Origin of the sequence: Vibrio sp. 2096 (genome assembly GCF_033339595.1) — a bacterium.
Lineage (GTDB): Bacteria > Pseudomonadota > Gammaproteobacteria > Enterobacterales > Vibrionaceae > Vibrio > Vibrio alginolyticus.
This window is the reverse complement of sequence record NZ_JAWOUX010000002.1, coordinates 461,374-519,044: the sequence shown is the minus strand read 5'-3', so window position 1 is coordinate 519,044 and position 57,671 is coordinate 461,374. Positions and strand designations below refer to the sequence as shown.

At 43.6% G+C, this 57,671-nt stretch carries 50 protein-coding genes and 1 riboswitch (2 of these 51 only partly in view); of the genes, 19 read left to right on the top strand and 31 right to left on the bottom strand.

Annotation, left to right across the window (positions count from 1 at the left end):
• The 3 genes from R7Q41_RS05670 to R7Q41_RS05660 form a co-directional block, all read right to left on the bottom strand.
• A protein-coding gene (locus R7Q41_RS05670) for an HAD family hydrolase (protein WP_054579698.1) crosses the window boundary here: on the bottom strand, positions 1–790 show its 5' portion. Its footprint begins 209 nt before the window's first position; 790 of the gene's 999 nt are visible here — the first part of the coding sequence; it begins with the start codon at positions 788–790; its stop codon lies off the left edge, out of view.
• Positions 791–952: 162 nt separating this feature from the next.
• Positions 953–2,050 carry a hypothetical protein gene (locus R7Q41_RS05665; protein WP_065274487.1) on the bottom strand — a complete coding sequence of 366 codons (1,098 nt, stop codon included), beginning with the start codon at positions 2,048–2,050 and terminating at the stop codon, positions 953–955.
• 53 nt (positions 2,051–2,103) lie between these two features.
• Positions 2,104–3,429 carry an anaerobic sulfatase maturase gene (locus R7Q41_RS05660; RefSeq protein WP_104975283.1) on the bottom strand — a complete coding sequence of 442 codons (1,326 nt, stop codon included), beginning with the start codon at positions 3,427–3,429 and terminating at the stop codon, positions 2,104–2,106.
• Positions 3,430–3,667: 238 nt separating this feature from the next.
• Here R7Q41_RS05660 and R7Q41_RS05655 point away from each other — a divergent pair, with 238 nt between their 5' ends.
• A complete protein-coding gene (locus tag R7Q41_RS05655) occupies positions 3,668–4,396 on the top strand; it encodes a formylglycine-generating enzyme family protein (protein WP_373924807.1) in 729 nt (242 codons plus the stop codon).
• Between the two features lie 46 nt (positions 4,397–4,442).
• Here R7Q41_RS05655 and R7Q41_RS05650 read toward each other — a convergent pair whose 3' ends face one another.
• Positions 4,443–6,773: a tetratricopeptide repeat protein gene (locus R7Q41_RS05650; protein ID WP_318144407.1), complete on the bottom strand. Its 2,331-nt coding sequence runs from the start codon at positions 6,771–6,773 to the stop codon at positions 4,443–4,445.
• A gap of 388 nt (positions 6,774–7,161) precedes the next feature.
• On the opposite strand from R7Q41_RS05650, the gene R7Q41_RS05645 reads away from it, so the two are divergent.
• Positions 7,162–8,727 carry an arylsulfatase gene (locus R7Q41_RS05645; protein WP_005377767.1) on the top strand — a complete coding sequence of 522 codons (1,566 nt, stop codon included), beginning with the start codon at positions 7,162–7,164 and terminating at the stop codon, positions 8,725–8,727.
• A gap of 176 nt (positions 8,728–8,903) precedes the next feature.
• On the opposite strand, the gene R7Q41_RS05640 is transcribed toward R7Q41_RS05645, so the two are convergent.
• The 7 genes from R7Q41_RS05640 to R7Q41_RS05610 all read right to left on the bottom strand — a co-directional run bounded on the left by R7Q41_RS05640 (position 8,904) and on the right by R7Q41_RS05610 (position 17,438).
• Positions 8,904–10,325 (bottom strand): aspartate kinase, encoded by a 1,422-nt coding sequence (locus R7Q41_RS05640; RefSeq protein WP_005377768.1) that lies wholly within the window; start codon positions 10,323–10,325, stop codon positions 8,904–8,906.
• An 86-nt stretch (positions 10,326–10,411) separates the two neighbouring features.
• Positions 10,412–10,798 carry an ectoine synthase gene (locus R7Q41_RS05635; RefSeq protein WP_005377769.1) on the bottom strand — a complete coding sequence of 129 codons (387 nt, stop codon included), beginning with the start codon at positions 10,796–10,798 and terminating at the stop codon, positions 10,412–10,414.
• 14 nt (positions 10,799–10,812) lie between these two features.
• The gene (gene ectB / locus R7Q41_RS05630) at positions 10,813–12,078 is read right to left on the bottom strand and encodes a diaminobutyrate--2-oxoglutarate transaminase (RefSeq protein WP_017820939.1); all 1,266 of its coding nucleotides are present in this window, start codon (positions 12,076–12,078) and stop codon (positions 10,813–10,815) included.
• A 34-nt stretch (positions 12,079–12,112) separates the two neighbouring features.
• Entirely contained in the window at positions 12,113–12,646 is a 534-nt protein-coding gene (gene ectA / locus R7Q41_RS05625; protein ID WP_005393379.1) for a diaminobutyrate acetyltransferase, read from the bottom strand.
• 314 nt (positions 12,647–12,960) lie between these two features.
• A complete protein-coding gene (locus tag R7Q41_RS05620) occupies positions 12,961–14,619 on the bottom strand; it encodes a BCCT family transporter (protein WP_005377772.1) in 1,659 nt (552 codons plus the stop codon).
• Positions 14,620–14,811: 192 nt separating this feature from the next.
• Entirely contained in the window at positions 14,812–15,558 is a 747-nt protein-coding gene (locus R7Q41_RS05615) for a 3'-5' exonuclease (RefSeq protein WP_318144406.1), read from the bottom strand.
• Positions 15,558–17,438: a DUF294 nucleotidyltransferase-like domain-containing protein gene (locus R7Q41_RS05610; RefSeq protein WP_005377775.1), complete on the bottom strand. Its 1,881-nt coding sequence runs from the start codon at positions 17,436–17,438 to the stop codon at positions 15,558–15,560. The genes R7Q41_RS05615 and R7Q41_RS05610 overlap by 1 nt, the downstream gene beginning before the upstream one ends.
• Positions 17,439–17,876: 438 nt before the next feature.
• Between R7Q41_RS05610 and proV the strand changes: the two genes are divergently transcribed.
• The 6 genes from proV (at position 17,877) to R7Q41_RS05580 (ending at position 24,293) form a co-directional block, all read left to right on the top strand.
• A complete protein-coding gene (gene proV, locus R7Q41_RS05605) occupies positions 17,877–19,064 on the top strand; it encodes a glycine betaine/L-proline ABC transporter ATP-binding protein ProV (protein ID WP_005377777.1) in 1,188 nt (395 codons plus the stop codon).
• 4 nt (positions 19,065–19,068) lie between these two features.
• Entirely contained in the window at positions 19,069–20,154 is a 1,086-nt protein-coding gene (gene proW / locus R7Q41_RS05600; RefSeq protein ID WP_005377778.1) for a glycine betaine/L-proline ABC transporter permease ProW, read from the top strand.
• Positions 20,147–21,154 (top strand): glycine betaine/L-proline ABC transporter substrate-binding protein ProX, encoded by a 1,008-nt coding sequence (gene proX / locus R7Q41_RS05595; protein ID WP_054865582.1) that lies wholly within the window; start codon positions 20,147–20,149, stop codon positions 21,152–21,154. The genes proW and proX overlap by 8 nt, the downstream gene beginning before the upstream one ends.
• Before the next feature lie 194 nt (positions 21,155–21,348).
• Positions 21,349–23,298, top strand: coding sequence for an LTA synthase family protein (locus R7Q41_RS05590; RefSeq protein WP_017633995.1), 1,950 nt, complete (start codon positions 21,349–21,351; stop codon positions 23,296–23,298).
• A gap of 146 nt (positions 23,299–23,444) precedes the next feature.
• A complete protein-coding gene (locus tag R7Q41_RS05585) occupies positions 23,445–23,810 on the top strand; it encodes a VOC family protein (RefSeq protein ID WP_005377781.1) in 366 nt (121 codons plus the stop codon).
• A gap of 99 nt (positions 23,811–23,909) precedes the next feature.
• Complete coding sequence (locus R7Q41_RS05580; RefSeq protein WP_318144405.1) at positions 23,910–24,293, top strand: hypothetical protein; 384 nt, start codon at positions 23,910–23,912, stop codon at positions 24,291–24,293.
• 89 nt (positions 24,294–24,382) lie between these two features.
• On the opposite strand, the gene R7Q41_RS05575 is transcribed toward R7Q41_RS05580, so the two are convergent.
• Positions 24,383–25,117 (bottom strand): chromosome segregation ATPase, encoded by a 735-nt coding sequence (locus R7Q41_RS05575; protein ID WP_017820934.1) that lies wholly within the window; start codon positions 25,115–25,117, stop codon positions 24,383–24,385.
• A 31-nt stretch (positions 25,118–25,148) separates the two neighbouring features.
• Positions 25,149–25,307 (bottom strand): hypothetical protein, encoded by a 159-nt coding sequence (locus R7Q41_RS05570; RefSeq protein ID WP_005377784.1) that lies wholly within the window; start codon positions 25,305–25,307, stop codon positions 25,149–25,151.
• A 527-nt stretch (positions 25,308–25,834) separates the two neighbouring features.
• A riboswitch (glycine riboswitch) is annotated at positions 25,835–25,934 on the top strand.
• A gap of 122 nt (positions 25,935–26,056) precedes the next feature.
• Between R7Q41_RS05570 and R7Q41_RS05565 the strand changes: the two genes are divergently transcribed.
• The gene (locus R7Q41_RS05565) at positions 26,057–27,433 is read left to right on the top strand and encodes an alanine/glycine:cation symporter family protein (RefSeq protein ID WP_005377785.1); all 1,377 of its coding nucleotides are present in this window, start codon (positions 26,057–26,059) and stop codon (positions 27,431–27,433) included.
• Between the two features lie 118 nt (positions 27,434–27,551).
• Here R7Q41_RS05565 and R7Q41_RS05560 read toward each other — a convergent pair whose 3' ends face one another.
• Both R7Q41_RS05560 and R7Q41_RS05555 read right to left on the bottom strand, forming a co-directional pair.
• Positions 27,552–28,118: a hypothetical protein gene (locus R7Q41_RS05560; protein ID WP_025766721.1), complete on the bottom strand. Its 567-nt coding sequence runs from the start codon at positions 28,116–28,118 to the stop codon at positions 27,552–27,554.
• On the bottom strand, positions 28,118–28,753 hold the full coding sequence (locus R7Q41_RS05555; RefSeq protein WP_017820932.1) for a LysE family translocator: 636 nt from the start codon (positions 28,751–28,753) through the stop codon (positions 28,118–28,120). The genes R7Q41_RS05560 and R7Q41_RS05555 overlap by 1 nt, the downstream gene beginning before the upstream one ends.
• 223 nt (positions 28,754–28,976) lie before the next feature.
• Between R7Q41_RS05555 and R7Q41_RS05550 the strand changes: the two genes are divergently transcribed.
• A complete protein-coding gene (locus tag R7Q41_RS05550) occupies positions 28,977–30,449 on the top strand; it encodes a carboxypeptidase M32 (RefSeq protein ID WP_017820931.1) in 1,473 nt (490 codons plus the stop codon).
• 70 nt (positions 30,450–30,519) lie between these two features.
• Here R7Q41_RS05550 and R7Q41_RS05545 read toward each other — a convergent pair whose 3' ends face one another.
• The 3 genes from R7Q41_RS05545 to R7Q41_RS05535 all read right to left on the bottom strand — a co-directional run bounded on the left by R7Q41_RS05545 (position 30,520) and on the right by R7Q41_RS05535 (position 32,736).
• Complete coding sequence (locus R7Q41_RS05545) at positions 30,520–31,470, bottom strand: LpxL/LpxP family Kdo(2)-lipid IV(A) lauroyl/palmitoleoyl acyltransferase (RefSeq protein ID WP_054576479.1); 951 nt, start codon at positions 31,468–31,470, stop codon at positions 30,520–30,522.
• A gap of 420 nt (positions 31,471–31,890) precedes the next feature.
• Positions 31,891–32,226 carry a DMT family transporter gene (locus R7Q41_RS05540; RefSeq protein ID WP_069593657.1) on the bottom strand — a complete coding sequence of 112 codons (336 nt, stop codon included), beginning with the start codon at positions 32,224–32,226 and terminating at the stop codon, positions 31,891–31,893.
• Between the two features lie 123 nt (positions 32,227–32,349).
• Positions 32,350–32,736: a DUF6559 family protein gene (locus R7Q41_RS05535; RefSeq protein WP_005377791.1), complete on the bottom strand. Its 387-nt coding sequence runs from the start codon at positions 32,734–32,736 to the stop codon at positions 32,350–32,352.
• A 340-nt stretch (positions 32,737–33,076) separates the two neighbouring features.
• Between R7Q41_RS05535 and metA the strand changes: the two genes are divergently transcribed.
• From metA to R7Q41_RS05500, 7 genes are all read left to right on the top strand, one after another.
• Positions 33,077–34,018: a homoserine O-acetyltransferase MetA gene (gene metA / locus R7Q41_RS05530; protein WP_005377792.1), complete on the top strand. Its 942-nt coding sequence runs from the start codon at positions 33,077–33,079 to the stop codon at positions 34,016–34,018.
• 179 nt (positions 34,019–34,197) lie between these two features.
• Positions 34,198–34,923: a type IV pilus biogenesis/stability protein PilW gene (gene pilW / locus R7Q41_RS05525; RefSeq protein WP_017820928.1), complete on the top strand. Its 726-nt coding sequence runs from the start codon at positions 34,198–34,200 to the stop codon at positions 34,921–34,923.
• A 267-nt stretch (positions 34,924–35,190) separates the two neighbouring features.
• Complete coding sequence (locus R7Q41_RS05520) at positions 35,191–36,120, top strand: phosphate/phosphite/phosphonate ABC transporter substrate-binding protein (RefSeq protein WP_033905206.1); 930 nt, start codon at positions 35,191–35,193, stop codon at positions 36,118–36,120.
• Entirely contained in the window at positions 36,120–38,276 is a 2,157-nt protein-coding gene (locus R7Q41_RS05515; protein WP_025766724.1) for a GGDEF domain-containing phosphodiesterase, read from the top strand. Before R7Q41_RS05520 ends, R7Q41_RS05515 begins: the two co-directional genes overlap by 1 nt.
• A gap of 156 nt (positions 38,277–38,432) precedes the next feature.
• Positions 38,433–41,609 carry a response regulator gene (locus R7Q41_RS05510; RefSeq protein ID WP_318144404.1) on the top strand — a complete coding sequence of 1,059 codons (3,177 nt, stop codon included), beginning with the start codon at positions 38,433–38,435 and terminating at the stop codon, positions 41,607–41,609.
• 9 nt (positions 41,610–41,618) lie between these two features.
• A complete protein-coding gene (locus R7Q41_RS05505) occupies positions 41,619–42,095 on the top strand; it encodes a hypothetical protein (protein ID WP_025766726.1) in 477 nt (158 codons plus the stop codon).
• Position 42,096: 1 nt separating this feature from the next.
• On the top strand, positions 42,097–43,188 hold the full coding sequence (locus tag R7Q41_RS05500) for a hypothetical protein (RefSeq protein ID WP_025766727.1): 1,092 nt from the start codon (positions 42,097–42,099) through the stop codon (positions 43,186–43,188).
• Positions 43,189–43,334: 146 nt separating this feature from the next.
• Here R7Q41_RS05500 and R7Q41_RS05495 read toward each other — a convergent pair whose 3' ends face one another.
• From R7Q41_RS05495 to R7Q41_RS05480, 4 genes are all read right to left on the bottom strand, one after another.
• Positions 43,335–43,646: a hypothetical protein gene (locus tag R7Q41_RS05495; RefSeq protein ID WP_005377799.1), complete on the bottom strand. Its 312-nt coding sequence runs from the start codon at positions 43,644–43,646 to the stop codon at positions 43,335–43,337.
• Between the two features lie 202 nt (positions 43,647–43,848).
• Positions 43,849–44,283 (bottom strand): DUF962 domain-containing protein, encoded by a 435-nt coding sequence (locus R7Q41_RS05490; protein WP_005377800.1) that lies wholly within the window; start codon positions 44,281–44,283, stop codon positions 43,849–43,851.
• Positions 44,284–44,402: 119 nt separating this feature from the next.
• Positions 44,403–44,756 (bottom strand): MmcQ/YjbR family DNA-binding protein, encoded by a 354-nt coding sequence (locus tag R7Q41_RS05485; RefSeq protein ID WP_017633985.1) that lies wholly within the window; start codon positions 44,754–44,756, stop codon positions 44,403–44,405.
• 23 nt (positions 44,757–44,779) lie between these two features.
• The gene (locus R7Q41_RS05480) at positions 44,780–45,262 is read right to left on the bottom strand and encodes a MarR family winged helix-turn-helix transcriptional regulator (protein ID WP_053350391.1); all 483 of its coding nucleotides are present in this window, start codon (positions 45,260–45,262) and stop codon (positions 44,780–44,782) included.
• Between the two features lie 110 nt (positions 45,263–45,372).
• Here R7Q41_RS05480 and R7Q41_RS05475 point away from each other — a divergent pair, with 110 nt between their 5' ends.
• The gene (locus R7Q41_RS05475) at positions 45,373–46,260 is read left to right on the top strand and encodes a DMT family transporter (protein ID WP_042522534.1); all 888 of its coding nucleotides are present in this window, start codon (positions 45,373–45,375) and stop codon (positions 46,258–46,260) included.
• A gap of 132 nt (positions 46,261–46,392) precedes the next feature.
• Here R7Q41_RS05475 and R7Q41_RS05470 read toward each other — a convergent pair whose 3' ends face one another.
• From R7Q41_RS05470 to R7Q41_RS05430, 9 genes are all read right to left on the bottom strand, one after another.
• On the bottom strand, positions 46,393–47,889 hold the full coding sequence (locus R7Q41_RS05470; RefSeq protein ID WP_318108024.1) for an EAL domain-containing protein: 1,497 nt from the start codon (positions 47,887–47,889) through the stop codon (positions 46,393–46,395).
• Between the two features lie 345 nt (positions 47,890–48,234).
• Complete coding sequence (gene gabT / locus R7Q41_RS05465) at positions 48,235–49,506, bottom strand: 4-aminobutyrate--2-oxoglutarate transaminase (protein WP_005377805.1); 1,272 nt, start codon at positions 49,504–49,506, stop codon at positions 48,235–48,237.
• Positions 49,507–49,520: 14 nt separating this feature from the next.
• Positions 49,521–50,948 (bottom strand): NAD-dependent succinate-semialdehyde dehydrogenase, encoded by a 1,428-nt coding sequence (locus R7Q41_RS05460; protein WP_005377806.1) that lies wholly within the window; start codon positions 50,946–50,948, stop codon positions 49,521–49,523.
• Between the two features lie 54 nt (positions 50,949–51,002).
• On the bottom strand, positions 51,003–52,085 hold the full coding sequence (gene aguA, locus R7Q41_RS05455; protein WP_318144403.1) for an agmatine deiminase: 1,083 nt from the start codon (positions 52,083–52,085) through the stop codon (positions 51,003–51,005).
• Positions 52,086–52,097: 12 nt separating this feature from the next.
• Entirely contained in the window at positions 52,098–52,964 is an 867-nt protein-coding gene (gene aguB, locus R7Q41_RS05450) for an N-carbamoylputrescine amidase (RefSeq protein WP_132936616.1), read from the bottom strand.
• A gap of 17 nt (positions 52,965–52,981) precedes the next feature.
• Positions 52,982–54,259: an NAD(P)/FAD-dependent oxidoreductase gene (locus tag R7Q41_RS05445; protein WP_005377810.1), complete on the bottom strand. Its 1,278-nt coding sequence runs from the start codon at positions 54,257–54,259 to the stop codon at positions 52,982–52,984.
• Positions 54,260–54,296: 37 nt separating this feature from the next.
• The gene (locus R7Q41_RS05440) at positions 54,297–55,781 is read right to left on the bottom strand and encodes an aldehyde dehydrogenase (RefSeq protein WP_054577889.1); all 1,485 of its coding nucleotides are present in this window, start codon (positions 55,779–55,781) and stop codon (positions 54,297–54,299) included.
• A gap of 35 nt (positions 55,782–55,816) precedes the next feature.
• Positions 55,817–56,374 (bottom strand): HTH-type transcriptional regulator PuuR, encoded by a 558-nt coding sequence (gene puuR, locus R7Q41_RS05435; protein WP_005377813.1) that lies wholly within the window; start codon positions 56,372–56,374, stop codon positions 55,817–55,819.
• 18 nt (positions 56,375–56,392) lie between these two features.
• Complete coding sequence (locus R7Q41_RS05430; RefSeq protein WP_005377814.1) at positions 56,393–57,139, bottom strand: gamma-glutamyl-gamma-aminobutyrate hydrolase family protein; 747 nt, start codon at positions 57,137–57,139, stop codon at positions 56,393–56,395.
• A gap of 340 nt (positions 57,140–57,479) precedes the next feature.
• Here R7Q41_RS05430 and R7Q41_RS05425 point away from each other — a divergent pair, with 340 nt between their 5' ends.
• Positions 57,480–57,671, top strand: partial view of a glutamine synthetase family protein gene (locus tag R7Q41_RS05425; RefSeq protein WP_318144402.1) — the 5' end (the start) only. It continues 1,152 nt past the right edge of the window; 192 of the gene's 1,344 nt are visible here — the first part of the coding sequence; it begins with the start codon at positions 57,480–57,482; its stop codon lies beyond the right edge, outside the window.

The window sequence follows — 57,671 nt, the reverse complement described above, 5'->3', positions numbered from 1 at the left end:
AATCACCATCAGAATTACCAAACGCCATTACCGGACGTTTGCCAATGAAGTTTTGGATCGTCACAGGCTTTACTGCTTTGTCATTGACAAAGTCTATTTCCGGCATACGTTGGATGGTAGGTTTTCCATCAACACTTTGATATTCCGCCTTTAACGTCGTTCCCACGATGTTTTGCGTTGGAATGCCGTATACTTCCGGCGCCCAAACGCGCATAAATTCAATTCCGCCTCCAGAAACGATGTAGGTCTGATAGTCGTTCGCTCTTAAATAGTCGAGCAGTTCGAGCATAGGTTGATAGACCATTTCAGTGTATGGTCTACCCGTTGTTGGATGGACAGCCGTTTTCAACCATTCCTTAACTTCTTGATGAAACTGTTCAGTAGACATTCCAGAATGGGTTGCCATAACAAGCTTCATTACACCTTCGAGTCCTTGTTTACCAATCCCCTCCATGTCGCCTTTTAATGCGGAAGCAAAGGGTTCGGTTGTCTTCCAATCAGGATGCTCAGAGGCCATTTCTTTTACTCTATCGATCGCAAAAAACAACTGTAGATAAACAGGCTTTTCTGCCCAAAGTGTTCCATCATTATCAAACGTCGCGATTCGTTGGCTTTCAGGCACATAGGAATCCGAACCTTGGGTCGTTGTTTTCGTAACAAACGCCACAATAGCTTGCTTAGCGTCAGTGTTGTTCCATGACGGAAGTGGATCTTGCATATCAGCAGCAACAGCGTAACTAGACAGAGCAAAACCTGTTGCTAAGACAATCGCCTTTAACTTTATAGCCATCTTAATTCCTTATATTGAGGTGCTAGGTGCGAATCCAATCAAAAGTATAGTTCAATTGAAACAGGCGCATATTGAACTGAAATATGCAACGGCCACCAGAAAGTGACAATGTCACCAATCTAATCCACTATTTTATTAAAATAGAAACATGGAATTTAACGATTAGAGTTTAAATTCATTGGCTTCAACTGATGTAGGGGCACTTTTACGTCCCTTTTTCTGATTGAGCTCTTCAATAACATAGTCGGGAGCGACCTTCGTTAGCTCTGTTAAACAGTCATCCGTTTTAGGGTTGCCGTATCTAACATAGATGTCACACACGGCATACAATTGTTCTGGAGCACCGGATATCAAATACGCTTGCTCAAAAGCGTTGACAGACTTCTTCAAGTCTAACTCTTCTTGCAGAACACCATTTAAATACCAAAAGTAACTGTTCGTCTTTGCCATCGTCGCAGCTTTGTCTATTTCAAACGCCGCTTCTTTCTTTTTGTCTAATCTAACCAAAGCGAGAGATTTAGAATAATGCAGCGAGGCATCTTCTGAATTTAGCTTGATACCCTCGTCAAGCACGTTGATAGCTTTTTGGTCTAGCTGTTGCGCTCGGAAGTTGTCTGCATAGCTTAACCAAACTTGAGGGTTGTTTGGCTCAAGCTTAGTTAACTCTGGGTATATCAGCGCCGCTTTATCCCAATCACGATGCCAACGGTAAACGTCTGCAAGTAATAACTTGGAAACATTATCGTTCTTACTGGACAAGTGTGCTGTCAGCTCTGAAACAGGCCCTTCAAGTGACTGCTGTTGCTCTGAACTCAAATTGGCGTAATCTCGAACGAGGTTAATCGCTGCTGTAATTCGCACCATGGCGGCGTCATCACTCAATAATGGTGAAATCAAACGCCAACGGTGCTCAATCATATATGGCTGTGCTCCCACAATCGCAGCTTCGCGAATACCTGCATCTTCATCCTGCAACCCACGCGCAACTGCAACCAATGCATTTTGGCTTGGATAGTTGGCTAACTCACGTAAAGCATCAATACGTTTTTCTGAAGACAACTTTTTATTTTGCGCATCATAAGACAGCTTTTCGACTCGTTGCGCCGGTGTCATTTGAGCTTCTTGTGGAGTGACAACCGTTGTCGGCGATACCTGGTCTGGGTCTAGCAATGTTGTTTCTTGTGCCACTGCTGTTTGACTCGCAGCAATGCCGATCGAGATCACGAGTAATGATTTAGAGAGCAGCTTAATTTTTTGCATTCAATAACCTATATTCTTTCATTTCCGGGCCTGTAGCAGGCGTAGTGACTATCTTAAAACTTCGTTTCAAACACAGTCTGTGTTTGAGTAGCTTGCTGGCGTAGAATCTGGTCACTGTATTTACCGTGAACCACTGGGTTACCTGTCGCTCGTAAGATGTACGCCATCGACTGATCAACATGGGTAAAAAACTTCTTCCAACCCGCGCAGAGATAATTAAGACCAGGCTCACCTTGCCTAGTACGGATAAAACGGTTTTTGGGACATTCTCCAAAACATGCAAATTGATAATCACATTGAAGGCACTGTTGGGGCAGCGTACGACTTTTAGCAAACCCAAATTTCTGCTGCTCAGAGCTATAAGCGAGCGTATCGAGCTTTTCGTGATGAATGTTTCCAACCTTATATTCTGGGTACACGTAATGATCACACGCAAACACATCACCATTAGGCTCCATTGCTAAGCCCTTCCCGCAGATTTCACCTAACGTACACAGTGGGTTTTTTCTGCCCATCCAGGTTTCGATACTAGCTTCAAAGTACTGCACAAACACGTTGCCGATATCGTGTAAAACCCATTCATTGAAAATCGCGATCAGAAAATTTCCCCATGCTTCATCCGCAACGCAAAAAGGCTCAACAACGGCATCTTTATGACCTGGGATCAACCGTTTATCTCCTTGCTTTAGTTGCTCGTTTGGCTCCCAAGTTTGAGGGGCGGTTGTTCTGAATGTTTTCTGTTCAACTATTGGAATAAACTGCATTTGAGGGGAGCGTACTTCATCTCGCAAGAATCGGTACACTTCAAGTGGGTTACGGCCGGTCAAGTTGTTAACACAAGTGAGCGTAGCAAACTTTACTTCGTGCTTATGTAATAATTCAACCGCATTCATAACTTGCCGGAATGTGCCTCTACCAGCTCGGTTTGTTCGGTAAGCGTTGTGCATCATTTCTGGGCCATCAATGCTTAAACCGACGAGAAAGTTGTTCGCCTTTAAAAACTCACACCATTCATCGTTAAGCAGTGTGCCATTAGTCTGGAGATCATTGGAGATCGTAATGCCATCGGGACGGTATTTATTCTGTAGCTCAACAATTGTCTTGAAATAATCCAAACCTAGCATTGTCGGCTCACCCCCCTGCCAAGAGAAAATAATTTCAGGTGTATTTTGTCCCGCTATATATTGACGGATATAGGTCTCGAGCGTTTCCTCATCCATGACTGGTGAGCAGCCTGGCTTGTACTCAAGTAAATCTTGTTTGCTTAGGTAGTAACAATAGGTGCAATCGATATTGCACACTGCACCGATAGGTTTCGCCATGACATGTAATCGCTTGGATGCTTTTCCATTGAACTGCGGACCTTGAGTTATGTGCATTCATCACCTTCTTAGTTGCTAGCCTGTGCCCAACGACGTTAAGACTAATCATTAAGTTAATCGCCTAGTGTGATGATAATGTTCAATTATTCGTGGCGCTTGTTATAGTGTGTATAACTGTTTTTCATAGACTTGCCTGATAAAATTTTTTGATTATAAATGTTGATGGAGCTCCCCTATGAAGCATTCCAAAAGTAATACTCTTTACCTTGGTGCCACTATTTCGATTTCGCTAATTATGACTGGATGTGCAACAACACAACCTAGCCCTCTTGCTCAAAAAATCGATCAAGATATGGTTCTTATTGAAAGCGGACAATTTACGATGGGCTCGGATAATCCATCAGCAAATAAATCCGAGCGCCCGGCTCGCACCGTTCGCGTGGATGATTTCTATTTGGCAAAATTTGAGGTAACCCAAGAGTTATTCGAATCGGTTACAGGCTCTTCTCTGAGTTATTTTAGAAACCCAAATACGCCCGTGAATAACATTAGCTGGCAACAAGCCAATTATTTTATAAAGAAATTGAATAAAAAAACGGGAGAGCACTATCGTTTACCCACCGAAGCAGAATGGGAGTTTGCAGCGAAAGGGGGGAATCTAAGTCAAGGATTCACTTACGCGGGGTCTGATGATATTAACGACGTTGCCTGGTATGCCAGTAACTCAAACAATAAGGCACACAAGGTAGGTCAGAAAAAACCGAATGAGCTTGGCTTATACGATATGACGGGTAATGTTGGTGAGTTTGTTATTGATGCGTTTGATGAAGGCTATTACAAATCAGCACCAAGTGATAATCCGGTAAACGCAAAAGATGAAAAAGAAAGCCTGGCACACAAGTCTGTACGAGGTGGTAGCTTTGCCTATGATGCTGACGAATCCGAAAACTATCGTCGCGATTTTGCTAGCCAGTCAGTCATCATGTCCGATATGGGGCTGAGATTAGCGAAAGACGCTGATTAAACTAAGTAAGAAAAAAGTGGAGCGATAAAAGCTCCACTTTTGGTAATTAGCTCCTATTGACCCCAACAATAGAGGCTTTAAGCTGATCAATAGCTTGCTTAGGTGCATAGTGACTAAGCTCTTGTATGCACCTATCGAAAGCAAAAGCGACAGCACCTTTTTTATGATTTCTCGCTAGAACCTCGCATTGAGCAAACAAGTGTTGTGGATTGCCACCGACTTCAAATGCTGTATGCAACGCTTTACTGGCTTCTAGAACATCGCTTTTTTCTAAAGCTAGACCGTACACGTACCAATAATGCGCATTAGTTTCACCAACTTCTGCGGCGCGTCTAAGTAGCTTTTTCGCATCATCGGCTTTGCCTTGACGTAACAAAGAAAGACCTGCGCTGTATGGTAATGTGCTGGATTTAGGTTGAGCTTTCATCCCTTGTTGTAGCACCGTGAGCGCAGCTTCTTCTTTACCTAGGTGACGATACAAATCTGCTAGGTTAACGTAGCTATTTTCGAAATAGGGTTCGATGCTGATCGCTTGTTTATACAGCTCGGCCGCTTTGTCGATTTCACCTAAGCTGCGGTACACATTCGCCAAATTGGTTCTTCCGAAACCACGATCGGCATTAAACTCTTGAATTTCCATGTACTCTTCTAAAGGCGATTTAATGATATCTTTTTGTAAAGGGGTCATTTGTGCGTAGTTCGCTACCAGCACCGAGGCAGCTTCCGCTCTCACTGAAAGCACCGGGTCACCAAGCAATGGCTCTAGAATCCGCCACCGATCATGAAATTCATAACCAGACGAGCCTGAAATTGCCCCTAATCGAACCATTTCATTCTCATTCTTAACGGCCCTAGCCAAAGATACTGTTGTATTTTGGTCAGTGTTGCCCCCCATTCTCTCCAGGGCTGAGGCGCGAATAATGTCTTTTAAAGACGAATCCTGAGCAGAGTATGCCAACGCATTTGCTGCTCCTTGATGACCAATTGAATCCGCATAAAATGCGACAGCAAAATGTTGTTGATTACGATACTTCGAATTCGGGTACCATTCTGCTATCTGTTCATCGGCCCATTGATTGCTTTTATCTTCATGGCATGACATGCAAACATTGGGCGTTCCAATATGTTTGCTCAAATCCGGTCGTGGAATATGCCAACTGTGGTCTCTACGAGGATCGACTTGCATGTAAGTTGTTTCTGGCATGTGACAAGTCGTACATTGCGATGCTTCAGATCCAACCTTATGAAAGGTATGCTTTTCAGGTGTATATTCCGATGCAATATGGCATTGCGAACATACTGCCTCTTCTGGGATCGTTAACTCTGCCGTGTGTGGATCATGGCAATTAGTGCACGTGACCCCTTTCTCCGCCATTTCAGATTGAAGAAACGAACCATAAACATAATCTTCGTCGTAAATCTGTCCATCATGATAGTAGAGTTCAGGTGTTATAAGACTTAAGCGATATTTATCAAAAAAGGAACCTTTAACATGATCACCTGTTTCATTTAACTGGGTTCGGCGACTATGGCATTGAGCGCATGTTTGCACTTGATTGGTTGCTTCAATTGATTTCGGCTGTAACGTACTATGGCCTTCCTCAAACACCCAATCCGACACTGCTTTAGACAAATTTCGATCAAAGCCATAATGGCTGTCATGCTCAAAAGAAGTGCCAGCATTTTTGTATTTCTTGGCCAGTTCTATGTGCTGACTAGCGGGACCATGGCATGCTTCGCATCCCACATTAATCTCTGACCATGAGCTGTTGTAAGTGTTTTTGTCAGCGTCGTAATTCTTCTTTAGGTTCGTTGAATGGCAATCAGCACACATGAAGTTCCAATTTTGCCCGGTATTGGTCCAATAGAATTCATCCGTTGTTGTCGTTTCTGGATAAAGATGAAACCAACGCTGTCCCCCTTCAACTTTACCTCTTGTGTCCCAAGCAAAAGGAATAAGCTGCACGCGGCCATCTTCAAACTCGACCATGTACTGCTGTAATGGCTCCCAGCCAAATGTATAGCTGATCTTATAGTCATGCCATTGCCCGTCAGCACCTTGAATATTGACCCAAAATTCGTCGCCTTTTTTAAAAAAACGATTAGGCATTCCTTTGTGCGTTACAACATGGTTATCAAAATCACCACGTACAGAGGTTGTACTTGCATGCTTCATGGCCATATCGTGATGTGACCCTTTCCAGGCCGCTACCTCGTTTTGGTGGCAATCTATACAAGCTTGTGTGCCAGCATATTCCGGATTTAAGCCTGAAGGAATATTTGGTTTCTCTGTTAATAACTCTTGAGAAAAAGCCATAAAACTGACAACAACGTTGACCAGCAATAAAATGCGAAACCGGCCTGCCCACTGACTCATAGATATCCTTATATTTATAATGTACAACCTAAATCAATATAGACACTAAATCACTGGTTATACAAATAATTACAAGCAATACATAACGACTTTAGTATTGCTTTAGGACCGTAAAACAAGCGAGCATCCTATTGTTTTTCATTTCCATCCCCTCTTCTACTACGCAATAAAAATAAGGCTCTTAAGTGATCTAAATCTACTTTACGAATCTCTACAAACTAACAGAACAATCCTATTTCTTCTTAATTAACAAATAGTTACAACCTAGCAATAACTTATGGTTATATCGAGTATAAGAGGATTTTTCTATATACATCATTAACTTATGCAGCAACTAAGCATAAGGCTCACTTGTGCTTATCTTTACTCTCAACAATCTGGAGTTTTTATGGCAAATCAATTGAGCAAAATCGCTGTGGGCGCAGGACTGTTAGCGGCGTCCAGTGCTGCTATGGCAGCCGACAAACCGAATATTCTGGCAATTTTTGGTGACGATATCGGCTACTGGAATATCAGCGCATACAACCAAGGTATGATGAGTTACAAAACGCCAAACATCGACCGTATCGCGAATGAAGGTGCATTGTTCACAGATCACTACGGACAACAGTCTTGTACTGCTGGTCGCGCGGCCTTTATTACGGGTGAAGAGCCATTTCGTACGGGTTTGTTAACAATTGGTATGCCAGGCTCTGACCACGGCATACCTGATTGGGCGCCAACCATTGCAGATCTGTTAAAAGAACAAGGTTACATGACGGGTCAATTTGGTAAAAACCACTTAGGTGACCAAGATAAGCACTTACCGACAAAACACGGCTTTGACGAATTCTTCGGTAACTTATATCACCTAAACGCAGAAGAAGAACCTGAAACTTATTACTACCCTAAAGACCCAGAGTTTCGTAAAAACTATGGCCCTCGTGGTGTCATTAAGTCTTATGCCGACGGTAAGATTGAAGACACTGGCCCGATGACACGAAAACGTATGGAGCACGCAGATGAAGAGTTCCTAGAGAGCTCTTTGGCATTTATGGAAAAAGCAGTTAAGGCGGATAAACCCTTCTTTATTTGGCATAACGCCACTCGTATGCACGTTTGGACTCGCTTGCAGGAAAAATACCAAGGTAAATCAGGTGTAAGCATTTATGCCGATGGTATGCTGGAACATGATGATCATGTAGGTGTTTTACTCGACAAGCTGGATGAGCTAGGTGTTGCAGACAACACTATCGTTATCTACTCAACGGACAACGGCGCAGAAACCATGACTTGGCCAGATGGTGGCGCAACACCATTCCATGGTGAAAAAGGTACAACTTGGGAAGGCGGTATGCGTGTTCCTCAACTGGTTCGTTGGCCAGGCGTCATTAAGCCAGGAACCAAGATCAATGAAATGATGGCACACCAAGACTGGTTGCCTACATTATTGGCAGCTGCTGGCGTACCTGATGTAAAAGAAAAACTGGCAGAAGGCTACAAAGCAAATGGCAAAGAGTGGCGTGTACATTTAGATGGTTATAACTTCATGCCATACTTTGAAGGTAAGGAAGAAAAAGGCCCTCGTGAGTCGCTGCTTTACTTTACGTCTAATGGTGAATTAAACGCTGTCCGCTGGAATGACTGGAAACTTCACTTTGCAACGCTTGAAGGGAACCTAAGTAACGCAGTTCGTTTTGCTCCGAACTGGCCTAAAATCATCCACCTACGCGCTGACCCATTCGAAAAAGGCCCAAGCGAATCACAAATGTACTTGCGTTGGATGGCTGACAACATGTGGCTATTTGTACCTGTTCAAGACGTTGTGGGAGAGTTCTTTAAAACACTTCCAGAATACCCAATGCAACGTGGCACAGCGATGAACCCTGCTTCACTAAACTACGACTCTCTAAAAATGCAAGAGAAGCTGCAGCAACTAGACAAAGTTGAACAAGAAATCAGCAAGTTTAAGTAAACTAAGTTAACGTTAGTTAATCAGTAACATTAAGCCAGCAGACCATTCTGCTGGCTTATGTGTATCGCCACATAGGAACTTACTTAAATCGTCTGTTTAGACTATGCAAAAGTACAAACTGAAAAACAAAAAAGGAGAGCTAACCTGCTCTCCTTTGTATTTTAACCGTGGATAAACTAAGCCACATTAACCGATTTAGCTAAACTGCTACTTTGGAAAAACTCATCATGCAATGCGCAAATCGCGTGCTGGTATTCCTTATCACCGACAACAAATTGAACATTTACATTTCTCAATGATGAGTGCAGTGCAACTGGCGTAACGCCATTATTCATCAATGCAAGCACACCTTTCGCCAACGTCTTGTTGGTATCAATTTGAGAACCGATGGCTGAGATAAGCGCGACCATACGACCTTTAATCGAGGCATTCGGATAACGTTTCTCGGCTTTATACAATACTTTGTTTAAGCTATCTGTACTGCCACCTAGATAGTAAGTAATAGAGTTAGCGTTCATCTCTTTACCAACCAAACTTACACGAGCATCGGAGATGATTTCCATCAATTCGTAACTAACGTTATCGGCTTTTCCTACCATTGCTTGGTCAAACAAATGCAGTGCAAATACTTTCTCTTTACCTGCGATGATCTCGACTTTGTCTTCTTCTGGGCGGTAGCTTGAAGAGATCAAAGTACCTTCGTGTTCAGGTTCGAATGTATTTTTAATCTGTAGCTCAATACCACTTTCACGCAAACCCGCAGCGGCATTTGGGTGAATCGCTTCCATGCCAAGGTTGGCAAGTTGGTCTGCTACGTCATAGTTTGTACTACCAATTGGTAATACTTTTTCAGGGCCAACAACGCGTGGGTCCGCTGAGCTCAAGTGGTACTCTTTGTGAATTACTGCTAAATCCGCTTTTGTTATTGCTGCAATTCGGCTAAATGTCATCTCACTATAACCTCGGTCATAAGTGTGCATTAGGCCCTCTTTACAGTAAGCATAACCTGTCACGATTGGCAGTTCTTTTGATACATCGATATCAGCAAACGCGTCACTGATCGACTCATCAAGGCTTCTTGGCGCTTGATTATCCCAACCAGACAGGTCAACGAACTTAGCGTTAATACCCATATTTTTTAGTTTTAGTGCTGTGTTGTAAGCACTATGTGCCTCACCGATAGACGAGAGAAACTCTCGAATTTGAGGCAAGTACTGGCGCAACGAAAATTGACCGTACTGACAGGTTTCTAAAATATTCGCGATACAGTTTTTCGCTTCAGCAATGCGGGAGCGAATGAATTTATCCGCACGGATACGATTCATTGGGTCCGCAAAAATATTTTCATTGGTCAGCAACATACGGCTTTCAACGTACGCTAACGCTTCTTCCCATTTGTCGTCGCGTTTCGCGATAAGCTGATAAACGCCTGGTTTACTGGTTTTTTTACACTCAAGCAGCGCATCGGTCATACCACCGTATGCAGATACGACAAAAATACGATTGTATGGCGTTTTGGGACGAAGAATAATATTGTCGAGAACAGCATCAAATGCTGTCATTGATGTACCGCCGATTTTTTCTACGGTAAATGTCATGATAAGCCTTTTTTGATTGGTAACTTTAAAAAGAAAAAAGAAGAGATAGTAAAGTGTGGGGTGGCAAAGCACCCCACCATCATCTTTTAGTCAACGAGAGGATAAACACCGTTTTCATCGTGCACTTCAGCGCCAGTAATCGGTGGGTTAAACACACACGCCATTACCATTTCTTTATTCTTATAAGCTCTCAAGTAGTGCTCATCGTGTTTATCAAGGATGTATAATGTACCTGGTTTGATTGGGTACGTTTCTCCACCTACAACTTCAATCTCACCTTCACCACTCATACAAAACACCGATTCAAGGTGGTTTTGATAGTGAATATGAGTTTCTGTATCTTCATAAATCGTTGTGATGTGGAAAGAGAAACCCATGTTGTCGTCTTTCAACAACATGCGGACACTTTCCCAGTTATCTGAAACAACACGTCGTTCGCTGTTGCGGCATTCATCTAGAGTTCTGACGATCATAATTAAAATCCTTATTAAGATGCTTGTTTGAAATGTTTCGCAGCGATAGTCTCTACTGCATTTTCAAAGATGCTTAGTCCTTGATCTAGCTCTGATTCGCTGATGGTTAGTGGACAGAAGAACTTCACAACTTCATCGTCTGGACCCGCTGTCTCTATCACCATTCCATTCTCGAAACAGTTTTTCGCAATTTCAGATGCCATGTCACCATTGATACATTCAATACCAACCATCATGCCGCGGCCTTTTTTCTGCACAAACATTTGTGGAAAGCGACGAACACAACGGTCAATAACAGCACTTACCTTGTCTGAACACTGCTTGATGTGTGTTTCAAAATCATCGTTTGCCCAGTAAATTTCTAGTGCTTTTGCAGCAGTAATAAAGGCGTGATTATTGCCACGGAACGTACCGTTATGCTCGCCTGGCTTCCACTGGTCAAGCTCAGGCTTAAGTAATACGACAGCCATCGGCAAACCGTAACCACCGATCGACTTCGATAGCGTCACGATATCCGGTTGGATACCAGACGGCTCGAAACTAAAGAAAGTACCGGTACGTCCGCAACCTGCTTGAATGTCATCGACAATCACAAGAATGTCATTGGCTTTACAGATTTTGCTCAAACGTTGTAACCACTCGTTTGAAGCAGCATTTAAACCACCTTCACCCTGCACAGTTTCAAGAAGTACAGCGGCTGGTTTATCCATACCTGCAGAGTTATCATTTAGCATGGTTTCGAACAGCGCGAGACCATCTACGCCAGCGTAACCTTCAAATGGAATACGAGTGACGTTACTTAGACTAGAACCGTTACCTTGTCTGTGATGCTGGTTACCCGTTGCAGCCAGTGCGCCAGCAGTACAACCATGGAAACCGTTAGTAAACGCAACGACGCTGTCGCGGCCTTTTACTTTTTTAGCCAGCTTCAATGCCGCCTCAACAGCGTTAGTGCCTGTTGGGCCCGTAAACTGAACCTTGTAATCCAAGTTTCTTGGTTTAAGGATGTAAGTATCCAACGCTTCCAGAAACGATGCTTTCGCTTCTGAGTGCATATCCAAACCGTGAGTAATACCGTCCATTTCAATGTACTCAAGCAACGCTTGTTTTAGTACTGGATTGTTATGGCCATAATTTAGAGATCCCGCTCCAGCAAGGAAGTCTAAGTATCGTTCACCTTGTTCTGTTTCTAGCCAGCAGCCTTTCGCTTTACGAAAAACGACCGGGAAATTGTTTGAATATGAGCGTACGTTGGATTCCTGCTTTTTGAAAATATCCATGATGAGACCGTTTTTAATTCCTATTGTTTGAGGATTATTTGAGAGGAATGCGATACAAATATTCTGTATCGTGTTTGCCTTTAAAGTGGGCTTCTTCATCCAAAAATGTGCTTACTTGGCCAGAATTGCCGTTCATCGCATCTAACTTTTTGAACAGTGCCCAAGAGGCTTTATTATCTTCCGTGATGGTAGTTTCTACCGATTTAACACCGCCTAATTCCTCTCGGGTGAGAAGTTCTTTCAACATGCGGAATGCTAAACCATGACCTCTAAAGCGAGGTGAGACTGCAACTTGCCAGACAAATAAAACGTCTTGCTCGTCTGGTTTCTGATAACCGGAAATGAAACCTGCGATTTCGCCTTTTTGCTCAACCAAAATACTGGTTTTGCTGAAATGCGTAGACTGTAGGAAATTGCAATAAGATGAGTTCATGTCCAATGGAGGACAGTCTGCAATCAAGCTGTAAATGTCGTCACCATCAGAGATTTTAGGTTCACGAAAAATCCATTTTTTACTTGAGTCTTCTCCAATCTCTGGATAAAGGACCCAAGGTGCTGATGTGATCATGTGAAAATACATATCCTTTGAGGTCTAATTAAATTTCCTTTTTATTATGGGCATCCCTCGCGACTAAAAATCAAATAATCCGCCTTTTTATCGGTATTTTTGTGATATAGATCACAAAAACAAACCTATTAACCAAAAGTTAAAATAGTTCGAGGTCTAATTTATTAAATAGTCACCTAAATGCGCAGTACAAAAAACAACCAGAATAAGACCATTTTCCATGCTGTTCATTTCTCAGAGAAAAATAGAAATCCAAAAAAAAGCGGCATGCTTTCGCATACCGCTTTTATCAATAATTTAACTGCTGATACTAGTTATTTTGATTTCTTAGAAACCGCCTTTGGACGAGGTTCATCCATCAAACCTTTTATCAAAGATACCGTTGCAACAAGCAAAACAATAGTAAATGGTAAACCAGTCGTCACCGCCATTGCTTGAGCAGCAGCTAGACCACCACCCAACATCAATGCAATCGCAACCAAACCTTCAAACGTACACCAGAACACGCGTTGTGGCGTTGGTGCATCGACCTTACCGCCCGCAGCAATAGTATCAATAACCAGTGATCCTGAGTCAGAAGAGGTAATGAAGAACACCACGACTAAGATAATGCCGACAAAAGATGTTATCTCAGCCAATGGCATAACATCTAACATGGCAAAAAGTTTTAAAGGTAGTTCTGCGTTAAACACCGCCTCGTAGCCATCATTAACGTATTGGCTAATTGCGTTACCGCCAAAAGCCGTCATCCATAACACACAAACTGAAGATGGGATAAGAATAACGCAAATAATAAACTCACGAACTGAACGACCGCGAGACACACGTGCGATGAACATACCCACAAATGGTGACCAAGAAATCCACCACGCCCAGTAAAACGCCGTCCAGCCTTGAGAGTAATTCACATCCTCTCGTCCAAATGGCATAGATAAGGCAGGGATATTAGCCACATAGGAAACGATGTTCTCGAAGAAACCAGTTAAAATCGCAATCGTCGGGCCAACAACAATAACAAATAGCAATAGCAGCGCTGCAAGACCCATGTTGATTTCAGATAAGATTTTCACGCCCTTATCGAGTCCAGCCACAACAGAGATTAAAGCGAGCGCAGTAATACCAATAATCAATATAACCTGCGTGGTATTGGTCATTGGGACATCAAACAGGAAGTTCAAACCCGTTGCGGCTTGAGACGCACCGTAGCCTAGCGATGTTGCTAAACCAAAAACCGTCGCTACCACTGCAAGAATATCGATAATATGACCAGTCCAACCCCATACACGCTCACCAAACAAAGGGTAAAAAATTGAGCGCATGGTGAGTGGCAAACCTTTGTTAAATGAAAAGATAGCCAGTCCAAGAGCCAAGAGCGCGTATATTGACCACGGATGAAGTGCCCAGTGGTAAATCGTCGCAGCCATCCCTAATGCCGAAGCTGCAGTTGCATCGCCCTCTGCACCACCTAGCGGTGCCCAGTCAGTACGTACACCATTCTCAACGCTCACGCCACCAATCGCAGAACTAAAATGGGACATCGGTTCTGATACACCGAAGAATACGAGACCAATGCCCATACCTGCAGCAAATAGCATTGCCAACCATCCGGCATAGGAGTAATCCGGTGTTGCTTCAGTACCACCGATTCGCACACGGCCCAATGGTGTGAAGATCAATCCGACACAGACAATGACAAAAATATTACCTGAAGCGAGAAAAAACCAGTCTAAATTGTGTAACAAACCCGCTCGTAGGTCTGCAAAAAACGGCTCTACCTGTTCTCGGAATAATAGTGTTATCACAACAAACATGACGATTGCTAAGCCAGAAATTGCAAAAACACGGTTGTGAATATCAAGGCCAAATGGGCCTACCTTTAGCGCAACGTTATCCTGACCAATTTGATAGTCAGTATCTATTGCGTTTACTTTTCCATCGGGGCGTTGAATGCCACCGTTATTATCGGTGCTCACGGATAATCTCCTTAAAAATACGTGACCAAGTTTAAATTACTTTCGTCGGAGTTCGAGTAATGAAACGTCTTCATTACTACCAAGCACATGTTCATAAAACATTGTTCTTATAAGCGGTTACTCAATCCGCCATCATAATCTTAAAGCCCCCTATCTCTCATTGCATTTTATTGTTTTCACCATAAATAACGCCTATTGCCAAACCGAAGATATTGGGATGTTTCGATTAAAGTGATACTGCAGTTGCGCTTGAAACAGCTCCGCAGTTGCTAACGCATCCGTCAGGGCATGGTGAGGTTGATAAGCAGGGAGGCCATATCTTTCACGAGCGTGCCCTAATCGTACAGAACCGGGTTTCTTGCCTTTCAACTTATTGATAAAACCTCTGCATTCACGGCGTTGTATCGCATACTCAATATCTAACGTATCAACAACAGGAAACTGTATCCCCTCTCCGATGCTATTTAGCAAGGCGTTATTAAAGAACTGCCTTTCAATGTTCTTGTAGTGAACAAGTACCACTTTGCCTGACAACGCATCCAATATTTCACCCAAGATCTGAGACAGCTGCGGCGCGTTTTTAACCTCAGAGTCAGTGATACCGTGAATAATGACAGACTCGTGGTTTAACTCTCTGTTTGGGTTAACGACCCAATGAGCAGAGCCATTACATTGAACACGATCAATAGTAAACGGGACAAGTCCGATCGTGAGAATGACATCCTCTTCCGAGTTCAATCCTGTTGTCTCAAAGTCTACCGAGACAAATGGCACTTGTTCAATTGGTGTTTCCCCATTAACCATCGGTGTCGAATAGTAGCGTTTGAGCCTCTCGTCTTTCGCTTCTTTAGCTAGTTGTTTGAACAACATTGACCACTCTGGCGTCTGGGATGTATCCAACAACGGCTGTTCTTTTTCTACTTTTTTTGAGAACCACATTATTTGCTACTTCTCTGGTATCGAAACTTAATGAAGTTCTGAGCGTTACTTAGAATTTGAAATGCTGCTTTTAAGTTTCGACGTTCAAATTCAGACATGTTCTCCGGCTCAATATTGTTGTCTGGCTCTTCTCCATTTTCTATATCAAGGGCTTGGTGACGAATTCGAACCATGTAGATTAGCTCCATCGCATCCCTTAAATCCAAACCTCGACCTTTCGGTAAAATGCCAGCATCATTAATGTCATCTAAACGGTCGAAAGAGTTTTGCGATCGCGAACCGATTGCCAGAGAATGCACCCGTATTAAATCGGCCAACGGAGCCGTCCCCCTTCGCTTCAAGTTAATCGAGTTGCGATGACGACCATCTTTCTCCATCACAAAGTCTTTGAAAAAGCCCAGTGGAGGCGTCCTACGTATTGCGTTATACGCCATACAAGCAAGAAAGCGGTTATTTCTTTTCGCTCGTCTCACAATAAAGCTGCTTAATTGCTCCGCCCATTTCACTCGCCCATGCACACCGAGGAGATCAAAAAAGATATTACTATTTAACAATCTCTCAGGGGTTGGATTGTCTATCCAGTTTCCAAAGCATTCTTCCCATTCTGCACGAGTTTTTCGCCATTCTGGGTTGGTAGCCATAATGTCTCCAGTACAATAAGCATAGCCGCATGCCGCTAAACCATCACAAACAAATTTAGCAAACTTTTCAAAGTACTCTCCGTGAATCTCAACGTCATAACTGTTATCGAGAATAAGGGCGTTATCTTGATCCGTTACAATTAGCTGCTCATCCCTCGCCATTGAACCCATTGCGACTAAACAATAAGGAATGGGCGCTGGGCCGAACTCTTGCTCAGCTAATTCAGCGAGGCGTTGTTTGAAACTACTGCCTATAACCGACATGGCTCGACCAATCATGTGCGCGTTGGCATCTTCATTGACCATTCTTACGAAACAGTCTTTTACTTGTTCAGAAACCTGCTTGAGATCCTCGACACTGGTTTGCTGAAAAATAGAGCTCACTAGCAATAGGCTGTTCTGAGATTCGTAACGAACGATGTCCGTCATGCCAATAATTCCTATCGGCTTTTTATCTTTTAAAATTGGTAAATGATGCACGTTGTAACGCAACATGGTTAACATGGCCTCAAACACATAGGCGTTATAATCCAATGAAACCACGTCATAACTCATGACCTCACTCACTGGAATATTGGTATCAATACCTTGAGCTAGTACGCGAATGCAAAGATCGCGATCAGTCAATATTCCAAGCAGCTGTTCATCATCTTCTTCTGTGAGCTCCTCTGTCGGGCGAATAATGAGCAGAGAGGTGACATTTTCCTCTGCCATTAGTATCGCAGCTTCCTGAATTGAAGCCGTTGCCTCCAGAGTTACTGGATCTCTTGCTAAGATTTTACGTGCCTTAGCGGTGGTAAAGTCATTGCTTTCGGAGCGGCTAGATATTGCGCTTCGCAAACGCGCGCTATCTTCCAGTTCCATGTAGTCCGCAAAGTTTTCAAACTCATCACAAAGTTCATTGAAGATGTTTTCCGGAATACAGTAAACGAGAGTGTCTTCTATCGCTTTGGCTGGCATACGTACGCGGTTGTTCATCAACAACCCCATCTGACCAAACAGTCCACCAGCATCAATCCTGTTGTAAAGTTCACCTTTACGTCGATAAATCTCTACCGCCCCACTTCTCACCATATACAAGTCGCGGATCGTATCTCCGAAGTTAAGGATTTTTGTTCCTTGCCGAAAGTATGCAACCTCGGCATTGAGAGCAATTTTTCTAAGCTGCTCTTCAGGTAGGTCATCAAAAGGTGGGTACTGGCTAATGAAATTGAGCACTTCTAACTGTTCGGCTTCCATTTTTTATTCCATACGTTGCCTAAACTACAGCGATAAATATCACCCTGAGTGAAATCAAGCAATAAATAAATCTAAGGATAACAGTACCTAACCGATTTCACAGGACCAAGCCTTAACCAAAAATTAGAGCTCTAACCTTTTTATATGTAGAGTTCTAAGCTATCACAGCTTATATCTATGCAAGCGAGTTGAGTTGAAATGTACAAAAAAATTCAAAATAAATTCAACCCTACGTCAGGGCAACGTTATGGCGGATAAAAACACATCACAAGCAATTGTTTTAAATATAAAAAATAAGAATTGAACATACCTTGCTCAACGAATTCTCTATGCACGGCAGAACTAGTTAACCAACCCCCTTTCGTTGAAAGTTGAACTAAAATTAATTAGAGTACAAATCGTTAAACAGTTATAAACACACGAAAAAGGACAGATAACATGGATCCCATACTGGAAGTTAAGGGACTGTATAAAGTGTTTGGAGAAGACCCAGAGAGAGCCTTCTCGCTTATCGACAAAGGCGTCGATAAAGACGGTATTTTTGAACAGACAGGTTTAACAGTCGGCGTAAACGATGTATCTCTCACCATAAATGAAGGGGAAATTTTCGTAATCATGGGCCTTTCTGGCTCCGGGAAATCCACCCTTGTTCGACTTCTTAACCGGCTCATTGAGCCGACTAAAGGTAGTGTTTATCTCAAAGGAAGAGATATCGCCCACATCTCCGAGAATGAACTTCGAGAAGTTCGTCGTAATAATATCTCAATGGTGTTTCAAAGTTTCGCACTCATGCCACACATGACGGTGATTGAAAATGCCGCCTTTGGTTTAGAACTTGCCGGCATCGATGTTAATGAGCGTCAGAAAAGTGCCCTTTCCGCCTTAGAAAGAGTGGGTTTAGACCCTTATGCAGAATCTTTCCCTGACGAATTATCCGGTGGTATGAAACAGCGCGTTGGTTTAGCGAGAGCGTTAGCTTGTGATCCAGACATCCTATTAATGGACGAGGCGTTTTCCGCTTTAGACCCATTGATCCGTTCTGAGATGCAAGATGAGCTTATTCGTCTACAGAACGATGACAAACGCACAATTGTCTTCATTTCTCATGATTTGGATGAAGCAATGCGCATTGGCGACCGTATCGCCATCATGCAAAACGGTGAGGTTGTTCAGGTTGGTACACCTGATGAAATATTACACAGTCCAGCAAATGATTATGTCGAAGCGTTTTTCCGCGGCGTAAACATCGCAAGTGTCTTGACAGCAAAAGATATCGCGCGCAAGAAGCCAGCGGCTGTTTTTAAGAAATCGGAAAATGACGGTCCAGGCTCTGCGATGCAGATTCTGATGGATCACGACCGTGATTACGGTATTGTCGTCGATAAATCTAGCCGATATTCCGGCATCGTATCTCTTGATTCACTACGTTTGGCTCATAAAGAAAACCGTTCGTTAGCCAGTGCTCAATTACCGGATGAAGTTACTCTTCAGCCTGATCAGTCAATTAATGACATTTTGGGTCTGGTTGCTGGTGTTCCTTATGCCGTGCCTGTCGTAGATGAGAAAGGAACTTACTTTGGTGTCGTGACTAAATCACGTCTTCTACAAACACTAGATAAGGATTAACACGATGTCTTCAGAGCAAACTAACAATGATCCCTGGTCAAATACTGCTCCTGCGCAAGATGATCCTTGGTCGCAAGGTACAGAGGCCGCGCCAAGTAATGATTGGCTCAACTCAGAAACTGTAGAGCAAGCGCCATTCGATATTATGAACCCATTCCAAGATGCGGTTTTACCCCTCGATAGCTGGGTAGAATCCGGTTTGAACTGGCTGGTGGAACATGGTCGACCTGTTTTCCAAGCAATACGAGTTCCAATCGACTTTATTCTAACGTCGTTTGAAACTGCTTTGGTGTCTACACCTGCGCCTATAATGGTACTCATTTTATTTTTGCTAGCGTGGCAGTTTTCCAATGTAAAACTTGGTTTTTCTACTCTTGTATCCCTTGTTTTCATCGGCCTAATTGGTGCGTGGTCACAAGCGATGACAACGCTAGCACTGGTGTTAACCGCCGTTTTCTTCTGTTTGCTTATAGGGCTACCAATGGGGATATGGTTGGCAAGGAGCCAAACCGCTGCCAAATTTGTTAGGCCAATATTAGATGCAATGCAAACGACTCCCGCGTTCGTTTACCTTGTGCCAATTGTTATGTTGTTTGGTATTGGTAACGTTCCTGGCGTAGTAGTAACGATCATTTTCGCCCTGCCTCCCGTTGTGCGCCTGACTATTTTGGGTATTCAGCAAGTACCTGAAGAGCTTATCGAAGCTGGCCACTCTTTCGGGGCAAACAAAAAACAGATGCTTTATCGCATCCAGTTACCGTTGGCGTTACCAACCATCATGGCAGGTGTAAACCAAACCTTAATGCTGTCACTTTCTATGGTAGTGATTGCTTCAATGATTGCTGTTGGCGGCTTAGGCCAAATGGTACTTCGTGGTATTGGCCGACTTGATATGGGTCTTGCTGCCGTTGGTGGCTTAGGCATCGTTATTCTTGCGATTTTGTTAGACCGTATCACCCAGGTGTTAGGGGTTAATGCGGGCAACACTAAACTTCGCTGGTATCACACAGGTCCTGTTTCATACCTATTAAAACTGAAAACAAAGACTAACCAAGACGATCTAAAACTTAGGAGAAACATCAATGAATAATTCATGGAAGAAAGCGCTCTCTGTTGGAGCTCTAAGTACTATCGCATTTTCAACTTATGGTGTGGCAAGTGAACTACCGGGTGAAGGTGTCACTGTTCAGCCTGTTCAATCAACCGTTGCAGAAGAAACATTTCAAACGTTGATCGTAAACCGCGCACTTGAAGAGCTTGGTTACGATGTTAAACCGACCAAAGAAGTGGACTACAACGTAGGCTACACCTCTATTGCTAAAGGTGATGCTACTTTCTTAGCGGTTGGTTGGTTCCCTCTTCACGCCGATAAGTACACGATGTCTGGCGGTGATGATAAGTTCTTCCGTAAAGGCCAATACGTAAGTGGTGCTGCGCAAGGTTATTTGATCGATAAGAAAACCGCGGAAAAATATAACATCACGAACATTGGTCAGTTAAAAGATCCAAAATTGGCGAAGCTATTCGATGCAAACGGCGATGGCAAAGCGGACTTAACTGGCTGCAACCCAGGTTGGGGTTGTGAAATGGTTGTTGAACATCAGTTGGATGCTTTCAAACTTCGTGACACAGTAACACACAACCAAGGTAACTACGCGGCGATTATCGCTGATACAATCTCACGTTACAAAAAAGGCGATCCGATTCTTTACTACACTTGGACACCGTACTGGGTAAGTGGCGTTTTAGTTCCAGGGAAAGATGTTGTGTGGTTAGAAGTGCCATTCTCTTCACTTCCTGGTGAGCGTAAGGACATTGATACGACACTAGAGAACGGTAAGAACTACGGCTTCGAGATGAACTCTATGCGCATCGTTGCCAATAAAGAGTTTACGGAAAAAAACCCTGCTGCTGCGAAGCTATTTGAAATCATCAAACTAAATATCAATGATGTTAGTGCTCAGAATATGATGATGAGCCAAGGTAAGAACAGCTCAGCGGACATCGAGTCTCATGTAAATGGTTGGATCAAAGCGAACCAGAAAAAGTTCGACGCATGGGTCGAAGAAGCGAAGAAAGCCGCAATGTAATCATGCCTTTATCAACCTCTAGAGCCAGTTGGTGTTATCAACTGGCTCTTTTTTTACACAAACGCCCCTCCCCCTTACATAGACATACCAACACTTACACTACTCGACCATAAACCCACATTATAATTCACGTTTATTTCACGCTTGCTTTGCTAAAAACAACACAACATAACAATTAAACTATTCGAATAAATATGAAAAACTTATCAAAGAGCTCTGTGTGGGGGCCTTTGCAGCCAATTGCTGCCTTTTCTTTGTTTTCGCTTCTATTTCTGTCTATCTCAAGAGTTTTGCTAGCTTTTTGGCAGATTGACCGTATTGACTCTCTAAACGACTTAATTTACATCCTAGGTCAAGGTTTGCGCGTAGATATTGCAACGCTTTGCTGGTTATTTATTCTTCCAGCACTGTTTTCAACCTTCATGCCATTAACCGGTAAGATGGGAGAGTGTTGGAAGCGAATATTACGCATATGGATGGTTTTAGGGCTTTGGGTGCTTGTATACATGGAGCTAGCAACAGCGCCATTCATTCAGGAATACGACCTACGTCCAAACCGCCTGTTTGTGGAATACTTAATCTACCCAAAAGAAGTCTTGAGTATGCTCTGGACTGGCTACAAATTAGAACTGTTTATTGGTGCGTTAGGTACAGTTTTAACCATCACTTTAGGTTGGAAGTGGAGTAAGAAACTGACCGATAAGGCGCAGCAGGTCAACTGGAAATGGCGACCACTATTGGCACTTTTCGTTGTTCTTTTTGGGGTTGCAGGTGCTCGCTCATCTTTAGGGCACCGCCCGCTAAATCCTGCTATGGTCGCCTTTTCTAACGATCCACTGCTTAACGACTTAGCACTGAACTCATCTTACTCATTGTTGTTTGCGGTTAATAGCATGAAGTCAGAAAAGAGTGCTGAGCAGTTCTACGGAAAAATGGACACTCAAAAGATGTTGGAATTAGTTCGCACTTCATCAACAAAGTCCGACTTCACCCCTTCATTACTCCCAACCATGAACAGTAACCCCGCGACTTACCAGGGTAAACATAAAAACTTAGTGATTTTGCTACAAGAAAGCTTAGGCGCCCAATTTGTCGGTGCTTTGGGTGGTTTGCCTCTAACACCAAACCTTGATGAACTCATGAAGGAAGGTTGGCAGTTCACACAAATGTACGCCACTGGTACTCGTTCTGTTCGTGGAATTGAAGCCGTAACCACGGGCTTTCCTCCATCTCCGTCTCGCGCGGTAGTGAAGCTGAGTAAAAGCCAAACGGGTTTCTTTACCATCGCGGACTTACTGAAAGCTCAAGGCTATCACACGCAATTTATTTACGGCGGTGAAGCCAACTTTGACAACATGAAAACTTTCTTCTTTGGTAACGGTTTTGATCAAATAGTAGAAGAAGACGATTATAACAACCCAAGCTTTGTTGGCTCTTGGGGTGTTAGTGATGAAGATCTATATAACAAAGCAAACGAAGAGTTTGAACGCCTTTCAAAAAGCGACAAACCTTTTTTTAGCTTAGTTTTTACGTCAAGTAATCATAGCCCTTATGAGTATCCAAAAGGCAAAATTGAGCCATACGATTCAGAATATATGACGCGTAACAACGCCGTTAAATATTCCGATTACGCTTTGGGCACTTTCTTTGAAAAGGCGAAAAAGTCATCTTATTGGGATGATACCATTTTCATTGTAATTGCAGATCATGATGCACGTGTTTCTGGCGCTAACCTTGTTCCAGTTAAGCACTTTCACATTCCAGCATTGATCCTTGGTAAAGGCATTCAACCACGTAAAGATGACCGCATAGCAAACAACATAGACATGCCGCCTACACTGTTATCTCTGATTGGGGTAGATGCTAAAACACCGATGATTGGTCGTGATTTAACGAAGCCACTGGCTCGCGAAGATGAACGCGCAATGATGCAATACGACAAAAACTTTGGTTATTTAACGCGCGACAATCTCGTTGTGCTTTCCCCTGGTGAAAAGATATCGACCCTGGCGTACGACTTTAAAGACCAAACCATGAAGCCGCTAGAGGTGGACGAGTCTATTATCGAGCGTGCAAAAGCAAACGCATTATTTGCATCTAAAGCGTATCAAAACAACTGGTATTCTTCCAAACACACTCATTAATACCAATGATTCCGCTGATAAAAAGGAGCTAAACGGCTCCTTTTTCTTATTCTGTCACTTACCTTCGAGAATGTTCTACTGACAACTCCTGTCGTTCCTTTCCGTTAGATTGCCCCTACTATTTCTAATTGATTAAGGAACAAACCATGCTGACTATCAATTCATTCGTTCTCTACGTTGAGGACATCCACATAAGCCAAGTTTTTTATTCGAAACTGTTCGAACGCAAAGTCACGCAGTTGTCTCCAACCTTCGCCGCTATTCCACTGACCGAAGGCTTAACGTTGACACTCAAGCAAAGAGATAATCTTTCACCCTACAGCGGAATTAGAGGTGGTGGCACCGAGTTGTCTTTATCGGTGCCCAATAGTCATATGCTAGAGCGCATTTACAAGCGCTGGAAAGACCTAGGTGTTGAGTTTGTTCAACCACCAGCGACATCAGTGTATGGGTTAAATTTTATGGCTATCGATCCAGATAAGCATCGCATTCGCGTTTTCATAAATGAATAAAAATGCGTTAAAAATGCTTTTTACCCATTCCCAATGTGACTTCAATAAATTAGACTCAAGGAAACATCAAAAGCGGCGTAGTAATAAGAAGGAATGCCCATGAGCTCAAGTATGATCCTTAGCGAATCCCTAATCGAGAGCGGAAGAGATATCCCCCTCAAAGAACTGCTTTATGCAAAGCGCGTGCTGGATAACTACATGGCAGTAGCCAAAGAAAGTAGCCCGCTTGAGCTATTAACTGAGATGAAATCGGCAGCAAAGCAAGTAGAATACTTTACAACGGCGAGTAACCCGTGTGAGGCTCGTAATGTCATCAGTCAGATGATTGATAAAATCGACACCGCGGAATCTTTTGCTTCGTTCAAAGCATTAGCAGGTAAGCCATCTCAAGCACTCAATGAACTAATTGAAGATCGAGCTCAGCTGATTAAACACGAACGAGAGCTCCTGCTCGCCTCAGGCTATGACGCCTCACGAATCTAATATACGCGACAGGCTAAAAGTCATAGCTAACAACGAAAAAGGAGCTCTTAAAGAGCTCCTTTTGCTTTTCAAAACCGGATACAAAAGACTTAAAGGCCGATATCTTCCGTTATTGCTTTGATTTGTTTGAGGTCCATTTTATAGACTTCAATCATTTGATCGACCTGACTTAGTCGTGAATTAGCTTCATCATGTTTATCACACGCGTCCGACTTCACGTCCCAAGATTTGCCTTCTAAAAATACGTCACACTCTTTCTTGAGTTTCTCAATCTTAGGTAATAATTTCGACCGTTCTTTCTCGAGAGACTCTAATTCTTGCGAAATTTTTAGCTCTTTCTGGAATACTTCGCGGGACCGCTCAAACATAGTCGCTTGCATATCCGCTTGACGACTCAACTTCTCATTTTCTGACTTCGTCGTGTTGATCTTATCTGCCTGCTGCTTCAATTGAGACTCTAGTGACAAGTTGACCTTCTCGACCTCAGTCAACTGCTTTTGCAACTTCTTAAGTGCTTTCTGATGAGCTTCATCTTTCGCGGCGAGTAACTCACTAACTTGGTTTTGTATTTCTTGGTCAAGCGCCTCTTCACGCACTTTTACTTGAGATGCCAACTGGGTTTTATCTTGCGTTAGTGCTTGATACTTTTCTTCTAATACGTGGTAAGTCGATTCCCACTTGTTCGCAGTGACAACCGATCCAACAAGGCCACCAAATGCCAAGCCTAACACCGCAGCGATTGCGATATAGATATGCGTACGTTTGTCACGCTCTTCAATGACAACTACGTCGTCTTGCTCTTCCATTTTGTTCTGAGAACTCACCGTATACTACTCCAAGGACTCTTTTACTTTGCTAGCGGATCAATTCCGCAAACATAATTGATGCTGTATAAATCAGAAATGCGCCAATTAATGTTATAACGGTCGCTTTTTGGACTTTTTCATTGGTTCGATAACGAAACAGCACAAATGCTACTGCAATCAACACCGCAATGGCTAATAATCTGGTCATACCGCCTCCTTGTCCACTCATGAAAAACTGCCTAGGTCCGTAGACTGTTTCACAAAGATTCATTGTAACCCATTTATACGTACCATAAGGTCAACTTAGCGTAGATTTTAAAATAAGTGCTCCGATTTTAATCAATTTTGTGTCCTTAATTGAATAACTTATGTCGTAACGATCGAAACACATTTATCGTTCTGAAGTGTTTTTGGGTTCCATTCCCTAACCCAATAAATTTTATTTATGCCGTGACTCGCACAAAAAGATTGGCAAACATACCTTCATGAAAATAGATAAGGTTATTTCATTGAAAATAAATTGACATAGGGTGTTGAAATGGACCAAAAACATGATAGAGTTCACACGTTAATGATGACCAGCATCATTAACTAACCTTTACTCATTTAATTGAGTAATTGTTCCGATGAAGACTGCAGGAGAGTGGTTATTAATCAAATTTTAACATTTGATTAGCATAACTCGCCGAAGAATTAACTATTTCAGGTGCTACCTAGGTAGCGGGGACTGTAGTTGGAGGAACCTCTGGAGAGAACCGTTAAATCGGTCGCCGAAGGAGCAAGTCTTGCACTCACGCAAGGTGAAACTCTCAGGCAAAAGGACAGAGGAGTGGAAAGTTACAACCTAACTATTTTGCTTGGCCTTCCCGCCTACAGCCAATAGCTTAGTTCTTTTAGAGATCGTTGATCTCGTCCTTTCCCTCTTCTCCTTATTAGTTGTTTTATTAAGGGGAAATCATGAACAACCTACAATCTTTACTACAAACCATCGATAATTTTGTCTGGGGTCCACCGCTGCTTATTTTGCTAGTGGGTACAGGTGTTTACTTCACTTTTAGCCTTGGCTTGATCCAGTTTAAACACCTCCCAACAGCGCTAGCGATGGTATTCAGTAAAGATAAGTCATCTAATACTCAAGGTGACGTTTCTAGCTTTGCAGCTCTTTGTACTGCACTCTCAGCAACAATTGGTACTGGTAACATTGTTGGTGTTGCCACAGCAATCAAACTCGGTGGACCAGGCGCTCTATTCTGGATGTGGCTCGCTGCCCTTTTCGGAATGGCGACTAAATACGCCGAATGTTTGTTGGCGGTTAAGTACCGAAGAGTCGATGATAAAGGCCAAATGATTGGTGGCCCAATGTATTACTTGCAATACGGTGTTGGCTCAAAAGCTCTCGCGATCATGTTTGCAGTGTTTGCTTTAGGTGTTGCTTGTTTTGGTATCGGTACGTTTCCACAAGTAAACGCGATTCTGGATGCAAGTGAGATATCTCTTGGTGTTAACCGTGAGCTATCTGCCTTTGTACTAACTCTTTTGGTTGCTTTCGTAACTTTGGGTGGCATCAAATCCATTGCTAACGTTGCAGGAAAAGTGGTTCCTACCATGGCTGTATTTTATGTGTTGGCGTGTTTAAGCGTGATCATCATGAATGCAGACCAATTGTTCAATGCCGTTGAATTAGTGCTGGTTTCAGCCTTTACATCAACAGCAGCGACTGGTGGTTTTCTAGGTGCAAGCATCATGTTGGCAATCCAATCAGGTATCGCTCGCGGTGTGTTCTCAAATGAATCAGGTTTGGGTAGCGCGCCTATGGCAGCAGCAGCAGCGAAGACAGACTCTTGTGTTAAACAAGGCCTAATTTCAATGACGGGTACCTTTTTCGATACCATCATTATTTGTACCATGACAGGCCTTGCTCTAATCCTGACCGGTGCATGGCAAAGTGACCTAGCAGGCGCCGCGATGACGACTCATGCTTTTGCGGTGGGTTTAAATGCAGATACATTTGGCCCTATGCTCGTCTCAATCGGTTTGATGTTCTTCGCTTTTACCACCATTCTTGGTTGGAACTACTACGGTGAGCGTTGCGTTGTGTTCCTGTTCGGAACTAAAGCTGTGCTTCCATACAAACTGATTTTCGTTGGCTTGGTGGCATCTGGTGCATTCCTTCACCTCGATATGATTTGGCTACTGGCTGATATCGTAAACGGTCTGATGGCAATTCCTAACCTGATTGGTTTGATCGCACTGCGTCACGTCGTACTGGCAGAAACCAAACTGTTCTTTAGCTCAACATCGCAATCAGGTGAAGTTGAAGCAGTGAAAGCTTAGTGAAATGACAGCTGTTCGGTCACAAACTACCAGTAACGGAGAGCAAAGCACATTAGAAATGGTAAAAACATAAAGCCCGCTATTATTTAGCGGGCTTTATTTATCTTCGGTTAAATGGTTAATCTCTCAACCATTGATGCTCAACGTTTTCTCCACGTTCTTCAAAAAACTTCGCATTTTTTTGCTTGAATTGATCCGCTTTCAACTCTGATAGCGGCCAGTCTAAAAATGCTTCTGTTACAAACGAGTCGCCGACACCAACCTCAATCGATTCTAGATGTTTCCCGATGTAGCGATAAAAGTAGCCTTGCCCAAACGCATCGCACACCATAGGTACATGCCTGACACGTTGATGATTGACAGAGACCGAAGCCCAAGTCGTCGTTTTAGGTTCACAGGTTTGCTCTTTTACAACGTCGACCTCAAATTTATTGTCCATAGTTGTCGAAACAAAAACGACAATAGCGTCATGCAAATACACACGCCTGAGCAATAACTGTTTAGTGTCTTGAGTTCGCGTTTGTTGTATTCCATTAGCAAAAGGCTCGAAGTAGCCCCAGTGCCAAGACCAGATCATGCCGCGTTGCGCAAACTGTACTTGTGGCCACGTATGCCAAGCAACAGCGGCACCTACCCCCACAATAAATACAGCGAGTAGTATCAACAATCGATAAATATTACGCATTAAACGGGTTTTTCAATTAATAACTTCACACCAAGTGCGACTAATACTGCGCCCGTCGCGCCTTCCATCCACTTCATAAAGCTTGCATTCTTTAGTAGATTTTTAGCCGAGTTAAGCGCGCCAGCTAAACCACACTGCCAAACCATCGCAATAGCAAAGTGTACAGATGCCATCATCATTGATTGAAGCAAGGGTGAACCTTCTGGATTCACAAACTGTGGCAAGAAAGCCAAATAGAAGACCGCCGTTTTCGGGTTCAAGACGTTAGAAAGAAAGCCCTCTCTAAAAGAGCGCTTACCATTAAACACTTCGTGAATCTGCTCGGTCACGGTCAATCCATCTTTCGACGACATTAGCGCTTTTAAACTGCTCAAACCAAGCCAGATAAGATAAGCTGCGCCAATCATTTTTACGATTTGGAACAACTCTGCTGATTGCGCAAGAATCGCCGAGATACCAACCGCAGAAAAAAAAGCATGTACGAATAAGCCAAAGCAAATCCCTAGACTGGTTGTACATCCATCTTTTAGGCCCGAGCGGCTAGTGTTACGGATAACAAGTGCAGTATCTAAACCTGGCGTTAACGTTAAAATCGTAATGGCAATAATAAATGCCTCGAAATTCAAAATATCCATATTATCGTGATAATTAATTGTCAATCCTTCATCAATACCGCCAATCCACAAGATTCGCAAGCTTCTTTTTTAAGAGAGCTATACAACTGGGTGAGTTTATGGACAATGGGTTGGAGTTAATTGTTAATTATTAGTAAATTAACGCAGGTTGCTTAGTGCAACACCATATGAAGGACCCGTTATCGGGTGTTTAGGGAAAGAACAAAAGAATAAGAGTAGTCACATGAACGCATTTACAAAACTCGTTGAACATTCCAAAAAAGTGGCAAATTTTGAGCATCTATCTGCCATCATAGATTGGGATCAAGCAGCGGTCATGCCACCTGGTGGCGCTGAAGCACGCTCGAATGCCACGGCAGAGCTTGATGTACATATCCATTCTTTAATGACTCAACCGCACTTGGGAGAGCTTTTCGCTCAGGCAGAAGAAGACACGCTGTCTACAAAAGAAAAATCTATCCTAAGAGAAATGAAGCGTGGGTGGCAGCAAGCTAACTTACTACCAGAATCATTAGTTCAAGCTCAATCTCTTGCTGGCTCCAAATGTGAACATGCATGGCGTACACAACGTGGAGAAAATGACTGGGCTGGTTTTGAAAAGAACTGGGCTGAAGTAGTAAAGCTATCGCAGGAAGAAGCGCAAATTAGAGCCGAAGCAAATGGCACGACTCCTTATGATGCCATGCTCGATGTTTATGAACCTGGCACAACGTCTGCGTCGTTAGACATTCTTTTTGCTGACGTGAAAACCTGGCTTCCTACTTTGATCGATGAAGCGCTTGAAAAACAACAATCAGACAACATCTTATTGCCAACTGCACACTACCCTGCGGAAAAGCAAAAAGCGCTCGGTTTGGAAGTCATGAAGCTACTTCAATTCGATTTTGAACACGGTCGACTTGATGAGAGTACCCACCCATTTTGTGGCGGTGTACCGACAGATGTACGTATTACGACACGTTATAATGAAAACGAGTTTGTCCAATCATTGATGGGGATTGTCCACGAAACTGGCCATGCTCGATACGAGCAAGGGCTACCAAAAGATTTATCAGGAACACCCGCGGGAGAAGCTCGCTCTATGGGTATTCATGAATCACAATCACTCTTCTTTGAAATGCAAATAGGACGAAGCAGCGCGTTTATCGATCACCTCGCTCGACTGGCTTCTAACCATTTTTCTGGTAGTGAATTCGAAAAAGACAATTTAGCCAAAATTTACACTCGCGTAGAAAAAGGCTTTATTCGCGTAGATGCTGACGAACTAACATATCCTGCTCACGTTATTCTTCGATATGAAATTGAGCGAGATCTCATGAACGGCGTCATCAAACATACAGATGTACCAGAACTCTGGAACGAAAAGATGAAAGCGTACTTGGGGCTATCAACCGAAGGAAACTTCAAAAATGGCTGTATGCAAGATATCCATTGGACAGACGGAAGTTTTGGCTATTTCCCGTCCTACACGCTCGGTGCGATGTACGCTGCACAATTTATGGCAGCAATGAAACAAACCGTCGATGTAGATGCGGTTATTCGTTCTGGCGACTTAGCTCCGATATTCAATTGGCTCTCGGAAAACATCTGGAGTAAAGGTAGCTTATTCACCACTGATGAGTTGGTAAAACAAGCCACGGGTGAAACACTGAATGCTAAACACTTTCAAGCTCACCTAAAAGATCGCTACTTATAAAGCGAAAAGAATAGAAAGTAAAAGCCCAAGGTTCGTATGTTCCTTGGGCTTTTTGTAGGCTCTCTATGTGTTATGCCAAGCTAGGGATGAGCCTAGGCTTGTACAAACAGTCCTCACCCTCTGGTCTAGTTTTAAACCGACGATGAAGCCACATATACTGGCTCGGACTTGCCATGATTGATGTTTCAACTATTTGATTCACGAATGCGGCGGCACGTTGATGATCCTCTTTCGGGAAACCTTCGACGGGCGCACTAATGGTTAGGGTATAGTGTCCGTCTTTTCCTCTTACCATCGTAAAAGGCACAATGGCGCAATCTGTAGAATCAACCAACAAACTTGTACCTGTCGTAGTACAAGCATTTTTAACGGCAAATAACGGTGCAAATGTCGAGCGTCGGTTACCATAATCATGGTCCGGTGCATACCAAACCCGCTCACCCGTTTTAAGTGCTTCAAGCATGGCTTTGACGTTTTTACGATCAATCAGTGTACGATTAGAGCGAGAGCGTCCCTTATACTGAAAATAATCAAAGCACGGATTATTGTTTGGGCGATAAACACCGGTTCCAGACTTTTTAATGCCAAAAGCTCGAGCACCTAACTCTAGATTCATTGAGTGTACGGCCAACATTAATGCACCTTTGCCTGACTTCTCTAAAGCCTCTAGATGCTCCATGCCTTTTATCGTGACGTGTTTGTTTACCCGTTTATCTGACCAAAACCATGCCATTGCGGTCTCAAAAAGTGCGATGCCAGTATTGTCGATGTTGTCTTTTAGAATTGCTTCGCGTTGGCATTCTTCCATATGAGGGAAGCAAAGCTCAAGATTGCGTCTGATAGTAACTTGACGTTTTCTCATGATTCGCATAGCTAAACGACCAATGTTGCGTCCCAAAGCTAGTTGAACTTTAAAAGGAAGGAGGCTAAGTAAGTACATCACGCTAATGATAATTAACGTTCCCCAGTAACGAGGCAAAAGAAATTCGGCCTTGAATGCAGGCTTTTTGTATTTGTTCATGTAAGTATTGTCAGATGTGCCCATCTATAAGTGATAAAAACAATGATAATGGACTGCACTTTTATCATTGATAACGCTAATAACATAAATTAAAGCGCGCGGATTCTATGGTTCTTCGACACACTACACAATAAGAACTTTGCAGAAATATGTAGGGAATGAAAAAGCAGTAAAGATGAGTCGCCACGTTAACATCTATCGGAGTGATTTATCTACTGCCCTTTCCTAAAGTTTGAAGAAACATAACTTTGTATTTTCAATGCGCTAAATAATGCCTGTTTTTCAATCACATAATGCGACCGTGATGAATACAACAATAAGACGTCATATCAATACTCGCCATTAGCGATTGAATTTGTACTAAAAAGCCGCAGCAATTTCTCGCTGCGGCTTCTTATTCACTTAACAAGTAGAGTGGCGTTATTCGTGCCCTACTGTTTTGGATAATAAATTTACGATCAACACACCAGCGATGATAAACCCAATACCAACTAGGGCTGGTAAGTCTAGACGCTGTCCGTAAACAAAGTAACCAACCGTCGCAACCAAAACGATCCCAGCACCACTCCATATGGCATAAACAACCCCAACAGGCATTGTTTGCACTGTGACGGAAAGCAAGAAGAAAGCGATGCCGTAACCAATCAAAACAACTGTGCTCGGCATTACTTTCGTAAATTGCTCTGTTTTGGGAATATAAGAAGTGGCAATCACTTCACATACAATCGCGATCGACAGCGCCAACATTGGTGGCATAGAGACAAGCATTTTGAACATAAGGCATTAACGCTCAACAGAAATGTAACCGACAACATGTCCGGATAATTAGGCCGCGCATTATACCCAACTCATCTCACGATGGAATACCACTAACGATGTTTACACACCATCACTTTCGCTTACTTTTTGATGACCAGGTGAAAGGCTGACGTTTTGGTGCTGACGAGAAATTTCAAAGTAGATATGCATATCAATCGGCTCAGGTGTATTGAGTAGCATCTTACCTACTTCACGTTGGAAATGACCATAATTACCTAGCTCATCCGTTAGTTCTAGGAGCTCGTAAGAGGCTTCATCGGCAAACATTCCATACGCATACTGATAATGACTGATATCCTTGCTCTTATCATAACCCAGCTTTTGAAGAGCTTGATCAATCTCTTCCGGCGTATAAATGTCTTTATCACCAAACGAATGCAGTAGCACGCAAGGAACTTCTTGAGCTATGCTCTGAATCTTTGTCTTTCTCTTGAAAATACCGAACATAATGTCCTCCACTGACGATGTTTCCAAATATGCACATTAATGCAAAATGGTGAGCTGATTGTTTTTAGTATGGCTCATTAATTTGAGACTTCCTTACTACGAAGTCACCTTCACATATTAACGTGATCGCATAATTACCAGCAAATAGTACACACTGCGTTTCAAACCTATCTCATCAGAAACTCTGCTTTAGTCACAATTGTGTGACAACCCCGAGTACGGTTTACCATAATGTAAAGAGTAGATTGAAAAGTCGGATTTCGTATCGACATCTAAACTTAATTAAGTTAGCTTTAGAAGTATAGACGTCTAGATTGACTATACTTAGGGAGAGAAAGTCGTGCCAATTAGAATTCCAGATCAATTACCAGCTACCGATGTATTAAGGACAGAAAACATCTTCGTGATGAGTGAAACGCGTGCAGCGAGTCAGGAAATACGTCCTTTAAGAGTGCTGATCCTTAATCTGATGCCAAAAAAAATAGAGACTGAAACTCAGTTTCTGCGTCTACTCTCAAACAGCCCACTACAGGTTAACGTCGAATTACTGCGCATTGATAACCGCCCGAGTAAAAATACGCCAACTGAACATTTAGACACGTTTTATCGCCAATTTGAAATGGTGCGAGATAAAAACTTCGATGGCATGATCATTACTGGGGCTCCATTAGGTTTGGTGCAATTTGAAGATGTCATTTATTGGGATCATCTCAAAACCATCATGGAGTGGGCAAAAGATCATGTGACATCTACTCTTTATGTTTGCTGGGCTGCGCAAGCAGGGTTAAAGCTACTCTACGATCTACCTAAAAAAACGCGTAAAGAAAAACTTTCAGGTGTTTATCATCATCAAATCCATCATCAGTTTCACCCTATCTTACGCGGATTTGATGACACGTTTTTGGCTCCTCACTCGCGTTACGCAGATTTTTCGCCTCACTTTCTAGAAGAGCATACTGACTTAGACATTTTAGCGACATCGGATGTCGCAGGTGTGTACTTGGCCACCACAAAAGACAAACGCAATGTCTTTGTCACAGGACACCCTGAGTATGATTCTCACACCTTACATAATGAATATATCCGAGATTTAAGCGAAGGTATGGAGCCCGCTATTCCTGTCAACTATTACCCAAACAACAACCCAGATAACCCACCAATTGCAAGCTGGAGAAGCCATGGACACCTCCTCTTTTTAAACTGGCTGAACTACTGTGTTTATCAGCAAACACCGTACGACCTCGATCACTTCAGTGAAGATGCTTTCACTAAAGACGATTAGCTTCAAAATAAGCAAACAAAGCACTCATCATTACCGAAATGTAATATGTGAACCAAGCCGCCATATGGCGGCTTTTTCATAACAGTTTGCAAACCTGATCGCATAGTGTTTTTTCCTCAATAGGCTTTTGCTAAGTAATTCATATCATGCAGAAAGATTTAGGGATGTAGGGATAAAGAATGAAAACAGCAAAGCTCGGTGCACTAATATTATTGTCTCAGTTTGCACTCGTGGGTTGCGTGACGGTGAAAGAAGATGGAAGCCCTGTCGTTAAAGCCGATCCTGTGGCAATGGCAGAATCACGTATCGCACTTGGCTTAGGTTATTTAGACGGCGGTAACATGATTCGCGCGCATGATAACTTACAACAAGCCTTAAACCACGCACCTCAATACTATCGCGCGCAATTATCTATGGCTCACTACTACGAAACGGTTGGTGAAGATATTAAAGCCGAACAGATGTATAAACGCTCTCTACGCCAACACACTAAAAACGGAAATGTGCTCAATAACTACGGTACTTTTCTTTGCAAGCGAGGTGACTTCGAAAAAGCCGATCAGATGTTTAATCGAGCCATTGAGCAGCCTTATTACTACCTTATTCCAGCGAGCTATGAGAATGCAGCTTTTTGTGCTCTAAAATCACAAGATAAAGACAAAGCGAGATACTACTTTACTAGAGCTATCGATCATGACCCTCATAGACCAAAATCGATTTTGCAACTCGCTAAAATAGAAATTGATAGCGGTGATTATACTGAAGCTAGAATTCGATTAATGAGATTCAATCAAATGTATGGCGTGAAGAAGCCCTCTTTGCAACTCATGATTCAACTTGAACGTGCAGCAGGCAATGAAGCTCTCGAGAAAAAGTATCAAAAACAATTGGAAAAATTTTCTTAGTACAAAATAGCGATACATAAGGCGCATTAGCTCACAGCCAATACAGCGCTTGACCAAGAATCCAGTGAATTCAGACTCACGGTGATACATTCATCCTGTACATAAACGTCAAATTCGGTACTATTTGAACGGAATAAGTGACCAAGTCACATTATAAAAAGTGCGCACACAACGAAATTTGTACATCATACTGTTTTTAAGATTGATTTCGGCACATTGATAAATACTAAATATTACTGACATGCACCAGAAGGAAGTTGAAGCCGGATGAAACCTGCCTGCACTCTGTTATTACTCACTTTGCTGAGTTCACCTTTTGTCGTCAGTGCACAAGATAATATTGAGAAAACATTCACGTTTGGCATTGTGTCGAATAAAGCCCAAAGCAAAATCAAAAAAGCGACGCCCCTTACCCAGTATGTAACTGAAAATATGGCTGAATATGGTTACGCAAAAGGGGCGGTAAAGGTATTTAAAAATTATCGTCAGCTCGCGGTTGCGCTTGAAAATGGCACCGTTCAAATTGCAACGGCGACCCCCTTTAATGCGATGACCTTAGAAAAGGAGTCTAATAGCCAAGTCCTCGCTATACGATGGAAAAAAGGCCTGCAAAAATATCATACGGTGTTCTTTACTAATAAAGAGAGTGGCATTGAGTCATTTTCTGACCTGCGCGGAAAAACGCTTGTTTTCGAAAAGCGCACGTCTACCAGCAGCTATTACCTACCTGCGATTACATTGCTGAATCACGGAGAAAAACTGCAATACCTTCCCTCTCCTGATGACAAACCGGCCAAAGACAGCATTGGTTATTTATTCCTTGATGAGCAACTCGCTCAGTCAAATGAAATCAACCTATCTGTATGGGTATATAAACAGAGAGTTGCAGCAGGAGCATTCAGTAACTTCAACTGGAACAATCCCAAAGATTTGCCAGAGAACATGAAAGACAAACTAGCGATTTTTTCTCGTTCTGTTGAAATACCCAGGGATTTAATTCTCGCTTCTCCAAGCATGAGCCTAGAGCAACAGCGTAAAATCACGTCAATACTGCTTGATATGGATACAACTCACGAAGGCTCTCTCGCACTTAAAAAGTTTCAGAACACCAAAAAATTTAGCGCGCTTACTCCAGAAATGCGAGCCTCCTTAAGTACAGTGCGCAAGTCAGTTCACTTGTTACCGAAGGTGGATTGATGTTTCAAAAGCTCTCACTCGAAACCAAATACATTTGCTCGACAATGTTCGTTGTCTTGTTTGTTGTGGTGATAAATCTTGCGTTATACATGCACGGTTACGATGCGTATTCAAATAGCTTAACTCAACAAATCACGAACAACTCTCAAGAAAAAACAGAATCTTACGTTAAGCAAAAAGGGTTGGTTTATGCAGAGCTATTATCAAAACAGCTTTTTGATCCACTCTATACAGACAATATCAGTCAAGCGTATGAGCAAATTAAGGCAACATTGAGCCAGCCAGATGTCTCGAAAATACATGTTGTTGACAATGAAGGGCTAATCTTTCACGACGGCACTACTCAGCTAAGGATGTTTGCCCAACCTCATTACCGCTCTCCTTTTATTTTGAAAGCAATAGAAGAATCCAGAACTCTCGTTTCCTTTTCCAAGCATCAGTTGGAGATCGCAGCGCCGATTCAGCAATCAAACATAACTCTTGGGGCGGTATATCTTGAGCTTAACTTGATACATCTACTGGAAGAGAAAGAACAGAACATTGAACAAGTCCAAGCGATTACCTCAAACGATAAACAGAAGATGTTTAACTTGCTGCTAACGATCAGTGGGATATCCGTTCTATTCGGTAGCATCATCGCTTATGCTTTGGGGCGGTCGTTAACTAAGCCACTCAAGCAACTAAAAGATCAATTTTCAGAGTCAAATACCCAAGCGCTGCCAGTCACCGACATACAAAGCAAAGATGAAGTGGGAGAACTTATTTCGGCGTACAACAAAATGTCAAACAAAGTGAACCGATACACCAGCCGAGTTGAGTTCATGGCGTACCACGATATTCTGACTTCCCTGCCAAACCGAGAAAAGTTACTCATTGATATTCAAACGCAAATAACTGACCACAAATCCCCCTCACTCGCGGTTGTGTTTATTGACTTGGATGACTTTAAGCACATTAACGATAACTATGGACATAACATTGGGGATAAATTGCTAGGCCATCTTGCCTCAGAGCTTCAAGGCCGTTTGCCGAGTTATTTTAAGCCGCTTTACCGCCTTTCTACCATCGTAAGTCGAGTAGGTGCGGATGAATTTGTACTGGCCTTTCCGTGCTCGGACAATCATGAAGCTAGAGAAAAAGCGAACGATATTCATCGCCAACTACTCTCTCCCTTTAGTTTGGAAGAGAACGATATTCAAATTACGGCAAGCCTCGGAATTGCTGTGTATCCAGAATTTGGTTCAAACGCTGAGTCTCTTTTACAGCTTTCCTCTCTTGCGGCGCAGGAATCTAAAAGACGCGGTAAAGACATTATGACGATATACGATTCCACGTTTGATGAAACGATTAAACAACGTTTATACATAGAACGAGAACTGCGTCGTTCAGTACGTGACTTGTCTCAATTCGAGCTGTGGTATCAACCACAATTTGATCTAAAAACCTATCGCCTAATTGGGGTCGAAGCATTGGTTAGGTGGAATCATCCCGAGAAAGGCTATATCAGTCCAGAATCGTTTATCCCGATCGCAGAGCAAAGTGATTTAATATTGGAGCTTGGAGAACATATCATTGAGACGGCAATTGCTCAGCGGGCAATGTGGGCAGAACATTTCGGTACGGATTTTCACATCGCATTAAACTTGTCCCCAAGACAAATCTATCGCCAAGATTTAAGTCAATTATTTTCTAAGTATTTACGACGACATGATGTCGCCCCTCAAACCATTCATGTTGAAGTGACAGAGTCACTTTTTATTGATGATACAGAGAAAGCTCAATATGTGCTTAAAAAACTACAAAGTATCGGAGTGGAAGTTTGGCTAGATGACTTTGGTACGGGGTATTCAGCCCTTGCCTACCTACAACATATGGCTTTTGACGGGCTCAAGATTGATCGTTCATTTATCGCTCAAATCCGAAAAAGCGATCAAGACGATTCATTAGTTCGCGCGATTGTATCCATGGCTCACAACCTAAGAATGAAAGTAGTAGCCGAAGGCGTAGAAACTCAAACTCAACTCACACGAATGGAGTCTCTCCACTGTGACGTCGTACAAGGTTTTTTCTTAGGTAGACCTGTACCTGCCGAGGAATTGATTGCATTTGAATACCAACGAGGGAGTGGCGCTCAAAGCGTCAATCACTTTGCTTAGAACGCCGTTTTGTTAACTATTGCCGCTTAGCGCGTTAGTACTCGTAATGCAATATCGGTCACACTTCCCCCACCTCATTAATATGAATTTTCTCTTAAAATCTAACATCTGAGATAAATAAACTACACTTTTCATATCAACTTCTTGGATATGGAAATGCGCGTGGTAGGAATCTTTTCTTGGAACAACCTGTCGGTAAAACAAAAGCTATTTGGGTTGGTTTTGCTGCCAATTTTATTGTTGCTTGTCCTCGCGGGTAAACATGTACAAAGCCTTTCTATCCAGGCTCAGGAACTACAAAAAGCACAGTTATTCTCTGTCTACATAGACCGCGTATCTTCGCTTTATCACCTACCGAATAACCCTGATGTAATAGATAAGCAACTAAAAACTCAGCAGATATCTCAATTGTTACGCGACACTGCAGCACCAGTATTCGGTGAAAACGCTGAGATACTAAACCAGTTGACAAGCTTTGAGGAAGCAACCCTCTCGATGCTCTCTTCGCAAAATCAAGAAGAAAAGTTAGATGCGGCAGAGTGGCGCGCTGATACGTTCAAAGAAATCCTCATGAGATTAGACAAAGTCTATTTTAGAAATGTGAGTTATGAAACAAACACTCACCTTTCTTCTTTGATGCAACTTGAATGGTTGATGTTTTGGTCCACTGAAGAGCATAGATTAAGCGAATATTTGATTCGATCTTCAGAGGAAAATAACGAGTATGACCTCACAACACAGGCTTCTATCCAATCTTTAATCCAGAACCAACAACTATTTCTAGAGCGTTTTGTGACGCTAAATGCCAATCAACAACAAGTAGATCTGCTCATTGAGACGTTTACGGGTGAAGTCTTTATCAAAAGCCAAGAGTTTCGTGCTTATTTATTGCAACCAGCTCAACTCAAATCATTAACCCCGGATGAGATTGATGCGGGGTTATCTGCACTCAACAAACGCTTATCGTTATTACAAAGTGTTGACGACAAAATGGAACAGCAGCTGAGTGATGATATATCAAAGACAATCAACACGACGACACAGCACCGCTTTACCTTTATCGCAATGATGAGCCTTTTAACGCTGTTGGTCGTAAGTTTAACGCTAAGATTGGTGCGAAAAGTTACTGGAAACTTGAATCTAGTCCTCAAATTTCTCAGTAACGAAAGCAATGAACAAAGTAACACTGAAAATTCACCTCTTGCTCAACTAATAAAGGGTAAAGACGAGCTGAGTAAGTTTGCTCGAGAGGTAAAAAAGCTTAGTGATGAGCGGATGTTGTCCAGACTAAAGCTCACACAAGCTAAAGAAGATGCAGAACAAGCAAAAGATGATGCAATTAAGGCGAGTAAAGCCAAAAGTAGCTTTTTGGCCAACATGTCCCACGAGATCCGCACGCCGCTAAATGGCGTTATTGGTATCTCTGAAGTCTTATCCGATACTTCCCTGACTGCCACACAACGCGATTACGTCGATACGATTGAAACCTCCTCCCAACTGCTTTTGAGTTTAATTAATGACGTTCTAGACTTCTCAAAAATTGAATCTGGGATGTTGCTCATTAGCCCACATTCAACTTGTGTTCGAGAGTCTATCTATGACATTGCTTCTATCATTTCACCGAAAGCAAAGGAAAAAGGCATCGATGTGCAAGTCAACATTAGCCGTAACACGCCTTACCACGTAATGTTGGATGACCATCGTATACGCCAAGTTGTCATGAACTTCATGTCTAACGCGGTAAAATTTACCGAACAAGGCAGTGTAGAGCTATCGGTCATCACCCGCGAAATAAAAAATGGTGAAGCGGTCATCGAGTTTTCCGTTAAAGATTCTGGGATTGGTATTGATGCCCAGCAGCAAAAGAAAATATTTGCTCCATTTGCCCAAGAGGATAACTCTACTACCCGACAATTTGGGGGAACTGGACTTGGGCTTGCCATTAGCACGCAATTAGTTGAGCTAATGGGTGGAGAAATTCAACTTGAATCCGAGAAAGGTAAAGGCAGTCGCTTCTTCTTTGAACTAACTGCTCCTGTTGTGACGCAAGAGTTTAACGCTTATCACGCTCTGAATCACAACGACATATGGATTGTATGCAGCAGTACTCAACTAGAACAAAAACTGCGTAACGAGTTAAGTTTTTTCAACATCAATATAACACAGTCAGTAGATACCTTAAGTGCGTTGCCAACGTGGATTGATAACGAGCGCGTTATCGTTATTCATGTAGAAGCATCACCAAATGCAGCGGCGATGCATATCGATGAGATAGAAAGCCTTTGTAAACGAAACATTCGTGTCTGCCTCATCAAGCACCTTCATAGCCCACAATTCGACTTTAGAAACAGTATCAGCGCCTTGGTCACTCAGCCACTACTAGGGCAGCGCTTAATTAAAGCACTTGAAAGTTGTGCGGCAAATTTCTCGCACGCACAACAAGAGAGCACTTCAGCGCAACATGTTAAATCTCTGCCGAAAATTTTAGTCGTTGATGACAATACGGTCAATCAAAAAATCGCGGGGCTACACGTCACAAAAGCTGGCTTCGACTTTGATGTCGCTGTAAACGGACAAGAAGCGGTTGAGAAATTTCAACAGAATCAATACAGCCTAATTTTAATGGACTGCATGATGCCCGTAATGGATGGATTTGAAGCCACCCAAATAATTCGTCAAATAGAAGTAAAAGAAAAACGCGCTTTCAGAATTCCGATTATTGCTCTAACGGCAAGTGTGGTCGATGACGATATACAAAAATGCTTTGACGTTGGAATGGATGACTATGTGCCCAAACCGTTTAAAGCAGGGTTGCTTAAAGAGAAGTTAGATAAGGCAATTGGGTTACGTGTTTCCAACACGACGCCTGCTGAACCACACCAAGAGAACACCACCCCCGATAAAACTCATGAACTACCTGCAAGTTCTGAGCAACCAGAAGCAACGGTAACGCCTATTCGCTCCGAACGCATCTTGCTTGTCGAAGATAATAGAGTGAACCAGAAAGTGGCTTCTCTATTGCTATCTAAAGCAGGCTATCAATTCGAAGTCGCAGAAAACGGACAAATTGCAGTCGAAATGTTCCAAAAAGATGGAAAGTTTGATGTTATTTTGATGGATTGCATGATGCCCATAATGGATGGGTTTGAAGCTTCTAGGCAAATTAGAGCTTATGAAGCGAGTAAAGGATTAGCTAAGACGCCCATTATCGCATTAACAGCAAGCGTCGTTGATGATGATATTCAACGCTGCTTTGATTCAGGAATGGATGCCTACGTACCAAAGCCTGTGCGCAAAGAAAAACTGTTGTATCAAATTGAACAAGCAATGTAGGTGGATTCTATGAGTAGAAATCATTCTCGCGTTGCTTTTCCTTTGCGTTACATAAAACGCTATCTGTTTATTCTGATTGTCCTTCTTTCATTAAATTGCCAAGCTCTCGCTGCAGAAAGCTACGCCGTTTTCTCATTTAATGACGAATTCTCTCCGCTCACTGTAAATAAAGCGCGAAAGTTGTACAGAGGGAAGACGCAACTTTTACAAGGCCAGCGAATTGAACTCTCTGACTGGCCTGCGACATCAACAGAAAGAGCTGAGTTCTATCGTTATCTTCTCAACAAAAATTTAGCGCAAATGAACGCGCATTGGGCAAGCTTGTCTTTTTCTGGTAAAGCTAGACCGCCAAAAGTGATTGCACGCTCCAGCATTGATGACCTCATAGCATGGATGCAAGAGAAGCCGAATAGAATTGGTTATGCCCCAACATCGAGCGTCCCTAGTAATGCTCATGTTTTATGTGTGGTTAGCTCGGAGAATTGATATGAAAAAATATTTAACCATGTTATCGCTGAGTATCGCGACCTTTCCGAGCTCAGCCACGATTGAACTAACAGAACAACTTTCTTTAAGTGGTTTTGGCTCTACGTCGTGGGCAAAATCCGATAACCCAACTACGTTACTAGTTAACCGCTTTATTGGCGATGAATCTTGTTTCGATTGCGATACCACATTCGGCATGCAGCTCGATTATTTTCACAAGGCATTTCGGGCATCCGCACAAGTCGTAAAGCGCCCGCAAGACCATTGGAGCTCGCCTCAGCTCGAGTGGGCGTATTTGGCTTATACCTATCAAAACATAGAAATACGAGGAGGACGCTTAAGACTGCCACTGTTTTTGATGTCTGAGTACAACTATGTCGGCCACGCTTTTACCCAAGCCCGCCCACCGAATGAGGTATATGACAGCATTCTAGGTATCACGGCTTATAACGGCCTATCTGCACGCTGGATTCATGACCTCAATGAGCAAGTCGTACTTACCGCCATGCCGTTTGTCGGGTTTAAAGACAATAGTGACGTAACCATCAATGAACGTACTGAATTGGAAATTGAGTCAAACAATACTGCAGGGATGAACTTAACGCTAAGCGGAGAGAGCTATCGTTGGAATTTTTCCTACCTCCACGGCGATTATGATCAAACAACGACGCTCTCTAACATTGAGCAGTCCACTCCCGGTGGCGGAACCACAATCATTGACCGTCTAGTTGAAACAGAAAAAAACAACACGATCGATCTGTTTTCTCTAGGGTTAAGATACGAGCTCGATAACATTGTGATTATGGCAGAAGGACAGACCAGCAATCTTTCCTCATCTTGGTACGCGACAACAAGTTATAATGTAAACAAGCTGACTCCTTATATTGTTTACGGTCAGCAGTTTAATAGTCGGGATAAAAAAAGTGGAGACAGTTTCTTACTCGGGTTGAGATACGACCTAGATTACAACGTTTCCCTGAACGCAGAATGGCAAAGGTTCAACGCCTACAATAATAGCTCTGGCGCGTTTTCATCAGCCCCAAAGGATGACAGTGCGAGCCTTTATACGCTAATGCTCAACTTCGTTTTTTAATGTTTCTTACAGTACCAATTTCCACAACACTGGGGGCTGTTGTATTAAGAAGGCTTTTTGCAACACGTAACTAAACGCTAAACGACTGGAAGGGATAGAATCGATCAGATAGGTAAGTGGCAATCCAAACAGAGACAAAGGTTACTCTATTTCGGTTTGTTTTGATTGCCTTTTAACCGCTTTTCTTTGCGTCGCAGTGCCCGGAAAAACTTTGACTCTTCGTGGTACCAACCAAGGACACTAATTGGGAAGCCCACGAGCATCATAATAAAAACATCCGCAGGGAGTTGTTCCCAAATGTCGCTTAAAGAATGCAGCTCTCCAAAAATGAACAAACCGATGACTTTACCAAGCAGTAATGCACAACAAATCATAAAGAAGGACTTTAATATATAGTGCCATTTGCCTTTTTTACGCTCTTCTCTCCAATAGGCATATTTATATTGTCGGTCGTACATTCATCCCCCTAAAGTAAACTTGCCGTAAGTTTAAGTATCTCGATAGCGTAAAGTGCGTTGGCACCTCTTTAATCATAGTGCGTATCTAAAGTGAATGCTTGTCGTGGCAATAAGAAGGAGAGGTATTATGTAGTAAGAGCTACATAATCTCTGAACGTTATATGTCTTGTATCATTCGGATGATGCCTGATTTTGCTTATCGCTAGTGTTTTCTGAACACCCAAATCGGGCCGATGAGTAGAAACTGTAAATCCTCAAAAAACGACGGTTTTTTACCTTCAATCTTGTGACCGATAAATTGCAATATCCACAATACGCCAAACAAAAGCATAGAAATATGCAGAACGGGCAACATCAATACCTCTAGAGACCAAATAAGTCCAATGCACGCTAATGTGTAGCCGATCATCATCATGAATACGCTCAGAGACAAACGAAAATAGAAAACCCAAGTGGGGATCACCGCTACCCAAACCCAATTAAGTTCGAAGCCTAATAATGAAATCTGGGGAATCGACCAAATAAGTCCAACCACAGAAAGGTAAATACCTGGAACTGCGATTGTGTGAATCTTTTGGTTGATAGGGTTTTGGTGACTCTCCCCGTATTCTTTTAGCCATTCAGATAATGCTCGCATATCATTCCCCTTTTCCACCTTCTTATTCTTATATAGCCCGAGGATGAAAAAGGTGCGAATTTTTCCGTAAAGGCTAGGAGCAACGAGCGACAAAACAACAGAGGCCAGTGCGTTGCCGATTACTCACCAAGCAACGCTCGTTGTGCTTTCGGCAGCTTGGCAACGACAAGAGCATAAGAGCGTTCACACAAGTCTTGAATCAACCCATCCTCGACATCACCGTTAAAATAAACCGTTATCCAATGACGCTTATTTAAGTGATAACCCGGGATAATATCCGTAAACTGCGACGTTAAGACTTCTCCATCTTCTGGTTTTACTTTTACGCTGACATACTCCCGACCGTTTCTCTCTGCAATGATGGCAAACATCTTGCCTTTGATTTTGTATACAAGCGCTTCAGGCCCAAATGGGAAATCGCTTTCTGCACACATGAAGGTACTTAAGTATTGTTCTAGTTCTTTGCTTTTCATATCCCCTACCTCCTTCTGCGTTCTCATTCAAATTGTGGCAATAGCAATTTTAACGCCTGGTTAACCTGCGCTTTTTCATTGCCTTCTAAACCATGCAATAACGATTGCTGAACGTCTACATGCTCCAAAATTAGCTTGTCAATTAAGGTTAAGCCTTGCTCTGTTAGTTCAACGGTGACGCTACGTCGGTCTTCTTTACTATGGGTTCTGGTAATAAACCCTTTCTTCTCTAGTTTATCTAAGCGATTAGTCATCGCACCCGAAGTGAGCATCATCGACTCTATTAACGCTGAGGGAGTAAGACAATATGGTGAACCAGCTCGACGCAGTGTCGCTAACACATCAAATTCACCCATTTTAAGATCGTACTTCTTATGTAGCTCGGCGACCCTAGATTCCATGTGTTTTGCAATTCGCATTAGTCGACCCATTATTGCCATCGGTTCAGTGTCGAGGTCTGGCTTCTCCCTAGCCCACTGCTCTACCACTCTATCAATTGCATCCATTATTTCTCTCCAAACATCATATATTTTTTATTTTAACATAAAGATACTTTACAAAAAGCCACCTTGCCGATATCGTTACATTTAATTATCTCTACATAAAGATATTTAACATGAACATTTTACTTGCGATGATTCCTGCCTTTTTTTGGGGGACGACTTACGCTGTTACTCAGTTTACTCTACCGGACTGGCCTCCCGTTTTACTTGGCGCTCTAAGGGCACTGCCTGCGGGTCTTTTGTTGCTGGCAATAAAGCCCTCGTTTCCAAAAAGAAGTGAGTGGAAAGTGCTGCTTGTTTTAGGAACCATCAACATCGCTTGCTTCTTTGGTCTCATTTTTGTCATGGCGTTGACGCTTCCTTCTGCCATCTCTGGTGTTGGTATGGTTTCGGTCCCCGTTTTTGCGATGCTGTTTGGTTGGGCGGTCTACAAACGTCAGCCTAGTGGCATTCAAGCGATAAGCGGCGCAACTTTGATTGCTTTAGCTTGGTTCTTATTTGATCCTAGCTCTATTTCTCTCGAACCCGTGGGCTTACTTGCGATGATCTCCGCCATTATGTGCATCGTGATAGGAAGTAGCGTAACAAAGTCACTAGGTACAAAAATGCACTGGTGGACAGTGCTAACATGGCAGCTCATTTTGGGTGGCGTGATTATGTCTATCGCAACAAGTGTGCTGGCGATAAACAATCCAGAGCCATATGTTACGGTCGTTCAGGACGTATCCATGACGAATATTCTAGGGTTACTGTGGGTAATTATTCTGAACACCGCATTAGGGTATGGCATGTATGTATGGTTATTGCAGCGGATGTCGGTCGTAGATTTTACCTTTGGTGGTATTGCAAACCCAGTCGCAGGCATTGTTTCGGGCCTACTGCTATTGGGGGAAACGTTCACTCCTCTGCAATACAGCTTAATGCTAGGAATGATCGTAATGTCATTACTACCTCAGCTCATTACGTCGATCAAAGCGAAAAGAGCCGCACTCTCCTCCTAAGTAACGTTAATTCCTAACACTCTAGAAGTAATGAGAGTGTTAGGAATCCTCAAGTGTGACCCCATCAGCAGAAATCAGCGCTAACCTAGGCAACTGACACCTTTAAAACGGTACGTTTTGACGTTATGGCTGTTAAGCGCTTGCAAGGTTAGTCAGGGGCTCTGGTTTAGCGTAAACATAACCTTGAATAAGGTAAATCGCATGCTGAGCCAGGTATTCGACTTGAGCCTGGCTCTCTACACCTTCTGCAATCATCTCACATTCCGCTTTGTTCGCTGCAGACACAATTGAGTCCAGCACTTTCAACTTTTGATCGTCAGATCCTATTGGATCAATGAACATCTTATCCACTTTTACACACCGGATGCCCAAATCTTGTAGGTAAGAAAAGCCACCATATCCGGTACCAAAATCGTCAATTTTGAACTTGTAGCCTTTATTCGTTAAATACAAAATCTCTTTTTTCGCGGCCTCAGTGTCTTTTACTGGTATTCTCTCGGTCAACTCAAAATGAATTCTATTCGAGATTGGCCAATTTAACTCCGACAGCAACTTCGTTAATACGCCTGACTCTAAATGGGAGGAAACAATATTGATGCTGACCCACGTATGCTCGGGCAAGTCACTTAAGTCTTGTATGATTTTACGAATAAGCTGATTGGTCATCGGGATAATCAGGCCACTTTCTTCTGCAGCACCAATAAACATATTTGGTGGCACCATTCCATCACGTCGCGACCATCGAATCAGAGCTTCATATCCTACTGTCTTACCATCGCGACTATCGACAATCGCCTGGTAGTAAGGAATAAATTCTGTATTACTAATCCCATTTTCAATTAGACCTGTAATGGATTTTCTCAAGCTTTTACCAGATATGTATGAAAATGCAGTCACAAGACCAGCAAGCACACTTACAAGGCCGCCCCACAAAAGTACTCTTTCCTGAGCATAATTTTTAAGTTTTTCACCGCTGTATATCTTTATGAGCATGTTGGCTTGAGAATCTCCTGAAAAGAAAAACTCTTTTGATAGTGCGTTTTCTTCTCCTGCAATATTCGCTTTGCCACGGCTTATCGTTAAATCACCAAATATTGGTTCATCATACTTAAACTCTACAAATAGGCAGTCTTTGCAAGGCGTTTTTATTACCTCGTTAACCCAACTGTTATCAAGCACCCAGAAGACTTCAACGTGTTCATTATCATAAATGACCATCCACTCTATTTGGTCATTCTGTTGCGGCAAAATAAGTGATGCGGAAAAGTTTTCATCCATCTGAAATCGTTCACTACTAGATGGGCGAGACACTTCACTACCAACCGTGGAACACGTTTTTCCGCCTTCTGTGGTCATCGCAATAAAACGAATGTAACGGTTATAAAAACGTGGGTCGCGTAAAGTTCTTACATCACTATCACTACAAGTAAAATCTAACTGAGCAATCTGCTTCACTATTGCTCCGTCCAAATAGGCAGACCTTTGATTTAAATATTCTACGTAAGCATCTATTTTCGACGCTTTTACCGAGTTGACGTAAAAGTTGGTTATCGAATGAAAGGCCACTACAAATATGGCGATGGGAACTAAGCCGAGTAAAGTGGCATACCTTGTATTCTTTGTTATCAAAGTTCGTCCTGCTAATCTGTCAAGCAACCTAAGTGGGATATGAATACTATCTCATTTTTATAGTCCAAAAAGTGAGGAATGACGCTCAATAAAATTATAGACTCAAGTGGCTTTCAGATGTCGGGATTTAGAATGCGAGCACCAAACCACATTCGAGGAGAACAAAGTAGCGACTAAGTGGAAAGTAAGGACGAACCCAATTGTTAAGTCATCCGTAATAAAAGTGACAACTTGGAGCTTGAGCAATACTTTTTAGATAGGCAGCAGATACGCTAAAAAACAAAAAGGAAACGATTGATGCCAACCGCTTCCTTGATTTGTTATTGCTATTTAAAAGCGCGTGAATTACGCCACTTCAAGAATCACTTTTTCCAACTTATCTAGGCCTTCATTTAGCACGTCAGATTCGATGGTCAGTGGAGGTAACAGACGAATCACGTTCGCTTTTACTCCACAAGAAAGCAGGATAAGGCCGTTTTCTTGCGCTTTAGAAATCACCGCTTTAGTCATCTCTTGCAGTGGTTTACCTGATTCTGGGTCAGTAAATTCAATCGCCATCATCGCACCTGTAGTACGGATTTCACCGATAGCAGGCACTGACTGTTGCAGTTTAGTCATACGAGCATTGACCACTTCACCGATGCCCATTGCTTTAGCACACAAGTCTTCTTCTTCGATGATTTTCAGTACTTCAAGACCAGCAACACAACCGAGTGGAGAGCCCGCGTAAGTGCCACCTAAACCACCCGGCAGCGCAGAGTCCATCACATCCGCTTTCCCAACCACCGCTGAGATTGGGAAACCACCAGCAATGCCTTTCGCCATTGTCATTAGATCGGGTTCAATGCCTAGGTGCTCCGTCGCAAACATTTTACCGGTACGGGCAAAACCCGTTTGGATCTCATCCGCAATCAGCATGATACCGTGCTTGTCACACAGCTGACGCAAGCCTTGTGCAAACGCTTCAGGTGCTTTGTAGAAGCCGCCCTCACCTTGTACTGGCTCGAAGATGATCGCCGCAACACGTGATGGTTCAATATCACAAGCAAATAAATCGTCGATCGCTTGTAAGCTTTGCTCAACGCTGATGCCGTGAAACGCATTTGGGTAAGGCGCGTGGTAGATTTCGTTCGGGAAAGGACCAAAGCCCGCTTTGTACGGCGCAACTTTACCAGTTAACCCCATCGTCATGTTTGTGCGACCGTGAAAGCCGCCTTTAAACGCTATCACGCCGCTACGGCCTGTATGAGCGCGTGCCACTTTTACGGCATTTTCGACCGCCTCGGCGCCAGTGGTTAGAAAGATCGCTTTCTTCTTAGTCTCACCTGGTACAAGTTCTGTCAGCTTTTCAGCCAGCTCTACGAATGACGCGTATGGCGTAACCATCGCACACGTGTGTGAGAAATTGTCCAGCTGAGCTTTTACCGCTTCGCTAATGCGCTTGTGAGAATGCCCGGTGTTAGTTACCGCGATACCCGCTGCAAAGTCTATGTATTTGTTGCCTTCGATATCCCATACGTAAGCGTTTTCTGCTTTCTCTACGTAAAGTGGGTACAGTGCGCCCATGCCTTGAGCGATAACTTGGCTTCTTCTTTCGTGCAGTTGTTGGTTTGTCATTGTTTTGTCCTTAATTAGTTGCCGCCAAAGCAGAGATATTTCACGTCCATATATTCATCGATACCTTGTTTTGCTCCTTCGCGTCCGATGCCGGACTGCTTAACACCGCCGAAAGGAGCGACTTCAGTAGAAATCATGCCTTCGTTAATGCCAACCATGCCATATTCGAGCGCTTCTGCGATTTTCCAAACACGGTGGATGTTTTGGCTGTAGAAGTACGACGCAAGACCGTAAATGGTGTCGTTCGCCATTTCGATCAGCTGTGCGTCACTGTCAAAACGAATCACTGGCGCGACAGGGCCAAAGATTTCCTCGGAGACAATCTTCATGTCGTGAGTAACGTCTTTGAGAACCACTGGCTGCATAAATAGACCATCGAGCTTTTTAAGTTCTGAAACCGGCTTCGCGCCTTGCTCGATAGCACCATCAATAAGCGTCTGAATGCCTTGCTTCGCTGACTCGCTGATCACTGGACCAATGTTGACCCCCTCTTCCAATCCGTTACCAACTTTGAGCTGCTGAACCGCAGCGTCAAACTTAGCAACGAACTCGACATACACTTTGCTGTGTACGTAGAAACGGTTCGCACAAACACACGTTTGGCCTGCGTTACGGAACTTCGACGCCATCGCACCCGCCACGGCTGCATCAATGTCGGCATCATCGAATACGATAAACGGCGCGTTGCCACCGAGCTCCATTGAGGTACGTTTAATGTCCGCCGCGCTTTGCTGCATCAGCACACTACCAACTTGGGTAGAGCCAGTGAAAGACAACTTACGAATCAACGGATGCGAAGTGAAGATAGCACCGACCTGACGGGAGTTTTCCCCCAATACCACTTGCAGCACATCGCGAGGGATACCCGCTTGATAGGCAAGCTCTGCGACCGCAAACGCAGACAGCGGCGTAGATTCAGATGGTTTTACGACAAAGCTACAGCCTGCCGCTAAAGCTGGACCTGCTTTGCGCGTGATCATCGCAATTGGGAAGTTCCACGGTGTAATCGCACAGGCGACACCAATTGGCTGTTTGATGGTCACCAAACGCTTGTCTGCACTTGGGGCAGGAATCGTCTCACCGTAGGTACGTTTCGCTTCTTCAGCAAACCATTCGATAAAGCTCGCACCGTAAAGCACTTCACCTTGAGCTTCCGCTAGCGGCTTACCTTGCTCTAACGTCATCAAACGGCCAAGGTCGGCTTTGTTTTCTAACAGAAGTTGGAACCAACGATTGAGCATGCCAGCACGCATTTTTGCTGGCAGTGCCGCCCACTCTTTCTGCGCCACACTGGCACGTTCAATGCCATTTAAAATGTCGTTTTCGGTTGAGACTGGTGCGTACCCGAGGAGTTCTCCGGTCGCCGGATTAGTCACTGCAATGCCCTGTTGTGGATTCGCTACCATAAACGAAACAAGGCTTTGGTTTTGTATCTGTTGCATGGTCATTCCTTTTGACAACTCATCATCGCCGCTAAGCCAGCGGCGAGTTTATGTTTAAGCAGGGATCTGCTGCGTAATACAGTGAATGTTCCCTCCGCCGAGTAGAACCTCTCTCGACGGTATCGCGATGATTTGGTATTCCGGCATCGCGTTTTGCAAAATATCGATCGCCATAGCGTCGGTCTCTTCGTCCAGCATCGGCAAGAACACATGCTCGTTGACGATAAGAAAGTTGGCATAAGAGGCACTTAGGCGTTCGCCAGCTTGTCGACTCATTCCTGAACTGGCGTCAATGCCATTGGCTTCACGCTCGCTGTAATGCAACGGACCCGGTAATGGCAAACGGACAATTTCAATCTCGCGCCCTCTCGCATCGTGCTGAGATTTCAGTACTTGTTCCGCTTGACGAGATAACGCGTATTGCGGATCGCTTGGGTCATCGGTCCAACTTAGTACCACTTTACCCGGGGCGATAACGTGCATCAGGTTGTCGATATGGCCGTCTGTTTCGTCATTGAATAAACCATTTGGCAACCAAATGACTTTTTCGATACCGAGGTACGCCTTTAACTGCTCTTCGATTTGCGCTTTGCTCAACTGCGGATTACGTCCTGGGCTGAGTAAGCACTCCTCTGTGGTGTAAAGGGTGCCTTCACCATCGGTGTGAATCGCCCCACCTTCAAGTACAAACGGTGCGCGGTAATAATCAATACCGATGATGTCGCACACCGAGCCAGCGACAAGATCGTCCTGCTGCCAGTTATCGTAAAGCCCGTTGTATTCGCCGCCCCACGCGTTAAATTGCCAACTAATCCCACGGCGCTCACCCGCCTGATTCACAAGCACGGTCGGCCCAATATCGCGCATCCACGCATCGTTAAATGGGATTTCCACCAAACGTACGTCTGAATGGAGCATTTGACGCGCTCGGTCAAAGTTGTGCGAGCATACCGCCACGCACACCTTGGTCACTTCCGCGATTAAGTTCGCGATTCTGGCAAAGGTTTCTTGCGCGGGTAATGCGTCATCACGCCAATTGTCTTTCCTTTCTGGCCACGCTAGCCAAACTTCACTAACCGGCTGAAACTCAGCCGGAAAATAGAAGCCATCGTGCGCTGGTGTTGTCGATAACTTCATTTTAACGCCTCTTTAAACGGCTAGTTTGCCAACGCTGGTGTAAAGGTCTGGACGACGGTCGCGGAACAAGCCCCACGCGTGACGCGCTTTCGCTGTCGTAGTGAGGTCGATTTCTGCGTAAATGATGGTTTCACCTTCACGCGGTGCTTCGGCAATTTTTGCACCAGTGTGGTCAGTGATAAAAGAAGAGCCGTAGAACGTGGTCTCGATACCATCATCGACTTCAGTGCCCACTCGGTTTGACGCAATCACTGGAACGAGGTTTGCTGCCGAGTGACCTTGCATTGTACGTTGCCAGTGGTCACGTGAATCCAGTGTCGGATCTTGAGGCTCAGAACCGATTGCAGTTGGGTAAAAAATCGCTTCCGCGCCGTGCAGAGCCAAGCTGCGTGCAAGCTCTGGAAACCATTGGTCCCAGCAAATGCCAGCACCGAACTTACCGAACTTGGTTTGCCACACTTTGAAACCGGTATCGCCAGGGCTAAAGTAGTACTTCTCGCTGTAGCCCGGGCCGTCAGGAATGTGTGACTTGCGGTAGTTATCTAGTACCGTACCATCGGCATCAATCATCACTAGCGAGTTAAAAAACGTATTGCCCGCTTTTTCAAAGTAGCTGACAGGAATCACCACGCCGAGCTCTTTAGCCAACGCACTCATCTCTTTAATAAGACGACAATTCTCCGTTTCTTCTGCAAGCTCGAAATACTTTGCTTCTTGTTTTTTGCAGAAGTAAGGCGCAGCGAACAGCTCTTGCGGAAGAATCACGTTTGCACCGTTTTGTGCTGCTTCACGAATCGCCTTTTTTGCTTTGGCTAAGTTATCTTCCAGATCCCAGCTTTTCGTCAGTTGAAGGGCTGCAAATTTCACTACTTTACTCATTGGATATTCCTTATCTCTTAAATCGCCAGTTTGTCACGTAGGTTATAGTAAGCCGCGCCCATTGCCGTAAACGGAATTTGGAAGTGGCGGCCCCCCGGGAAGGAGTAATGTTTCAGTGCAGCAAACGCGTCAAAGCGTTCTGCGTGTCCGGTCAGAGCTTCGGCCAGCAACTTACCTGCTAGGTGAGTACACGTTACACCGTGACCGCTGTAGCCTTGTAGGTAGTAAATGTTGTCTGCAAACGAGCCAAATTGCGGCATGCGTGAGTAAGTCAGCAAGAAGTTACCTGTCCAGGTGTAATCAATCTTGATGCCTTTCAATTGTGGGAAGACTTTTTCCATCTTCGGACGGATCAGTGCTTCGATGTTTTCTGGGTCACGTGCTCCGTAAACCACACCACCTCCGAACAACAAACGCTTATCGGCGGTTAAGCGGAAGTAGTCCAGCAAGTAGTTACAGTCCTCAACGCAGTAGTCACTGGTCAGCACTTGTTTTAGCTGCTCATCACTCAAAGGCTGAGTCGCCACCACTTGTGTGCCACACGGAATCGCTTTGTTGCTGATGTTTGGTGCCAAACCACCAAGGTAGGCGTTACCTGCCAGTACCACGTACTTGCTCTTCACGCTGCCTTTCGCCGTTTTCACTACTGGGTTAATACCTTTATCAATCGACACGACCGCCGACTGCTCAAAGATTTGACCACCTAGAGACGTAAACGCAGCAGCTTCACCCAATGCCAGTTTAAGCGGGTGAATGTGACCACCGCGCATATCCAGTAAGCCGCCAGTGTATACTTTAGTGCCTACCGCTTGTTCTACCTCTCCTGCGTCAAGCAGAGTCAGTTGGTCGTTGCCGTAACGCTCCCAGTTCTTCTTATGTTCTTCTAGCCCTTTGAGTTGTTTACTGTTCAGTGCCGTGAACAAGCCGCCTTGCTTGTAATCACAGTTGATGTCGTATTTGTCGATCAGGCCACGGATGATATCGCCGCCTTCAAAAATCATATCGCACAGAGCTTTGGCTTGGTTTTGGTCGTAACGGCTTTCAATCACGTCAACATCTCGGCTGTAGCTGTTAACGATTTGGCCACCGTTACGACCAGTTGCTCCAAAGCCCACTTTTGCGCTTTCTAACACAACGACTTTAAAACCTTTTTCTGCAAGGTGTAGTGCAGAAGAAAGACCAGAAAATCCCGCACCGACTACACACACATCGCACTCGATGTCGTTTTGCAACTGTGGGTATTCCGGCATGTTTGGCACAGAGTGCGCGTAGAACGAATCCGTATGCTTGTTCATAGAACTATTCCTTTATTTATCGTAATCGTCAGCAGGCTTAAGGATGGAGGCGAATCCAAGTGGTTTTGGTTTCGGTGAATTTTTCAATCGCGTGGAGAGACTTGTCTCGACCGTTTCCGCTCATTTTGAATCCACCAAATGGAACCGTCATGTCACCTTCGTTGTAGTTGTTAACCCAAACCGAGCCGGCTTGCAGTCGTTTTGCTACGCGATGAACGCGGTTGATATTGCTACTCCAGAGTGCCGCGCCTAAGCCGTACTTCGAATCGTTAGCGATCTCGATTGCTTGCGCTTCGTCTTTGAATGGAATGACACACAGCACCGGACCAAAAATTTCCTCTTGAGCGACACGCATCTTGTTGTCGACGTTGTCTAAAATGGTTGGGGAAACAAATGCACCTTGCCCATCGACATCGCCGCCACAACGTACGTTTGCACCTTCTGATTCACCTAACGAGATGTATTCCAACACTTTTGATTTATGATCTTGATCGATAAGCGCTCCCATGGATGAACTTGGGTCCATTGGGTCTTTTGGCGTGAACGCTTTCGACGCTTGAATAACTTTTTCTAAGAACTGATCTTTGATGCTTTCGTGAACAAGCAGGCGGGTTGCCGCGACGCACACCTCACCTTGGTTGTAGAAACACCCTGCGGCGGTTTCTGCTGCTGCGCGATCTAAATCATCACAATCTTCAAACACGATGTTCGCGTTCTTGCCGCCCGCTTCTGCAAACACACGCTTTAGGTTGCTCTCACCCGATCTGACCATCAGTTGACCTGCAATGCGCGTCGAGCCTGTGAAGGCGATGCAGTCTACGTCTTGGTGTTTCGCCAGCGCGTCGCCAGCTTCATGACCAAAACCCGTAACGACTTGGAAAACGCCTGTTGGTAAGCCCGCTCGAGAAGCAAGTTGACCTAGGAATATCGCGGTGAGAGAAGATTTTTCTGACGGTTTTAGAATCACGCTGTTACCAGCGGCTAAAGCAGGGCCAAGCTTCCAGCACGCAAGCCAAAGGGGGAAGTTCCACGGTACAACCGCAGCAACCACACCAATTGGTTGATGAGAAATAAAAGCGTGTACATCTTTTTCAGTTGGGGCAACTTCGCCGTATACTTTGTCGATTGCTTCTGCGTACCAGCGTAATGCACTCGCCGCACCAGGGATATCGGTAGAGAAGCTGTGAGAGATAGGCTTACCGGTATCAAGCGTTTCTAGCAGAGCCAATTCTTCTTGGTTTTGATCAATCAAGTCAGCAAACTGTTTAAGCACTGCTTTGCGATGAGCTGGGCTGCTCTCGCTCCACTGACCGGATTGAAATGCTTGGCGAGCGTATGAAACCGCGAGATCAACATCTTCATTTTGGCAACGGGCGATTTCGGTGAATATCTCATCTGTTGCTGGGTTAACTACCGGGATGGTTTGCCCTGTTAAAGCGGCACTGTATTCACCGTTAATGTACGCCCTGTTTTCGATGTTTAGATTGTTTTTTAGTTCAATCCATTGCTCTTGGGTTTTCATACGCTCTCCTTGTGATCACACAAGGCAAGCCCCCACTAAAATGTGGTTGGCGTATGCGCACTTATCATTCGACAAGCCTTGTCTGTGTGATTTGTAAATCGATGGGGCTTCGTCGTATCAATAATGTACGACTCGCCCGCTGTTATGACATGAGATTGCCCTTTATATTCCAGAGTGATTTCGCCCTCTAATACGGTGCCAATCTCTTCGCCTTCGTGTTTGATTTCTGCCGCACCAGTGGTTCCATAAGGTGCGTATTCCTCGATCAAGAATCCGATGACTTGATCTTTGTCGCCATTCGTTACCAGTTTCATGGACACCGTCTCGCTTCCGATTTCCACAAGATCTGACGGCTTGATGACTACTTTCACTTCATCGTTCGAAGGTTGTTCAAAAGTGAAAAACTCTGATAACGATAAAGAAAATACATTAACGATTTTTTGTAGTGAGCTGACCGACGGGCTCACTTTGCCATTTTCAATGGATGAGATCGCACTGTGGGTAATACCAGCGCGCTCGGCTAGTTCCCTTTGTGACAATCCATGTTTTTTTCGTAACTGAACAATATTTTTACCAATCTCTTGATTGTCCATTCATACAGCTCCAAACGTTTAACGAGAGGTAGCCATCATAAATTCATTGAACAAAATTTGAGAGAAATGATTGGTTTTTGCTTCCCATTCTGGGTGCCACTGCACGCCAACGAAAAATTTTTGATTAGGAAGACTAAATGCTTCTACCAAGCCATCCGGGGCTTTAGCTTCTACTTGTAATAGAGGAGCAAGCTGATCGACGCCTTGGTTGTGTAGTGTGTTCACTTCAAAGAAGGTGGTATTTTCCCAATGATTTTGCACCAGCCATTGTTCAAATAAGCTCTGCTTTTGAACTAGCACAGCGTGTGCTGGCGCGTATTTTTGTTCGAAATCTTCAACAGGCGCTTCACGATGGTCATTGAAGCCGGAGTCATGAACGGCTGGGTTTAACGAGCCACCGAGTGCGACATTCATCTCTTGAAAGCCGCGGCAAATACCAAGGCACGGAATGTTTTGGTCAACCGCATGACGAATTAACGTGAATGAGAGCTCATCACGAGCTTCATCTTTGTAGCTCTCTTCGTGCGTTGCATTGTATCGATGTGGCGCAACGTTAGAGTGGCTGCCAGGAAAAAGAAAACCATCACATATGTCTAGGATGGTGGTTACGTCATCGCCCGACATGTCGGGAGCCAACATAATCGGTAGTCCTCCAAAATCCTTTATGGCGCGAAGGTAAAAGTCGTTGACCGCTTGTATCTGATAGCCACCCAACTCTTTAGCGCAGCTAACCACACCAATGATGGGTTTGTGTGTATCTGCCATGATATGTCCGTGTTCAATTTATTTAACACAAACCCTACAAACCATGTACAAAATTATCAACACAGATGACCATTATTATCGTCACAACGTGATCTGAAGCACTTTTTAGGCTTCAAAACTGAATATTTATGCTCATTATATTGAACAAAACAAAACCAACTGTTACAAAATAGTTAACAGAAAGACATAAAAACCAGCCGTTAAACATCAAAAACACAGTGTAAGTACATATTTAAATTAAAAATAACCTAAAAAACAAACAGCTCGCTCAGAGTGCTGTAATTTATTTGTTAATTTGGTTATTTCTAATTTCTACTCGTCAGGCTATTTGGAGAATAAAATGGAATCGTATCTACAGGAAGTACAAAATTTTAAACAAAAATGGCCCGATATTGAATTTATCGATCTCATCTTTACCGATATAAATGCCACCCCAAGAGGAAAACGCATCCCGATAGATGCTCTAGAAAAACTGAATAAAGGTGTTGCCCTCCCCCTTTCGACCATCACCCTAGATAGCAAAGGTAACGTC

Bases quoted from the DNA above. Each gene is read 5' to 3' on its own strand.
- R7Q41_RS05665 (WP_065274487.1), bottom strand. From the start codon at position 2,050: ATGCAAAAAATTAAGCTGCTCTCTAAATCATTACTCGTGATCTCGATC.
- R7Q41_RS05660 (WP_104975283.1), bottom strand. From the start codon at position 3,429: ATGCACATAACTCAAGGTCCGCAGTTCAATGGAAAAGCATCCAAGCGA.
- R7Q41_RS05655 (WP_373924807.1), top strand. From the start codon at position 3,668: ATGACTGGATGTGCAACAACACAACCTAGCCCTCTTGCTCAAAAAATC.
- R7Q41_RS05650 (WP_318144407.1), bottom strand. From the start codon at position 6,773: ATGAGTCAGTGGGCAGGCCGGTTTCGCATTTTATTGCTGGTCAACGTT.
- R7Q41_RS05645 (WP_005377767.1), top strand. From the start codon at position 7,162: ATGGCAAATCAATTGAGCAAAATCGCTGTGGGCGCAGGACTGTTAGCG.
- R7Q41_RS05640 (WP_005377768.1), bottom strand. From the start codon at position 10,325: ATGACATTTACCGTAGAAAAAATCGGCGGTACATCAATGACAGCATTT.
- R7Q41_RS05635 (WP_005377769.1), bottom strand. From the start codon at position 10,798: ATGATCGTCAGAACTCTAGATGAATGCCGCAACAGCGAACGACGTGTT.
- ectB (WP_017820939.1), bottom strand. From the start codon at position 12,078: ATGGATATTTTCAAAAAGCAGGAATCCAACGTACGCTCATATTCAAAC.
- ectA (WP_005393379.1), bottom strand. From the start codon at position 12,646: ATGATCACATCAGCACCTTGGGTCCTTTATCCAGAGATTGGAGAAGAC.
- R7Q41_RS05615 (WP_318144406.1), bottom strand. From the start codon at position 15,558: ATGTGGTTCTCAAAAAAAGTAGAAAAAGAACAGCCGTTGTTGGATACA.
- R7Q41_RS05610 (WP_005377775.1), bottom strand. From the start codon at position 17,438: ATGGAAGCCGAACAGTTAGAAGTGCTCAATTTCATTAGCCAGTACCCA.
- proV (WP_005377777.1), top strand. From the start codon at position 17,877: ATGGATCCCATACTGGAAGTTAAGGGACTGTATAAAGTGTTTGGAGAA.
- proW (WP_005377778.1), top strand. From the start codon at position 19,069: ATGTCTTCAGAGCAAACTAACAATGATCCCTGGTCAAATACTGCTCCT.
- proX (WP_054865582.1), top strand. From the start codon at position 20,147: ATGAATAATTCATGGAAGAAAGCGCTCTCTGTTGGAGCTCTAAGTACT.
- R7Q41_RS05590 (WP_017633995.1), top strand. From the start codon at position 21,349: ATGAAAAACTTATCAAAGAGCTCTGTGTGGGGGCCTTTGCAGCCAATT.
- R7Q41_RS05585 (WP_005377781.1), top strand. From the start codon at position 23,445: ATGCTGACTATCAATTCATTCGTTCTCTACGTTGAGGACATCCACATA.
- R7Q41_RS05580 (WP_318144405.1), top strand. From the start codon at position 23,910: ATGAGCTCAAGTATGATCCTTAGCGAATCCCTAATCGAGAGCGGAAGA.
- R7Q41_RS05570 (WP_005377784.1), bottom strand. From the start codon at position 25,307: ATGACCAGATTATTAGCCATTGCGGTGTTGATTGCAGTAGCATTTGTG.
- R7Q41_RS05565 (WP_005377785.1), top strand. From the start codon at position 26,057: ATGAACAACCTACAATCTTTACTACAAACCATCGATAATTTTGTCTGG.
- R7Q41_RS05560 (WP_025766721.1), bottom strand. From the start codon at position 28,118: ATGCGTAATATTTATCGATTGTTGATACTACTCGCTGTATTTATTGTG.
- R7Q41_RS05555 (WP_017820932.1), bottom strand. From the start codon at position 28,753: ATGGATATTTTGAATTTCGAGGCATTTATTATTGCCATTACGATTTTA.
- R7Q41_RS05550 (WP_017820931.1), top strand. From the start codon at position 28,977: ATGAACGCATTTACAAAACTCGTTGAACATTCCAAAAAAGTGGCAAAT.
- R7Q41_RS05545 (WP_054576479.1), bottom strand. From the start codon at position 31,470: ATGAACAAATACAAAAAGCCTGCATTCAAGGCCGAATTTCTTTTGCCT.
- R7Q41_RS05540 (WP_069593657.1), bottom strand. From the start codon at position 32,226: ATGCCACCAATGTTGGCGCTGTCGATCGCGATTGTATGTGAAGTGATT.
- R7Q41_RS05535 (WP_005377791.1), bottom strand. From the start codon at position 32,736: ATGTTCGGTATTTTCAAGAGAAAGACAAAGATTCAGAGCATAGCTCAA.
- pilW (WP_017820928.1), top strand. From the start codon at position 34,198: ATGAAAACAGCAAAGCTCGGTGCACTAATATTATTGTCTCAGTTTGCA.
- R7Q41_RS05520 (WP_033905206.1), top strand. From the start codon at position 35,191: ATGAAACCTGCCTGCACTCTGTTATTACTCACTTTGCTGAGTTCACCT.
- R7Q41_RS05515 (WP_025766724.1), top strand. From the start codon at position 36,120: ATGTTTCAAAAGCTCTCACTCGAAACCAAATACATTTGCTCGACAATG.
- R7Q41_RS05510 (WP_318144404.1), top strand. From the start codon at position 38,433: ATGCGCGTGGTAGGAATCTTTTCTTGGAACAACCTGTCGGTAAAACAA.
- R7Q41_RS05505 (WP_025766726.1), top strand. From the start codon at position 41,619: ATGAGTAGAAATCATTCTCGCGTTGCTTTTCCTTTGCGTTACATAAAA.
- R7Q41_RS05500 (WP_025766727.1), top strand. From the start codon at position 42,097: ATGAAAAAATATTTAACCATGTTATCGCTGAGTATCGCGACCTTTCCG.
- R7Q41_RS05495 (WP_005377799.1), bottom strand. From the start codon at position 43,646: ATGTACGACCGACAATATAAATATGCCTATTGGAGAGAAGAGCGTAAA.
- R7Q41_RS05490 (WP_005377800.1), bottom strand. From the start codon at position 44,283: ATGCGAGCATTATCTGAATGGCTAAAAGAATACGGGGAGAGTCACCAA.
- R7Q41_RS05485 (WP_017633985.1), bottom strand. From the start codon at position 44,756: ATGAAAAGCAAAGAACTAGAACAATACTTAAGTACCTTCATGTGTGCA.
- R7Q41_RS05480 (WP_053350391.1), bottom strand. From the start codon at position 45,262: ATGGATGCAATTGATAGAGTGGTAGAGCAGTGGGCTAGGGAGAAGCCA.
- R7Q41_RS05475 (WP_042522534.1), top strand. From the start codon at position 45,373: ATGAACATTTTACTTGCGATGATTCCTGCCTTTTTTTGGGGGACGACT.
- gabT (WP_005377805.1), bottom strand. From the start codon at position 49,506: ATGACAAACCAACAACTGCACGAAAGAAGAAGCCAAGTTATCGCTCAA.
- R7Q41_RS05460 (WP_005377806.1), bottom strand. From the start codon at position 50,948: ATGCAACAGATACAAAACCAAAGCCTTGTTTCGTTTATGGTAGCGAAT.
- aguA (WP_318144403.1), bottom strand. From the start codon at position 52,085: ATGAAGTTATCGACAACACCAGCGCACGATGGCTTCTATTTTCCGGCT.
- aguB (WP_132936616.1), bottom strand. From the start codon at position 52,964: ATGAGTAAAGTAGTGAAATTTGCAGCCCTTCAACTGACGAAAAGCTGG.
- R7Q41_RS05445 (WP_005377810.1), bottom strand. From the start codon at position 54,259: ATGAACAAGCATACGGATTCGTTCTACGCGCACTCTGTGCCAAACATG.
- R7Q41_RS05440 (WP_054577889.1), bottom strand. From the start codon at position 55,781: ATGAAAACCCAAGAGCAATGGATTGAACTAAAAAACAATCTAAACATC.
- puuR (WP_005377813.1), bottom strand. From the start codon at position 56,374: ATGGACAATCAAGAGATTGGTAAAAATATTGTTCAGTTACGAAAAAAA.
- R7Q41_RS05430 (WP_005377814.1), bottom strand. From the start codon at position 57,139: ATGGCAGATACACACAAACCCATCATTGGTGTGGTTAGCTGCGCTAAA.